This is a genomic window from Rhodococcus erythropolis R138 (genome assembly GCF_000696675.2).
Taxonomy (GTDB): Bacteria; Actinomycetota; Actinomycetes; order Mycobacteriales; family Mycobacteriaceae; genus Rhodococcus_F; species Rhodococcus_F erythropolis.
The window spans coordinates 3,459,523-3,517,193 of sequence record NZ_CP007255.1; the positions used below are offsets into that span (position 1 = coordinate 3,459,523).

Annotated in this window: 37 protein-coding genes (2 of these 37 only partly in view); 29 read left to right on the top strand and 8 right to left on the bottom strand. The window is 62.7% G+C overall.

What is annotated here, in order from left to right:
• The 3 genes from H351_RS15985 to H351_RS15995 form a co-directional block, all read left to right on the top strand.
• Positions 1-22,751 carry the 3' portion of a non-ribosomal peptide synthase/polyketide synthase gene (locus tag H351_RS15985; protein ID WP_037119533.1) on the top strand. Its footprint begins 4,087 nt before the window's first position, so 22,751 of the gene's 26,838 nt are visible here — the last part of the coding sequence; its start codon lies off the left edge, out of view; its stop codon occupies positions 22,749-22,751.
• An 86-nt stretch (positions 22,752-22,837) separates the two neighbouring features.
• A complete protein-coding gene (locus tag H351_RS15990; protein WP_019748690.1) occupies positions 22,838-23,860 on the top strand; it encodes an alpha/beta hydrolase in 1,023 nt (340 codons plus the stop codon).
• Positions 23,861-23,962: 102 nt separating this feature from the next.
• Entirely contained in the window at positions 23,963-24,799 is an 837-nt protein-coding gene (locus H351_RS15995; RefSeq protein ID WP_019748689.1) for a helix-turn-helix domain-containing GNAT family N-acetyltransferase, read from the top strand.
• A 10-nt stretch (positions 24,800-24,809) separates the two neighbouring features.
• Here the strand turns inward: H351_RS15995 and H351_RS16000 are convergent, their stop codons facing one another.
• The 5 genes from H351_RS16000 to H351_RS16020 all read right to left on the bottom strand — a co-directional run bounded on the left by H351_RS16000 (position 24,810) and on the right by H351_RS16020 (position 30,040).
• A complete protein-coding gene (locus H351_RS16000; RefSeq protein ID WP_020907950.1) occupies positions 24,810-26,276 on the bottom strand; it encodes an FAD-dependent oxidoreductase in 1,467 nt (488 codons plus the stop codon).
• An 88-nt stretch (positions 26,277-26,364) separates the two neighbouring features.
• Positions 26,365-26,826 carry a carboxymuconolactone decarboxylase family protein gene (locus H351_RS16005; protein ID WP_051636480.1) on the bottom strand — a complete coding sequence of 154 codons (462 nt, stop codon included), beginning with the start codon at positions 26,824-26,826 and terminating at the stop codon, positions 26,365-26,367.
• Positions 26,823-27,767: an NAD(P)-dependent oxidoreductase gene (locus H351_RS16010; protein ID WP_029255491.1), complete on the bottom strand. Its 945-nt coding sequence runs from the start codon at positions 27,765-27,767 to the stop codon at positions 26,823-26,825. Before H351_RS16010 ends, H351_RS16005 begins: the two co-directional genes overlap by 4 nt.
• The gene (locus H351_RS16015; RefSeq protein ID WP_007728639.1) at positions 27,764-28,513 is read right to left on the bottom strand and encodes an SDR family oxidoreductase; all 750 of its coding nucleotides are present in this window, start codon (positions 28,511-28,513) and stop codon (positions 27,764-27,766) included. The genes H351_RS16010 and H351_RS16015 overlap by 4 nt, the downstream gene beginning before the upstream one ends.
• A 60-nt stretch (positions 28,514-28,573) precedes the next feature.
• Positions 28,574-30,040, bottom strand: coding sequence for an aldehyde dehydrogenase (locus H351_RS16020; protein ID WP_029255490.1), 1,467 nt, complete (start codon positions 30,038-30,040; stop codon positions 28,574-28,576).
• A 229-nt stretch (positions 30,041-30,269) separates the two neighbouring features.
• Between H351_RS16020 and H351_RS16025 the strand changes: the two genes are divergently transcribed.
• The 20 genes from H351_RS16025 (at position 30,270) to H351_RS16120 (ending at position 49,817) form a co-directional block, all read left to right on the top strand.
• Positions 30,270-31,127 carry a mycofactocin-coupled SDR family oxidoreductase gene (locus H351_RS16025; protein WP_029255489.1) on the top strand — a complete coding sequence of 286 codons (858 nt, stop codon included), beginning with the start codon at positions 30,270-30,272 and terminating at the stop codon, positions 31,125-31,127.
• 136 nt (positions 31,128-31,263) lie between these two features.
• Entirely contained in the window at positions 31,264-31,830 is a 567-nt protein-coding gene (locus H351_RS16030) for a TetR/AcrR family transcriptional regulator (protein ID WP_024487471.1), read from the top strand.
• Entirely contained in the window at positions 31,827-33,032 is a 1,206-nt protein-coding gene (locus H351_RS16035) for a cytochrome P450 (protein WP_029255488.1), read from the top strand. Before H351_RS16030 ends, H351_RS16035 begins: the two co-directional genes overlap by 4 nt.
• Positions 33,032-33,838: an SDR family oxidoreductase gene (locus tag H351_RS16040; RefSeq protein ID WP_020907946.1), complete on the top strand. Its 807-nt coding sequence runs from the start codon at positions 33,032-33,034 to the stop codon at positions 33,836-33,838. Before H351_RS16035 ends, H351_RS16040 begins: the two co-directional genes overlap by 1 nt.
• Entirely contained in the window at positions 33,835-35,229 is a 1,395-nt protein-coding gene (locus tag H351_RS16045) for a cytochrome P450 (protein ID WP_019748680.1), read from the top strand. Before H351_RS16040 ends, H351_RS16045 begins: the two co-directional genes overlap by 4 nt.
• Before the next feature lie 2 nt (positions 35,230-35,231).
• Positions 35,232-35,423 (top strand): ferredoxin, encoded by a 192-nt coding sequence (locus H351_RS16050; protein ID WP_029255487.1) that lies wholly within the window; start codon positions 35,232-35,234, stop codon positions 35,421-35,423.
• A gap of 58 nt (positions 35,424-35,481) precedes the next feature.
• The gene (locus H351_RS16055; RefSeq protein ID WP_029255486.1) at positions 35,482-36,033 is read left to right on the top strand and encodes a Cif family virulence factor; all 552 of its coding nucleotides are present in this window, start codon (positions 35,482-35,484) and stop codon (positions 36,031-36,033) included.
• 5 nt (positions 36,034-36,038) lie between these two features.
• A complete protein-coding gene (locus tag H351_RS16060) occupies positions 36,039-37,286 on the top strand; it encodes a hypothetical protein (RefSeq protein ID WP_029255485.1) in 1,248 nt (415 codons plus the stop codon).
• Between the two features lie 26 nt (positions 37,287-37,312).
• On the top strand, positions 37,313-38,950 hold the full coding sequence (locus H351_RS16065) for an acyl-CoA synthetase (protein WP_019748676.1): 1,638 nt from the start codon (positions 37,313-37,315) through the stop codon (positions 38,948-38,950).
• A 53-nt stretch (positions 38,951-39,003) separates the two neighbouring features.
• On the top strand, positions 39,004-40,257 hold the full coding sequence (locus tag H351_RS16070) for a cytochrome P450 (RefSeq protein WP_019748675.1): 1,254 nt from the start codon (positions 39,004-39,006) through the stop codon (positions 40,255-40,257).
• Between the two features lie 34 nt (positions 40,258-40,291).
• Positions 40,292-41,032, top strand: coding sequence for an MlaE family ABC transporter permease (locus H351_RS16075; RefSeq protein ID WP_029255484.1), 741 nt, complete (start codon positions 40,292-40,294; stop codon positions 41,030-41,032).
• The gene (locus tag H351_RS16080; RefSeq protein ID WP_003944051.1) at positions 41,029-41,901 is read left to right on the top strand and encodes an MlaE family ABC transporter permease; all 873 of its coding nucleotides are present in this window, start codon (positions 41,029-41,031) and stop codon (positions 41,899-41,901) included. Before H351_RS16075 ends, H351_RS16080 begins: the two co-directional genes overlap by 4 nt.
• Positions 41,902-41,910: 9 nt before the next feature.
• Positions 41,911-43,080, top strand: a complete 1,170-nt coding sequence (locus H351_RS16085; RefSeq protein WP_029255483.1) for an MCE family protein — start codon at positions 41,911-41,913, stop codon at positions 43,078-43,080.
• The gene (locus H351_RS16090) at positions 43,077-44,099 is read left to right on the top strand and encodes an MCE family protein (protein WP_029255482.1); all 1,023 of its coding nucleotides are present in this window, start codon (positions 43,077-43,079) and stop codon (positions 44,097-44,099) included. Before H351_RS16085 ends, H351_RS16090 begins: the two co-directional genes overlap by 4 nt.
• Positions 44,096-45,118, top strand: coding sequence for an MCE family protein (locus H351_RS16095; protein ID WP_029255481.1), 1,023 nt, complete (start codon positions 44,096-44,098; stop codon positions 45,116-45,118). Before H351_RS16090 ends, H351_RS16095 begins: the two co-directional genes overlap by 4 nt.
• Positions 45,118-46,380 (top strand): MCE family protein, encoded by a 1,263-nt coding sequence (locus tag H351_RS16100; protein ID WP_029255480.1) that lies wholly within the window; start codon positions 45,118-45,120, stop codon positions 46,378-46,380. The genes H351_RS16095 and H351_RS16100 overlap by 1 nt, the downstream gene beginning before the upstream one ends.
• Entirely contained in the window at positions 46,377-47,534 is a 1,158-nt protein-coding gene (locus tag H351_RS16105; RefSeq protein ID WP_029255479.1) for an MCE family protein, read from the top strand. Before H351_RS16100 ends, H351_RS16105 begins: the two co-directional genes overlap by 4 nt.
• Positions 47,531-48,850, top strand: coding sequence for an MCE family protein (locus H351_RS16110; protein WP_029255478.1), 1,320 nt, complete (start codon positions 47,531-47,533; stop codon positions 48,848-48,850). The genes H351_RS16105 and H351_RS16110 overlap by 4 nt, the downstream gene beginning before the upstream one ends.
• Complete coding sequence (locus H351_RS16115; protein ID WP_020907934.1) at positions 48,817-49,353, top strand: hypothetical protein; 537 nt, start codon at positions 48,817-48,819, stop codon at positions 49,351-49,353. Before H351_RS16110 ends, H351_RS16115 begins: the two co-directional genes overlap by 34 nt.
• Positions 49,350-49,817: a hypothetical protein gene (locus H351_RS16120; protein ID WP_029255477.1), complete on the top strand. Its 468-nt coding sequence runs from the start codon at positions 49,350-49,352 to the stop codon at positions 49,815-49,817. Before H351_RS16115 ends, H351_RS16120 begins: the two co-directional genes overlap by 4 nt.
• Here H351_RS16120 and H351_RS16125 read toward each other — a convergent pair.
• Positions 49,814-50,404, bottom strand: coding sequence for a TetR/AcrR family transcriptional regulator (locus H351_RS16125; RefSeq protein ID WP_003943994.1), 591 nt, complete (start codon positions 50,402-50,404; stop codon positions 49,814-49,816). The two genes, H351_RS16120 and H351_RS16125, sit on opposite strands and share 4 nt — an antisense overlap.
• 267 nt (positions 50,405-50,671) lie before the next feature.
• Here H351_RS16125 and H351_RS16130 point away from each other — a divergent pair, with 267 nt between their 5' ends.
• Positions 50,672-52,210, top strand: coding sequence for an FAD-binding protein (locus H351_RS16130; RefSeq protein ID WP_029255476.1), 1,539 nt, complete (start codon positions 50,672-50,674; stop codon positions 52,208-52,210).
• A 29-nt stretch (positions 52,211-52,239) separates the two neighbouring features.
• On the opposite strand, the gene H351_RS16135 is transcribed toward H351_RS16130, so the two are convergent.
• Positions 52,240-52,749: a MarR family winged helix-turn-helix transcriptional regulator gene (locus H351_RS16135; protein ID WP_020969752.1), complete on the bottom strand. Its 510-nt coding sequence runs from the start codon at positions 52,747-52,749 to the stop codon at positions 52,240-52,242.
• A 175-nt stretch (positions 52,750-52,924) separates the two neighbouring features.
• Between H351_RS16135 and H351_RS16140 the strand changes: the two genes are divergently transcribed.
• On the top strand, positions 52,925-53,707 hold the full coding sequence (locus H351_RS16140; protein ID WP_019748662.1) for a dioxygenase family protein: 783 nt from the start codon (positions 52,925-52,927) through the stop codon (positions 53,705-53,707).
• 39 nt (positions 53,708-53,746) lie between these two features.
• Here H351_RS16140 and H351_RS16145 read toward each other — a convergent pair whose 3' ends face one another.
• Complete coding sequence (locus H351_RS16145) at positions 53,747-54,205, bottom strand: peroxiredoxin (protein ID WP_020907928.1); 459 nt, start codon at positions 54,203-54,205, stop codon at positions 53,747-53,749.
• Between the two features lie 57 nt (positions 54,206-54,262).
• Between H351_RS16145 and H351_RS16150 the strand changes: the two genes are divergently transcribed.
• The 4 genes from H351_RS16150 to trpB form a co-directional block, all read left to right on the top strand.
• Positions 54,263-55,849 carry an anthranilate synthase component I gene (locus tag H351_RS16150; RefSeq protein ID WP_019748660.1) on the top strand — a complete coding sequence of 529 codons (1,587 nt, stop codon included), beginning with the start codon at positions 54,263-54,265 and terminating at the stop codon, positions 55,847-55,849.
• Positions 55,846-56,553 carry a TIGR02234 family membrane protein gene (locus tag H351_RS16155; RefSeq protein ID WP_020969750.1) on the top strand — a complete coding sequence of 236 codons (708 nt, stop codon included), beginning with the start codon at positions 55,846-55,848 and terminating at the stop codon, positions 56,551-56,553. Before H351_RS16150 ends, H351_RS16155 begins: the two co-directional genes overlap by 4 nt.
• Positions 56,554-56,678: 125 nt before the next feature.
• Positions 56,679-57,488: an indole-3-glycerol phosphate synthase TrpC gene (gene trpC / locus H351_RS16160; protein ID WP_003944016.1), complete on the top strand. Its 810-nt coding sequence runs from the start codon at positions 56,679-56,681 to the stop codon at positions 57,486-57,488.
• Between the two features lie 74 nt (positions 57,489-57,562).
• Positions 57,563-57,671, top strand: partial view of a tryptophan synthase subunit beta gene (gene trpB / locus H351_RS16165; RefSeq protein ID WP_019748657.1) — the 5' portion only. The gene runs 1,241 nt beyond the window's last position; the window shows 109 of its 1,350 coding nt (coding positions 1-109); the start codon lies at positions 57,563-57,565; its stop codon lies off the right edge, out of view.

Here is a 57,671-nt window from a genome sequence, read left to right on the forward strand (position 1 = left end):
TCGACGGTCCACATCAGGTGGTGGTTCCTTCGGAACGTGTGACGTCGAAGATGGCGTGGGAAGTATCCGTTGACGAGGAAGCCTTGGACAGGCGCATCGCCGATCTCGCTCGCGAGGGGTTCGACGTGAGCGCGAACGTGCCCGTGCGCGGCTCCCTTTTTCGAATCACTCCGGACGTTCATGTCCTCGCGTTGGTGGTTCACCATATTTCGGCGGATGGAGCATCTCTCGAGCCGATGGCCCGCGACCTGACCCGCGCCTACGCGGCGCGGGCTGCCGGTCGGGCACCGGACTGGCCGCCTTTGCCTGTGCAGTACGCCGACTACAGCCAATGGCAGATCGAACTGCTCGGCAGTGACGCCGATCCGGACACGCTCCAGGCGAAGCAGTTGGACTACTGGACGTCCACCCTGTCCGGTCTACCTGACGTGATCGACCTTCCGCTGGATCGACCGAGGCCGGCGGAACGATCCATGCGCGGTGAATCGGTCCTATTCTCGGTGCCCGCAGACGTGCACAGTGACCTCCTCGAACTCGCTCGGAATCACAACGCGACACCGTTCATGGTGATGCACGCAGTGCTGGCGGTTCTGTTGGCACGGCTGAGCGCCTCGCCGGACATAACGATCGGCACTCCGGTGGGAGGGCGCGCCGAGCAAGTCCTCGACGATCTGGTCGGGATGTTCGTCAACACGGTCGTCCTGCGAACCGCCGTTGATTCCGCCGCGACTTTCGAGGAAATCCTTTCACGAACTCGCGAAGTTGATCTGGCAGCGTTCGGGCAAACCGAGGTGCCGTTCGAGCGAGTCGTCGATGCAGTTGCTCCGGAGCGTTCACCATCTCATTCACCGCTCTTCCAGGTTCTGTTGGAATTTCAGAACACCGCAGATCCTCACCTCGAACTACCAGGACTCGGTGTCGATGTTGTTTCAGTCGACATCGGTGTCGCCAAATTCGACTTGCAATTGTCGCTCTCCGAAAAGCGTGGCAAGGACGGAATCCCGGTGGGTTTCGACGCCGCCTTCACCTACGCCTCCGATATCTTCGAGCGCACCACAGTCACCGAGTTCGGGGAGCGCTTCGTCCGCCTACTGCGGTCGGTCGTATCGGATCCAACTGCCCCAGTGGGTGATACGGAGATTCTGGGTGCGCCCGAGCGTGGGTTGGTGGTGGGTGGTTGGGATGGTGTGGGGGTTGCGGTGGGGGGTTTGACGTTGGTGGATGTGTTGGATGGGCGGTTTGCTGGTGTGGGTGGTGGGGGGTTGGTGTGTGGTGGGGTGGTGTTGTCGTGGGGTGAGTTTGATGTTCGGGTGAATCGTTTTGCGCGGTTGTTGATTTCGTTGGGGGTGGGTCCGGAGTCGCGGGTGTGTGTGGTGTTGTCGCGGTCGGTGGAGTTGTTGGTGGCGGTGTTTGCGGTGGTGCGGGCTGGTGGGGTGTTTGTTCCGGTGGATGTGGGTGCGCCGGTGGAGCGGGTGGGGTTTGTGGTGGGGGTGGTGGATCCGGTGGTGGTGTTGTCGCGGGTTGGTGATGGTGGGTGTTTGCCGGTGGGGGTGGGGTTTGTTGATGTGGGTTGTGTTGATGTTTCGGGGTTTTCGGGTGATCCGGTGGGGGTGGGTGATCGGTTGGGGGTGTTGTTGCCTGAGCATGCGGTGTATGTGATGTTCACGTCGGGGTCGACGGGTCGTCCGAAGGGGGTGGTGGTTTCGCATGCGGGGGTGGTGAATCGGTTGTTGTGGATGCAGGGGGAGTTTCCGTTGGGTGTGGGGGATGTGGTGTTGCAGAAGACGCCGGTGTCGTTCGATGTGTCGGTGTGGGAGTTGTTTTGGCCGTTGATGGTGGGTGCGCGGTTGGTGGTGGCGGATCCGGGTGGGCATCGTGATCCGGTGTATTTGGTGGGTGTGATCGAGCGGTGGGGGGTGTCGGTGGTGCATTTTGTGCCGTCGATGTTGGAGGTGTTCGTGGGGGAGCCTTCGGTGGTGGTGGGGTGTTCGAGTGTGCGTCGGGTGTTTGTGTCGGGTGAGGGGTTGTCGTCGGTGTTGGCGGGGCGGTTTGCGGGGGTGTGTGGTGCGGAGTTGGTGAATTTGTACGGGCCGACGGAGGCGTCGGTGGATGTGACGTTTCATGTGGTGGATGGTGTTGTGGGGGTGGGTGTTCCGATTGGTCGGCCGGTGTGGAATACGCGGGTGTTGGTGTTGGATTCGCGGTTGCGGCCGGTTCCGGTGGGTGTGGTGGGGGAGTTGTATGTGGGTGGGGTGCAGGTGGCTCGGGGGTATGAGGGTCGTGTGGATTTGACGGTGGGTCGGTTTGTGGCGGATCCGGTGTCGGGGGTGGTGGGTGCTCGGGTGTATCGGACGGGGGATGTGGTGCGGTGGGGGTGTGGTGGGGTGTTGGAGTTTGTGGGGCGCACGGATTTTCAGGTGAAGGTGCGGGGGCAGCGGGTGGAGTTGGGTGAGGTGGAGGCGGTGTTGGCTGCTCAGGTGGGGGTGGCTGGTGCGGTGGTGGTGTTGCGGTCGGGTGTGGGTGGGGATTTTTTGGTGGGGTTTGTGGTGGGTGAGGTGGGTGTGGTGGTCGATGAGGTGGTGGTGTTGGAGGGGGTGCGGAGGTCTCTTCCGGGGTTCATGGTGCCGTCGGTGGTGGTGGTGTTGGGGGAGTTTCCGGTGACGGTGCATGGGAAGTTGGACCGTAAAGCCCTCCCGGACGTCAACTTCGAACCTCGATCGCTGCAGTATGTTGCGCCGCGAACGCCGGTCGAGGAGACGGTTGCCGCAATCTTCGATGATCTGTTGGGAACGTCGACGGTGGGCGTGTACGACGACTTCTTTGCCCTTGGTGGGAACTCTCTGAGTGCAGTCAGGTTGGTTGCGCGAGTGAATTCTGTTCTCGGCGAACGGATCGACATCCGCGACGTCTTCGATGCTTCTACCGTTGCAGCGCTGGCCGAGTTGGCGCAGTGTCGCGGAGGAGAGGGGGCCAAGCCGGCGTTGAGGCCGCGGGGTACGACGACGGATATCCCACTTTCGCCGGCGCAGGAGCGAATGTGGTTTGCGAATCAGTTCGACCCCGAGTCCGCCGCCTACAACGTCGCGTGCGCGTTGAGGCTCGACGGCACAGTGAATCTGAGTGCACTTCGCGCGGCATTTGTCGACGTCGTCGAGCGGCACGAGTCCTTGCGCACTGTTTTTCCTCTCAATGATGACGGCCCGCGTCAAGTGATCATGTCTACCTCACAGGTGGTATCGGATCTTGCACCGATACTTGTGCGGGGAGAGGAAGAGCTGCGCGAGCGTTGCCGGCAGATCGTTTCGGATGGTTTCGACGTCATGCAGCAGGTCCCGATGCGCGCCACCTTGTTGCGGCGAGACGACCAGGTCCACTCGCATGTCCTGGTGATCGTGATTCACCACATCGCCGCCGACGGATTCTCCACGGTACCGCTGGCCCGAGATCTCATGAGCGCATACACCTCCCGTGTGAGCGGTGAGGCTCCTCGGTGGGCGCCGCTCGAGATCCAGTACGCCGACTATGCGTTGTGGCAACGTGGTTGGTTGGGTTCGGAATCCGACTCTCGGTCTTTGATCTCGAAACAGCTCGCCTATTGGGTCGAGAATCTTGCGGGTGCACCGGAAGTTCTCGACATTGCGACCGATCGACCGCGCGGTGATGTGCGTTCGCTTCGACGCGGACGGATTCGGTTCGCGTTCAGTCCGGAGGTTCATGCCGGTGTGGTTGCCCTGTCGCGCAAACATAACGCCACCGTCTTCATGGTTGTGCATGCAGCCTTGGCAGTGCTGCTGGCGAGGCTCAGCGATGAGGAGGACGTAGCCGTCGGAACTCCCATCGCCGGGCGTGGGGAGCGCGAACTCGACGACCTGGTGGGTATGTTCGTCAACACGTTGGTCTTGCGCACTGCAGTGGACCGCGGCGCGACTTTCGGGGAGTTCCTCGACCAGGTCCGAAACGTAGATCTGAGCGCCTTCACTCATGCCGACGTGCCGTTCGAACGAGTCGTCGAGATAGTGAATCCTTCACGTTCGACGGCATACTCGCCCCTGTTTCAAGTCATGTTGGAGTTCCAAGACATCGAGCGACCGACACTGGAACTTCCCGACCTGCAGGTGACCGACGTGGGTGTCGAGATCGACACCATCACCTTCGATCTGCAGTTGACGGTGGCGCAGAACACTGGCACCGCCGGTGAATCGTATGGTATTCGTGCTGAATTCGGATATGCCGCAGATATTTTCGACGAGGAAACAGTAGGGGGCTTCGTCGACCGCCTGCAACGGATTCTCGAGTACGTCACCACGGATCCGCAATCGCGGATCGGAGATGTCGATATCCTCGACGCCCGTGAGTCAGCCGAACTGGTACCCGTGCGAGGTGTGATCTCCACCGCTGTTCAGACCCTTCCCGATTTGCTCACGACAGCAACAGATATGGCGACCACCCAGGATCTCGGCGCCGTCGCGCTGGTGTTCGAGGAACGTGAAGTGACCTATCTCGAACTAGACGCACAGTCGAATCGATTGGCCCGCATGCTGATCGAATCCGGAGTGGGTCCCGAAACGGTGGTGGCGATGTGTCTCCCACGCTCCGTCGAGTCCGTTCTGGCGGTGTGGTCCATTGCCAAGACAGGTGCGGCATTCCTTCCCGTGGACCCGGGACTTCCTGCTGCACGTATCGAGTACATGCTGGGCGACTCCGGTGCAGCGTGGGGGATAACGACCCGAGCTCACCACGCAGCATTGTCCGGCCTCGTGCCGTGGCTGGTCCTCGACGATGCTGGTTTCGAGGAACGGCTGTGGGCGTACTCGCCATCGAAAGTCACCGACGAGGATCGGAAGGCACGGATTCGAATCGACAATCCGGCCTATCTGATCTACACCTCGGGATCAACGGGAACACCCAAGGGTGTGACGGTCACTCATCGCGGGTTGAGCAACTTTGCTCTCCAGGAGCGCGAGACATTCGCCGCCACGACCCGATCCAGAACTCTGCACTTCGCTTCGCCGAGTTTCGACGCTTCGGTTCTCGAACTCATGTTGGCCGTTGGTGCGGGATCCACGATGGTGATCGTGCCACCGACCGTCTACGGCGGGTCGGAGCTGGCGGCGTTACTGGAGCGCGAGCGCGTCACCCATTGTTTTGTGACTCCGGCGGCTTTGGCGTCCGTCGCCCCAGACGGACTCACCACTGTCGGTTGTGTCGTGACAGGTGGGGAGGCCTGCCCGCCGGAATTGGTGGCCCGCTGGGCGCCGGGCAGAAAGATGTTCAACGCCTACGGTCCTACCGAGGCAACTGTGGTGTCGAGCATCAGTGCGGCACTGGCTCCGAACGACCCGGTCACCATCGGCGCACCTACTCGCGGATTCAGCGAGGTAGTGCTGGACTCGCGTCTGAGAGCGGTACCGGTAGGTGTCGCGGGAGAGTTGTATCTTGCCGGGCCGGCTCTCGCTCGCGGCTATCACCGGCGATCCCCGTTGACCGCCACGCAGTTTGTCGCAGATCCCTTCGGTGCGCCGGGAACGCGGATCTATCGCACGGGCGATCGCGTGCGGTGGACGCCCGACCGACGGCTGGAGTATCTCGGGCGCACCGATGCCCAAGTGAAGGTCCGTGGGTTCCGCATCGAACTCGGGGAAGTCGAGGTGGCACTGCAGACGCACCCGCGCGTGGCCCAGGCGGTGACGGGCGTCTGGAACGGCGACGGCAGGGATCGGTTGAACGGCAGGGATCGGTTGATCGGATACGTGGTTCCCGATCGCGGAGCGAGTGTCGATCCGCGAGACGTCCTCGCGCATGCAGGCAAGCGTCTGCCGTCGTACATGGTGCCTGCGGCGGTGGTGGTGCTCGACGCACTTCCGCTGACGGTTCACGGAAAACTGGACCGCGCAGCGCTTCCGGCACCCGATTTCTCGTCCACGGCCACACCCGACCGGACACCGCGAACGGAAACCGAGAATCTTCTTGCCGCTCTGTTCGCGCAGGTTCTCGGCCTGGGCACCGTAGGAGTGCACGATTCGTTCTTCGAGCTCGGTGGAGACAGCATCATGTCCATCCAATTGGTGGCCCGCGCTCGCGATGCTGGTGTGATCATCTCGCCCCGAGACGTATTCGACCACAAATCTGTTGCCGCGCTTGCCGAGTCGGCGCACGTGGAGCAGGACGGTCCTGATGTGCTCGCGGAGCTACCGGGGTCCGCTGTCGGAACTGTTCCACTGAGCCCGGTGGCGCAGTGGATGCTCGACCGTAGCAGTGGCGGGCTGCGTGGCGGTGAATTGAAACGGTTCTCCCAGGCGCTCTTGCTGACAGCTCCCGCTGATCTCACCCAGGACCTCCTTGTCCGTGGTGTCCAGGAGTTGCTGGACCGCCACGGAATGCTGCGAGCACGCTTGGACGAGAGCGACCGGGTCATGGAAGTCCTACCACCCGGCTCGATCTCGGCCGAAGGACTGATCCATCGAGTAGCTGTCGGTTCGGTGGACGACGAACGTTTCAGGGCCTTGGCGTCGGGAGAGCTCGAGGCCGCTGCCGACAGCTTGGATGCCGCCGCGGCCGACATGGTGCGCGTGATCTGGTTCGACCTGGTCGACAAACCCGACTTGTCGAACCAGCGGGGCCGACTACTCGTGGTGATTCATCACCTGGTTGTCGACGGCGTCTCGTGGCGCATTCTGGTCACCGACCTGGCGACGGTGACAGCACAACTCCGGGCCGGTGTCACGCCCGAACTGCCACAGATCGGAACGTCGTTCCGGCGGTGGGCGCACGGGCTTGTCGAGCACGTGGGCGATCGGAGCGTCGAACGGGACATGTGGAAAACGATCCTTGACGGCGATGACCCGCTGATCGGTTCGCGCCCACTCGATCCCACGATCGACGTCCACGGCACGGTCGACACCGTCACAGTGGACATCGCGCCTCCGGTGACCAGGAACCTACTCACCACGGTTCCTGCGGCATTTCACGCCGGCGTGAACGACGGACTCCTCACTGCTGTTGCGTTGGCCTCGATCGAGTGGCGACGACGCCGCGGTATGGATACCGCTGCCGCCCTGATCACGCTCGAAGGACACGGCCGCGAGGAAGGAGCGGTTCCTGGCGCAGACCTCGCGCGCACCGTTGGTTGGTTCACCACGCTCTACCCGGTGCGCGTGGACCTCGGCGGAATCGACGTCGACGACGCACTGGCAGGTGGCGCCGACGCCGGACGGGCTCTCAAAGCCGTCAAGGAATACGTGCGTGCGATCCCCGATCATGGAATCGGATTCGGGATGTTGCGCTACCTGTCGGGCGAGAGCGAACCACTCGGCCGATTCCGTTCTCCTCAGATCAGTTTCAACTATCTGGGCCGGATCAGCTCCTCTGACGGAACACAGGACTGGCTGCCGGTGGAGGGCAATCGAAAGCTCGGCGGAACCCAGAATCGGTCCATGCCTGTGGCGTCCGTGATCGACATCAACGCGGCGGTTGAGGACCATGTCGACGGGCCCTGCCTGACAGCATCTTTCACCTTTCCCCGCGGAGTGCTCGACAGGTCTGACATCGCGGAGTTCGCGGAACTGTGGCGTCGTGCGCTCGACGGACTCACCGCGCACGCGTCGCGACCTGATGCGGGCGGTCTGACGCCGTCGGACATTCCCCTGGTCTCCGTGGACCAACAACAGATCGAACGCTGGGAGAACGACTTCCCCGGATTGCGTGATGTCTGGTCGGTGTCGCCCCTTCAGGCCGGGCTGATGTTCCATGCCTCACTGGCGGCTACGTCGACGGACGTCTACACAGCGCAGTTGTGCGTCGAGCTGGAAGGAGCGGTTGATTCCGAGCGTTTGCGCGGCGCTGCTGCCGGACTACTGGCAAACCACCCGAATCTGTGTGCAGCGTTCGTCTACGACGCACACGGCCTACCGGTGCAGTTGATTCTCGACGATGCAGTGATTCCCTGGACCGAGGTCGACCTGAGTGATTGCGGATCGGCAACCGAAGCAGAGCTGGAGCGCCGCCTCGACGAGGATCGCAGTGCACCCTTCGACCTCGCCTCGCCGCCGCTGCTTCGGCTGACGCTGCTGCGAACCTCGCCGACGAGGTGTGTGTTGGTGGTGACTAACCATCACATCGTTCTCGACGGTTGGTCGATGCCGTTGCTGGTACGCGAGCTGCTGATGAGATACGCGGACGACAGTCTCCCGGTCGAGAGCGTCCCAGCCGATCAGCCCCAGACTCCGTCGTACCGCACCTATCTGGAATGGTTGGCGCACCGCGACATCGAGACCTCGCTCGCGGTCTGGGAGGACGCCATGGAAGGCGTCGACGAGCCGACGTTGTTGGCGGCTTCGGCGCCGACCGCCGATCAGGTGGTACCCGAAGAGGTCGCCGTCGATCTGCCCGATTCGGTGCTCGACGGACTCGGTGCGCTCGTCCAGCGGAGCGGGATCACGATGAACACGGTGATCCAAGCGGCGTGGGGTGTCCTGTTGTCTCGAATGCTTTCCCGCGAAGACGTAGTCTTCGGCGTCACAGTCTCAGGCCGCTCACCTGAATTGCCTGGTGTGGAAAACATGATGGGGCTGCTGATCAACACATTGCCTGTCCGCGTGCAGCTGGATCCGGACGAGACGTGTGCACAGCTGCTCGCGCGACTACAAGGCGAGCAGACAGATCTGCTCGATCATCACTATGTCGGACTCGGCGCGATTCAATCTGCCGTAGGGACAGGCAATTTGTTCGACACACTGTCGGTCTTCGAGTCGTATCCGATCGATACCTCGGGGATGGACGGGAACACCGACATAGCCGGTATGCGCATCACCGCTGTGAATGCCCGCGACGCCACGCATTACCCGCTCACCGTGCTGTCGGTCGCGGAACCGACGCTGCAGGTGAGCCTGCGGTATCAGCCGGCGGCATTCGACCGCGCCGCGGTCGGCACCATTGCACAGCGAATGTCGCGAATTCTTGCCGCCTTTGCAGCGAACGCGGATACACCGGTCGGTGAGGTCGACGTGTTGGTCGCCGGTGAGCGTGGGTTGGTGGTGGGTGGTTGGGATGGTGTGGGGGTTGCGGTGGGGGGTTTGACGTTGGTGGATGTGTTGGATGGGCGGTTTGCTGGTGTGGGTGGTGGGGGGTTGGTGTGTGGTGGGGTGGTGTTGTCGTGGGGTGAGTTTGATGTTCGGGTGAATCGTTTTGCGCGGTTGTTGATTTCGTTGGGGGTGGGTCCGGAGTCGCGGGTGTGTGTGGTGTTGTCGCGGTCGGTGGAGTTGTTGGTGGCGGTGTTTGCGGTGGTGCGGGCTGGTGGGGTGTTTGTTCCGGTGGATGTGGGTGCGCCGGTGGAGCGGGTGGGGTTTGTGGTGGGGGTGGTGGATCCGGTTGTGGTGTTGTCGCGGGTTGGTGATGGTGGGTGTTTGCCGGTGGGGGTGGGGTTTGTTGATGTGGGTTGTGTTGATGTTTCGGGGTTTTCGGGTGATCCGGTGGGGGTGGGTGATCGGTTGGGGGTGTTGTTGCCTGAGCATGCGGTGTATGTGATGTTCACGTCGGGGTCGACGGGTCGTCCGAAGGGGGTGGTGGTTTCGCATGCGGGGGTGGTGAATCGGTTGTTGTGGATGCAGGGGGAGTTTCCGTTGGGTGTGGGGGATGTGGTGTTGCAGAAGACGCCGGTGTCGTTCGATGTGTCGGTGTGGGAGTTGTTTTGGCCGTTGATGGTGGGTGCGCGGTTGGTGGTGGCGGATCCGGGTGGGCATCGTGATCCGGTGTATTTGGTGGGTGTGATCGAGCGGTGGGGGGTGTCGGTGGTGCATTTTGTGCCGTCGATGTTGGAGGTGTTCGTGGGGGAGCCTTCGGTGGTGGTGGGGTGTTCGAGTGTGCGTCGGGTGTTTGTGTCGGGTGAGGGGTTGTCGTCGGTGTTGGCGGGGCGGTTTGCGGGGGTGTGTGGTGCGGAGTTGGTGAATTTGTACGGGCCGACGGAGGCGTCGGTGGATGTGACGTTTCATGTGGTGGATGGTGTTGTGGGGGTGGGTGTTCCGATTGGTCGGCCGGTGTGGAATACGCGGGTGTTGGTGTTGGATTCGCGGTTGCGGCCGGTTCCGGTGGGTGTGGTGGGGGAGTTGTATGTGGGTGGGGTGCAGGTGGCTCGGGGGTATGAGGGTCGTGTGGATTTGACGGTGGGTCGGTTTGTGGCGGATCCGGTGTCGGGGGTGGTGGGTGCTCGGGTGTATCGGACGGGGGATGTGGTGCGGTGGGGGTGTGGTGGGGTGTTGGAGTTTGTGGGGCGCACGGATTTTCAGGTGAAGGTGCGGGGGCAGCGGGTGGAGTTGGGTGAGGTGGAGGCGGTGTTGGCTGCTCAGGTGGGGGTGGCTGGTGCGGTGGTGGTGTTGCGGTCGGGTGTGGGTGGGGATTTTTTGGTGGGGTTTGTGGTGGGTGAGGTGGGTGTGGTGGTCGATGAGGTGGTGGTGTTGGAGGGGGTGCGGAGGTCTCTTCCGGGGTTCATGGTGCCGTCGGTGGTGGTGGTGTTGGGGGAGTTTCCGGTGACGGTGCATGGGAAGTTGGATCGTAAAGCCCTCCCGGACACTACTTTTACAGCCGCGGACTATCGGACGCCGAGCACACGAGCCGAAGTTATGGTCACTCGAGCCATCGCCGAGGTGCTCGATCTCGACCAGGTGGGCGCCGACGACAATTTCTTCGAACTGGGTGGAGACTCGCTCAGCGCCACTCGCGTCGCAGCGCGCATCAGATCCGAATCGAGCACGAATGTCGGTGTGAAGGCCTTGTTCGACACTCCCGTGGTCGCTGATCTGGCGGCATCGATCGATCAGCTACAAGCTGTGCTGCGAGGTTCGGGGCCGGAAGGTTCGGGGCGGGAAGGTTCGAGGATTTCAGAAATCGCGGGTAAGACCCGGCCAGAACACATTCCGCTATCGCTCTCACAGGCGCGCATGTGGTTCGTCAACCAGTTCGACACCTCGTCTCCGCTCTACAACATCCCCGTCGCACTACAACTGGACGGCTTCCTGGATTCGGGTGCGCTCCAAGCCGCACTGGGTGATGTGGTGGAACGGCACGAAACCCTTCGAACGATCTTCCCGACGTCCGCGAACGGGCCCCACCAGGTGATCGCCGAACCAGCGCTCGCTGCTCCTCGAATCCACCCCGTGCCGATTCCCGGCGAGCGGCTTTTTACGGACTTGCACGCGTTCTTCGACGTCGGATTCGATGTGGCCGAAGAGTTCCCGCTGCACGTGAGGTTACTCCGAATCGGGCCGGAGCAGCATGTTCTTGCGATCGTCGTCCACCACATCGCCGCGGACGGTTTCTCGATGGCGCCACTGGCACGTGACCTGATGCGCGCCTATACATCCCGTGCTCAGGAGCAGAATCCGGACTGGGAGCCACTGCCCATCCAGTATGCCGACTACAGCCTGTGGCAGCGGGAGATCCTCGACGCAGAAGTTGGTCCGGGAACGTCGACGTCGGATGAATTCGATTACTGGACAGCGAAGCTGTCGGATATTCCAGAAGTCTTGCCGCTCCCTCTCGATCGACCACGAACGCCGAAACGGTCTACCGAGGGCGCGGTGGTTTCGATGGACTTCTCACCCGAGATCCATCGAGTTTTGACCGACCTCGCACACCAGAATGGTGCGTCCATGTTCATGGCGATGCATGCGGCGCTCGCGGTGTTGCTGGCACGGCTTTCGGCGTCGGACGACGTAGTGATCGGCACTCCGGTCGCAGGGCGCGGTGCTTCGGTGTTCGACGATGTGGTCGGGATGTTCGTCAACACGCTCGTGCTTCGCACACCCGTCGAATCCGGAGCAACCTTTGCCGAGGTGTTGGCTGCGGTGCGGTCAACGGATCTCGGTGCACTCGACCATGCAGACATTGCCTTCGAGAGGTTGGTGGATGACCTCTCGCCCGACCGTTCCACCGCGCATTCACCCCTCTTTCAAGTACTCCTCGAATTCCAGACCGATACGGGACTGCGCTTCGAATTGCCGGAACTGACGGCTCGCTCGCTCGACATCGATCTCGCGGTTGCAAAATTCGATCTACAACTGAGTGTGATGGAACACGTCGACGAGCACGGTGGGCCGGCCGGTATCAGCGCCGGTTTCCGTTATGCAACAGATATTTTCGATCGAGTATCGGTGACGCGCATCGCGGAGCGCTTCGAGAGAGTGATCGGCGCCGTGATCGAGGATCCGTCGGCAGTCGTCGGCGACATCGACATACTTCTGGCCGGCGAATACAGCGAGATGCTGGTTGCGCCATCGGCCTCGGCCTCGGTCTCGGGCGTCGGAACACGCGAGGATTCGCTGTCGGATCTCTTCGATCGTGCGGTGCTGACGTCCGGTGATGCCGTGGCGGTGCGCTGCGACGGATTGTCCGTCACCTACCGCGAACTCGACGAGCGAGCAAACCGCCTCGCTCGACTGTTGGTGGCTCAGGGTGTGATGCCGGAAACCCTGGTGGCAGTCGCGATGACCCGCTCGATCGACCTGGTGGTGGCATTGCTGGCGGTGGTGAAGGCGGGTGGCGGATACCTACCGGTGGACCTGACTTCTCCGGTCGACCGGGTGGACTTCGTGCTGCGTGACTCCGCGCCGAAGTGTGTGCTGACCACTGGGGCCGACGGCGCCGACATACGAGACAGTGACGCAATCGCAGACAACGAGATTCCAGTGATTGCCGTGGACGACCCGGCGATTCTCCAAGCGCTGCTTAGGAGTTCTCCGTTTCCGGTGACCGACCAAGACCGCCTGCTACCGCTCCGACCCGATTCGGTGGCCTACGTGATTTACACCTCGGGGTCTACTGGGCGTCCGAAGGGGGTGCAGGTTTCCCACCGCAGCGTCGTGACGTTGCTGGCAAACACCCGAGCGCTCTTCGGCTTCGACAGCGGCGATGTGTGGACGATGTTCCATTCCGAGGCATTCGACTTCTCGGTCTGGGAAATGTGGGGCGCACTCGCCCACGGTGGCCGGCTCGTACTGGTCGACTACTTCACGGCCCGTTCACCAGAGGCATTCCTCGAATTGCTACGGCACGAACGTGTCACGGTGCTCAATCAAACTCCCACTGCCTTCTATCAATTGGCGGAAGCCGACCGGCGTATCGGGAGCGCTGCCCTGTCATTGCGCTACGTGATCTTCGGTGGAGAAGCCCTCGACTTCGGACAGTTGACGCGCTGGTACGCCCGCCGCGGGACTTCGTCACCAGATCTGGTCAACATGTACGGCATCACGGAGACCACGGTGCACGTCAGCCATCTACCGCTCGATCGTGAGCTGGCGCGTGACGGATCGGCCTCGGTGATCGGTCGGGCGTTGCCCGGATTGCGTGTGTATGTGTTGGATCAGCGGTTGCACCCGGTGCCGCCCGGTGTGGTGGGTGAACTGTATGTCTGCGGCGATCAGGTTTCACGCGGATACCTCGGCCGGTTCGGTCCGACCTCCGCGCGGTTCATTCCCGACCTCACCGTCAGTGGGGCGCGTATGTATCGATCCGGTGACCTGGGGCGCTGGAACGACAGCGGGCAGCTGGAGTACCTCGGACGAAACGATCTGCAGGTGCAGGTAAAGGGGTACCGAATCGAACTCGGCGAGGTGGAGGCTGCGCTGCTCTCCGGAGTGGGCGTGTCTCAGGCGGCGGTGGTGGCCCGCAGAGACCGGTTGGTGGGCTACGTGGTGCCGGAGGCCGTTGCCACTGTCTCTCCGGCGGCGTTGCTCGAGTATCTCTCACAGAGGTTGGCGGCACACATGGTCCCCGCTGTCGTGACGGTTCTCGAGGCGTTGCCGCTGACGGTGAACGGCAAACTCGACCGGAAAGCGTTGCCTGAACCTGACTTCGGGCTACAGACAACCGTGAGTCGTGGCCCCGCCTCCGAGACGGAAAGCATCCTTGCGGGCCTGTTCGCCGAGGTTCTGGGACTCGACGAGGTGGGGGTCGACGATTCGTTCTTCACTCTCGGCGGTGACTCGATCATGTCCATCCAGTTGGTGACGCGAGCCAAGTCTGTCGGAGTTTTGATCTCACCACGCGAGGTATTCGAACGCAAAACCGTTGCGGCGCTGTCCGAGACGGCCGGTACGTCTGGCGGTCACGCTGTTCTCGACGAGTTGCCCGGTGGCGGCGTCGGGGAGATCGAGTTGACACCGATCGCGGAATGGATGCTCGATCGCGGCGGAGACTTTCGGCGGTACTCACAATCTGTTCTCCTCGCGGTTCCTGCCACGCTCGACGAGGTCACGCTGACACAGGCGATGCAGGTCGTGCTGGACCACCACGACATCCTCCGTGCGGGCATCCGGGCGACGCTGCATCCTGAATCCGCTCGGCGGATGGACGTTGCGCCAGCAGGTACGGTGCGGGCGGAGACCGTCGTACGCCACGTGAGCCTGGAGGGTGCTGCCGCGGAGACGGTCTCGGCAGAACTCGACGCAGCTCTGGGGCGGCTCGACCCGGAGACAGGTGTGATGGTGCAGGCAGTCCTGCTCGACACCGACGGACAGATTCAAAAGGAAGGACAGCGCCAGAAACGGTTGCTACTGGTAGCGCACCATCTGGTGACGGACGGTGTTTCCTGGCGAATCCTGATCCCCGATCTTGCACTTGCTTGTGCGCAGGTGCAATCAGGCGTCGACCCGTCACTGGCTCCGGTCGGGACCTCGATGCGTCGATGGGCACGTGGCCTCGTCGACGCCGCGCGCGAGCCGGATCGGGTTGCTGAACTCGACTATTGGCGAGAGGTGCTCGAGGGTCCCGATCCGACTCTGGGTGTGCGCGCCCTGACGAAGAGGGACACCGCCTCGGTCACCACCGACATCGAAGTACGAGTTCCCACGGCATTGACCGAGGCCGTGTCGACGACAGTGCCGCAGGCGATTCACGGGAGCGTCGAGGACGGGTTGTTGACGGCTTTGGCACTTGCGATGGTCCGCTGGCGCATGGACCGCGGGATCGACAATCCGGAGACATTGATCAGCCTCGAGGGGCACGGACGCGAGGAACAGGTGGTTCCCGGGGCAGATCTTGCTCGCACAGTGGGATGGTTCACGTCGATCTTCCCGGTGCGGATCGATCTGAGCGGAGTGGATCCGAGCGACGCCTTCGCCGGCGGCCCGGCCGCGGGCGTCGCTGCCAAGGCCGTCAAGGAACAACTCCGGGCGGTGCCGGACCGCGGCATCGGCTTCGGGCTGCTGCGCTATCTGAACCGCGAAACGGCACACACCCTTTCGCAACTTCCGGAGCCCCAGATCAGTTTCAATTATCTCGGACGCGTCGGTGGATCCGAGGCCGACGCTTCAGCGGGATGGGTACCGATCCGTGACGAGGACCTGCGGACGGTTACGGCCGTCGATCTCCCACTCGCCGGCGTCCTCGAGGTCAACGTGATGACCGTCGACGACAGCGACACCGACAACAGTGATACCGAGGACGGCCCGCAGCTCGTTGCCAGCTGGACGTTCCCACCGGACATTCTGGGCGCGGATGATGTTCGGCAACTGGCGCAGTGGTGGCTCGACGCATTGGTCGGGCTCGGAGAGTACGCGACGGACAGCGGCGGATTCACACCCTCGGACTTCGATCTGGTCGATCTTCGACAGGACGCGGTCGACGACCTCGAAAGCCGGTGCCCCGACCTGACCGACGTATGGTCGCTCTCTCCATTGCAAGCGGGGTTGTTGTTCCATGCCGAACTTGCCGAACGATCGGTCGACGCATACCTCGTACAAGTGGCTCTCGATCTAGCCGGCGCAGTCGATTCGGAGCGCCTGCATCGCGCCGCCGACGCGCTGCTCCACAGGCATGAGAACCTGCGTACCGCCTTCCTTCACGGCGCGGACGGCCGTGCCGTCCAGGTGGTCCGAAGCACCGTGGCAGCGCCGTGGCAGGAAATCGACCTCACTGGTGCAACAGATCAGGATCTTGATCGAGCACTGGCGGAGGACCGAGCGCGCCCGTTCGACATGGCGCAGGCGCCGTTGATCAGATTCACGCTGATTGCTCTCGCCCCCGAAAAGTTCACGCTGGTGCTCACCAACCATCACATCCTTCTGGACGGCTGGTCCATGCCACTGCTGATCCGGGAGTTGGCGACGCTCTATGCCGCTGACGGTGAAGTGGCGGCCTTGCCTCACGCGCGCGCGTATCGCGACTATCTGACCTGGATGAGCCGCCGCGATCAGCAAGCTTCTCGAGCTGTATGGGCGAGGACGCTGAGCGGAGTCGAAGGACCGACGCTGTTGGCTCCGGCGGTTCGATCTCGTCGACTCTCCACCATGGCGGCCGAGTGGGTGTTCGATCTGGACGAGGAGTTCACAACCTCACTTCGCGGGATGGCGCGTGAACTCGGGCTGACGATCAACACAATTGTTCAGGCATCGTGGGGGATCGTCCTCGCTGCACTGACCGGGAGAGACGATGTGGTGTTCGGAGCGACGGTGTCGGGTCGACCTCCCGAGCTGACCGGGATCGAAACCATGATCGGGCTTTTCATCAACACAATTCCGGTCCGAATCACTCTGCGCCCGAGAGAAAGTATCGGCACACTCCTCGCGCGGATCCAGGCCGAGCAAGCAGAGCTGTCGGATCATCACTATCTCGGGCTTTCCGAGATCCAACTAGCCACGGGGCCGGAGACCGGATTCGATACGTTGACTGTCTTCGAATCGTATCCCGCTGACCGTCAGGGCCTTTCGTCCGATACCGATATCGCGGGGATCCGGATCATCGATGTCGAAGCCAAGGACGCTGCCCACTACCCGCTCAGCCTGGTGGCATCGGTCGACACCAGACTCCGCCTGAAATTCGAGTACCTACCCGAGGTTTTCGGTGCCGCCGACATCGAAGAGATCGCCGGACGACTGCATCGTGTACTCGAAGCGTGTGCCCAGCCGGATCGCCCCTTGGCTGTGGTGTCGGTGCTCGCCCCGTCCGAACGTGCCGAATTGGTGCCGGCCCGTGGCACGGCTGGTGGGTCGTCGCGCGTCTTCCCGGAGATCTTCGATGCGGCAGCCCAGCGTGATCCGAACGCGCTCGCCGTGGAATCGGCGGACGGCAGCCTGACCTACGGCGAGCTGGACATCCTCTCCAATCGCATTGCTCGCGTGCTGGTCTCGCGAGGACTGGGAACCGAGGACTACGTAGCAGTCGGTGTCCCACGTTCTCTCACGTCCGTGGTGTCGATACTTGCCGTCGCCAAGACGGGCGCTGCATTCGTGCCGATCGATCCCGCCTATCCCGACGAGCGGATCAATCACATGCTGATCGATTCGATGGTCAGCTTCGGATTGACCACCACCGCGGGCCGAGATCGATTGCCCGATATCGCGGAGTGGCTGATTCTCGACGATCCGCATTTCACGAAGAAGTGCGAGGAATTCTCGGGGAGCCCGTTGACCGACAACGACCGACTCCGTCCGATCGGGTTGGATTCAGCTGCTTACGTGGTCTACACCTCGGGGTCGACCGGCGTGCCCAAGGGAGTCGTGGTCACACAGCGAGGGCTCGACAACTTCGCCCGAGACCAACGCGAACGCTACGGCGCAACTCCACAATCACGCACGCTGCACTTCTCCACTCCGAGTTTCGACGGGTCGCTCTTCGAATATCTGCAGGCTTTCGGCGCCGGGGCGACGATGGTTATCGCTCCACCCGGGATCTACGGGGGCGAGGACCTGGCGCAGCTTCTGGCCGAGCACTCCGTCACGCACGCGTTCATCACCACGGCGGCATTGGCAACGGTGGACCCGGCTGGGCTGGAACAACTTTCGGAAGTCGTATTCGGGGGCGAGGCGTGCCCACCCGATCTCGTCGCTCGCTGGGGACCTGGCCGCCGCCTGTACAACGCGTACGGACCGACCGAAGCAACGATCATGTCCAACGTCAGTCCGCCCATGACCGCCGGGGAACGCATCACGATCGGTGGACCTGTCAGTGGCGTCAGTGAACTGGTGCTCGACGCTCGACTTCAAGCGGTTCCCGTCGGGGTCCCCGGCGAGCTGTATCTGGCCGGACCAGGCGTGGCGCGGGGATATCACCGAAGGCCGGGGTTGACGGCAGAGCGCTTTGTTGCCAATCCGGCCGACCCAGGAACGCGGATGTACCGCACCGGCGACATCGTGCGATGGACGGCGGACATGTGTGTCGAGTACGTCGGGCGAAGCGACTTCCAGGTCAAGGTTCGAGGCTTCCGTGTCGAACTCGGTGAGATCGACAGTGTGCTGATGTCGGAGCCCAACGTCGGATTTGCCGTTACGGTTGCCGATTCCGCCCCCACCGGAGACACCCGACTCGTGTCGTACGTCGTGCCCACCGCGGGTCGACTGGACACCAGGCTCCTGATTCGCGCCGTGGCCCGGCGCTTGCCTTCGCACATGGTGCCTGCCGTTCTCACGGTGCTGGAGAACATACCATTGACCGCTGTCGGAAAAGTTGACCGTTCGGCATTGCCCAGACCCGAAATCGAGACGACCACAGGGGATTTCCGTCTCCCTGTCGGCCCGGTCGAACAGGCAGTGTCGGACGTGTTCGCCGAGGTGCTCGGCCTCGAACGAGTCGGTACCGACATCAGTTTCTTCGAGCTCGGTGGAAATTCTCTGAGCGCCACTTCGGTCGCGGCGAGGCTACGGGCGGTGCTCGGAGCTACCGTCGGCGTGCGGGACCTGTTCGAGATGCCGACGGTGGCCGAGTTGGCCACGGTGATCGACCAGTCGGTCGCCGAACGGTCGGAGCGACTGGAACCGCGCCCCCGACCCGACAACATCCCCTTGTCGTTTGCTCAGCAGCGGATGTGGTTCGTCAATCAACTCGACACCAGTTCTCCTGCTTACAACATTCCGCTCGTGGTGCGGTTGAGCGGTGAACTCGACAAACCGGCCTTGAGATCAGCGATGTCCGATGTCATCGCCCGCCACGAATCGCTGCGAACGATGTTCCCGGTCCACGGCGACGGACCGGTCCAGCACATCGTGCCCACCGAAAGCGCCGCGCTCCCACAACTGGCCGAGACATCGGTGACCGACGAACATCATCTCCGTGACGAGCTTGCCCGAATGGTCTCGGCCGGTTTCGACGTCGCCGCACGAATTCCCCTGCGGGCAGCGTTGTTCACCATCGATGAGCGCGAACACGTACTTGCCGTAGTGGTGCACCACATCTCGGCTGACGGCTTCTCGATGTCTCCACTGACCCGAGACGTGATGATTGCATACGAGGCCCACGCGTACGGCGGGGAACCCCAGTGGACGCCGCTTCCAGTCCAGTACGCCGACTTTGCGCTCTGGCAACGGGAGATTCTCGGCTCCGGCGACGACCCTGGGTCGGTGATCACCGAGCAGTTGGCTTACTGGCGACGCGCACTGTCAGGCGCTCCCGACCTCTTGGAACTTCCCCTCGATCGAGACCGGCCGACACAACAGAGTTTTCACGGCTCGCGGATTCACTTCTCGATCAGCAGTGATCTTCACCGCCGTATCCGCGGCGTGTCGAGGCAGCAAGAGTCCACTGCATTCATGACTGTGCATGCAGCGCTCGCGCTCTTGCTGGCACGTTTGGGCAGCACCGACGACATCGTGATCGGAACGCCGATCGCCGGCAGGGGAGATCGTGCCCTCGATGATCTGGTGGGCATGTTCGTCGGCACGCTCGCACTGCGCACACAGGTCGACCCGGCTCAATCGTTCCGGGAGTTGGTTGCGCATTGCCGCGAAGTCGACGTCGCCGCGTTCGCGCACTCCGACGTTCCCTTCGAGCGGGTAGTGGACGCGGTCGGGCCGAAACGGTCGAGCGCCTATGCACCGATTTCCTCGGTGTCGCTGGAATTCCAGAACAACGATCGGCCGATTCTGAAGCTGGCGGGACTGGAAGTCCGCGGGATCGACCCAGAACTCGAGGTAGTGAAGGTAGACCTGGAATTCCTCCTCGCCGAAGAGTACGACGATCGCGGTGCACCGGGAGGGATGAGCGGAGCCGTCGACTTTGCCACCGATCTCTTCGACCCCGGTACGGTCAGCGGGTTTGCCGACATGTTCGTTCGTGTACTCGAGGCCGTGACCCGGAATCCGCAGGTACCGATCGGTGACATCGATCTACTCGGCGATCTTGAACGTCGCGAGTTGATGCCGGCGCATGGGCTCCCCGAAGTACCTCCGAAATTGTGGCCTGAGTTGTTGGCGGACGCCGTGGCGATCGATCCGGACTCGGTGGCCCTGTCGCTCGAGAACCGGCAGCTCAGTTATCGCGACCTGGACGAGTGGTCGAATCGTGTTGCCCGGGAGTTGTGTGGTCGCGGTGTGGGCCCGGAGACCTTCGTGGCACTGGGAATGCCTCGCTCGATCGAATCGGTGGTGGCGATCTGGTCGGTGACCAAAGCCGGAGCGGCTTTTGTGCCTGTCGATCCGGCCTATCCGCGCGAGCGCGTCGAATACATGCTCGCCGATTGCCGAGCCTCGCTCGGTTTGACCGTTCAGTCCAGCCGAACTCAGCTACCCGACGTTGTTCCCTGGCTGGAACTCGACGACCCACACTTCGCCCGGCGGGTAGCCGCGCTGTCGCCCGAACCGATCACCGATGACGATCGAACCGGTGAACTGAACCTCGATCATCCGGCCTACCTGATCTACACCTCGGGATCTACCGGGAAACCCAAGGGAGTGAACATTACTCATCGAGGTTTGGCGAGCTTCACGGCCGAAACTCGTGAGAGGTTCGAGGTCACTCACGACTCTCATGTCTCACAGTTGGCATCGCCGAGTTTCGACGCTTCCATCTTCGAGTTGACGATGGCATTCAGCGCCTCGGCGCAAGTCGTGATCGTTCCGCCTGCTGTGTACGGTGGCGCCGAATTGGCCGATGTTTTCCGGCGCGAGCAGGTCACTCATGCCACCATTACACCGACCGCGCTGGCGGCGTTGGGGGACAACGGTTTCGAGGCGCTCCGTGTTCTCGATCTGGTGGGCGAGGCCTGCCCGCCGGAGGTCGTCGCGCAATGGGCGCCGGGTCGGAGGCTGCACAACGGCTACGGCCCGACTGAAACCACCGTGCAGGCGAGTGTCAGCGATTCGATGAAACCCGGTGCGGGAGTGAACATCGGCTCGCCGGCAGTGGGCTTCGGCTTCCTGGTGCTGGACGAGCGTTTGCAGCCCGTACCGGTGGGCGTGCCGGGGGAGTTGTACATCATCGGCCCAGGTATGGCACGTGGGTACCATAATCGGGCGTCGCTCACGTCGGAACGATTTGTCGCTTGCTTGTACGGATCGCCGGGGCGCCGGATGTACCGCACCGGAGATGTCGTGCGTTGGCGTGAATCCGGCGGTGACAGTGCCAAAATCGTTGGGTCCGGCGATGGAGTGCATCACACACTCGAATACATCGGGCGCAGCGACTTCCAGGTCAAGGTCCGTGGTTTTCGGATCGAACTCGGGGAAATCGATGCAGTTCTCTCACGCCATCCGTCGGTGGACTTCGCCGCGACTATCGGCTACACGGGACCGTCGGGTGAAACGGTCCTCGTGTCGTACGTGCGTGCGTCAGCTGCCGACGCCTCCGACAGCGACGAGATACGGGCGTACGCAGCCGACCGACTTCCCTCGCACATGGTTCCGTCGGCAGTGGTACTTCTCGAGCGGATTCCGATGACACCGGTGGGCAAGCTCGACCGAAAGGCTCTACCGGAACCCGAATTCAGTTCGGCTGCAGCCGAGTTCCGCGAGCCGGTCACCGACACCGAGCGCGCCGTGGTCGACTCGTTTGTCGAGGTTCTGGGTGTCAGCCGGGTGAGCACTACCGACAGCTTCTTCGACCTGGGCGGGTCCTCCCTGGTAGCCACCCGAATCGTCAGCGCACTGCACTCCCGTTTCCAACGCAGAATTCCGCTTCAGTGGATGTTCCTCGACCCGACACCCGCTGGAATCGCTCGACGCCTCGACATGCCGACAGTGGACGCCGGCATGGAAGAGCTTCTCGCCGTGGTTGTTCCGCTGCGGACAGAAGGAAGTGGGCGACCGCTGTTCTGCGTGCACCCTGGTATCGGCCTGTCCTGGGGGTACGCCGGCTTGGTGCGGTATCTGCCCGAGGACCGACCGGTGTACGGACTTCAGCTACCCGCACTCAGCGACGACGGTGACTATCAGTCGATCGAACAGTTGGCGCATCGCTACGTCGAAGAGATGGAAGCCGTTTCGCCGGACGGGCCGTACGACTTGCTCGGTTGGTCCCTCGGCGGAGTCATCGCGCACGCCATGGCCGTCGAACTGCAATCGTCCGGCCGCGAAGTTGCCACACTGACGATGATGGACAGCTACCCCGACAACGGCGATGCCCCTGCGTCAGCCGCACTCGACGTCCGAGACCTACTGCGAGGACTCGGCCTCGAGATCGAGACCGACCGAGATCTGACCTTCGACGAGGCGGCGGCCGTGTTGGCCCGGAGGCTCGGGCCCGAGACGGGAGTCGACGGTCGGGACCTCGAGCGGATTGCCAGAGGGTACGAGACTTCGCAGAGAATCACGCACCAGTTCGTTCCCCAGATCTACGAGGGAGACCTGCTGATCTTCCCGGCTGACGGAAAAGACGACACGATTCCGCGGGAGAGGTCGCCACAGGAATGGCGTCCGCTCGTGACGGGCCGGATCGTGGAGGTACCGGTGCGATGCGGACACAACGAGATGATCGAGGCACCGGCCATGGCGGTCATCGGACCGGAGATGGCTCGGGTGCTCTCGATGTTTTCCGGATACTCCGAACGGGCATGACAACTTGAAGCCACCGAGCCGCACGCCCGTGAAGCGAGCGCCACCGAGCTGTTGCCGGGCACCGCAATCGAGCACGAGGAGCGGCAATGAGAAGGATCGGACGTACTCGGGCGATACTGGTCGTCGCCCTCGTCGCATGGACGGGATTGTTCGGTGAAGCGGCGCTTGCCTCGGCTGATCAGGCGCGAACATCCCCTCCAGGTGGTTCAGCTCTCGATCACGTCGAGGAAATCAACGCCCGTCAGCTGACGATGTACGTCTACTCCGCTGCAATGGACAAGGTGATCCCACTCGAGGTGATTCGGCCGGCAGACACGAGTGCGCCCCGGCCGACTCTCTACCTGCTCAACGGCGCGGGCGGAGGCGAGGACACGGCGACCTGGCAGACACGCACAGACGTCGTCGACTTCTTCGGCGACAAGAACGTCAACGTCGTCAACCCGATCGGCGGTGCCTACAGCTACTACACCGACTGGGAGAAGCCCGATCCTGTTCTCGGGCTGAACAAGTGGACCACGTTCCTCACCGAGGAGTTGCCACCGATCGTCGATGCCACGCTCGGGACGACGGGTGTGAATGCCGTTGCCGGATTGTCGATGGCAGGTACCTCGGTTCTGAGCCTGGCCGAGGCGGCGCCATCCGTTTACCGTGCCGTCGGTGCTTTCAGCGGGTGCGCCGAGACGAGTACTCAACCCGGTCAGGACTACGTGAGATTCGTGGTCGGATTTCGCGGCGGCAACGTGGACAACATGTGGGGTCCTCCCGGCGGTCCGGGCTGGGTAGCCAACGATCCTGTGGTCAACGCCGAGAGATTGCGGGGCGTCGACCTCTACATCAGCAATGGATCGGGCCTGCCCGGCCCACACGAGAATCTGGGCGGACCGATGGTCAACGGCGACCTCGGCGTTCTGGCGAACCAGGTGATCGTGGGTGGAGTCATCGAGGCCGGGACGAACCAGTGCACCCAGCGTTTGGCCGAGCGGCTCGACTCCCTGGGCATCCCGGCCACCTATGATTTCCGGGCAACCGGCACTCACTCCTGGGGTTATTGGCAGGACGATCTTCACAACTCGTGGTCGATGATTGCCGAGTCGATCGGTGCGCGTTAGCCGGTGAACCCGAGGATCGGCGGCTGAGTTGTTTCTCACTTCGGGGCCCGCTCGCCCCACCTAGCCGACCGAACTGCAGGTCAGCGGCGTTATAGTCGCCACATGAGTTCAGAAACACTCGCGCCCCTCGACACCGATGTACTTGCGCGCAGGTTTGCGTGCCTTGGTGATCCGACGCGGCTGCGAGTGCTCCGACTCGCTGCCGGCGGTCCGATCGACGTCGACACGATTGCACACGCCGCATCACTCGAGCCGTCGGCGCTGAGTGCTCACCTCGAGGCCTTGATCGAGGTCGGTTTTGTCGAGGCTTCGGTGCGTGAAGGCACTTCGGTTGTCAGTGTTGCCGGAACGGCATACTCCGATCTGATGGCAGCGGCCGCCGTCGTGGCTGCGCGTGGCCCGGTCGAAGACACACTGGGAGTTCTTCCCGACGATGTGGTGCTGCGCCGCATGGAATCCGGCGACTGGGATGCCGTGCGCTCGATCTACCGCGAAGGAATCGACACCGGAACCGCGACGTTCACCACGTCGGTGCCGTCAGCCGAGAAGCTCGACGCGCAATGGTTGCCCGATCATCGATGGGTCGCCGAGATCGACGGCCGAGTCGAAGGCTGGGCGAGCCTGAGCCCGGTGTCCTCGCGTGATTGCTACCGCGGGGTCGCCGAGAACTCCATCTACATCGGTAGTGGCGCTCGCGGGCGCGGCGTGGGCAAGCTGCTGCTTCGCCGACAGGTGCAAGCCGCCGACGCCAGTGAGATCTGGACGGTGCAGTCGTCGATCTTCCCGGAGAACCGGGCGAGTGTCGCCTTGCATCAGGCCGTCGGATTCCGAATCGTCGGCACTCGCTCGCGTATCGCTCAACTCGGTGGCAGGTGGCGTGACACGTTGTTCCTCGAACGTCGCAGCGAGGATGCTGACATTGAGGATGCTGACATTTGAGAAGAGACGCTCAGCCCTTGGCAGCGCTGATTCCCGCGCGTCGCCCGTAGAAGCTGCCGTCACCGAGGGACGTTCCGGAGGCGTATCCACCGGCGCAGACGCCGGCGGTGCAGCGTCCAGCGGCAAACAAACCCGGGATCGGTTCGCCGGAGACGTGGATGACCTCCGAGTTGATCGACGTGCGCAGACCGCCGAGCGTGAATCCGGCGGTGAAATTGCGAAGGTCGAGCGCAGCGACGGGTGAGCCGATCGGCTTGACCCACTCCTTCTTCTTACCGAGTACCGGGTCTTCACCACGGGCGGCGTGCCGGTTGTAGACCTCGACCGTCGACTGAAGGGTGCCTTCCGGCAGGCCCATGTCGGATTCGAGTTCCTCGACGGTCTCGGCCACCCACTTGGGCTGGAATCTGAAGAACGGTGTGGAACTGTCGGCGGCGCAGCCCTCTTCGTAGGAAGCTTCGTCGATGATCAGGTAGGCCTGATTCTCGTTGCGCAGCAGCGTCTCCTGGCCGATTCTTCCCGGATACGTGTCTTCGTTGACGTAGCGCTGGCCGCGTCCGTTGACGAGAATGCCGCGGATCATCAACTGGGGGTCGCCGAAGAATGCGACCTCGGTTGCGTCCATGTGTGCGAGGTCGGCGCCGAGTGCCTGCGCCATCTGGATGGCCTTGCCGTCGTGCTCTTCGATAGCCGCACCGGGGCGCCCGATCAGCCGTGGGGCGTACGACTGGATCATCGCTTCGTTGTAGGCGAAGCTTCCCGTCGCCAGTACGACACCCGTGCGTGCTCGAACTGCCACTTCCTTGCCGTACTGCTTGGCGATGATGCCGACTACTCGATCGCCGTCGACGACCAGGCGCTGGACTCGCATGTCGTATTCTGCTCGTACGCCGAGGCTTTCGGCCGTCTCGATCAGTGGCTTCATCAACATGAAACCACCGCCCTTCTCCCCGGTGCGCTTGCCGCTCATCTGCGGCACGTGCCCGCGAGGGGCCGGTGTCGCGATCGTGTTGAACGGTGCCGAGTTCTCGCCGCCGGAATACATGAGTCCGTCGTCGAAGGGTGTTTCCCAGCCGGGTTGGCCGTAGAAACTCTCCTTGAACGGCACACCGTTGTCGACGAGCCAGTTGTAGTGCTCGACACTGCCTTCGCAGTAGTCGGTGATCTTCTCCTCGTCGGCGCCGGGCCCGAGTGCGGCCATCATGAACGATTTCATGTTGGCGGGGGAGTCCTCGAACCCGAGTGCCTGCTGCAACGGGGTCCCGCCGCCCAGATAGATGAATCCGCCTGCCAGCGCCGCAGCGCCGCCCCAGCCGCTCGTGCGCTCGAGCACCAACACGTCGGCGCCCGCTCGCGCGGCCTCGATCGAAGCACTCACTCCGGCAATGCCGTAGCCGGCGACGACGACGTCAGCCTCGAAGTCCCACTGCTCGATGCTTGCGGCGGACTGCGGACGGATTGAGCTGGCCTCGGCCATGGATTCGGATCCTTCGTTCTTCTGGTTGGTTGGTGGGGGGAATCGGTGGGTGTGATTGATGCCCTGATGGCAGTATCTCGATCGAAAGTCAGTCGGTGTCCGTTTTCGCGGAATCGGCTGCGGCCTTCTCCTTGGCGCGCGCGGCTTTACGTCTGTCGGCCTTCACGGCGATCAGCGCATTGTTGAGTCCCGTGGCCAGCGGCCAGCCGACGTAGTGGCACAGGAAGATCGCGGCCTCTTCGAACTGCTGCTCGGTCAACTCCTCGTTGTGGAGAGCAGCGTTGATCTGGATCTTTGCCACATCGTTCTGCCCCTGGGCGGTGATGGCACCGATCAGGAGTAGTCGTCGGTCACGCACGGACAGTCCCGGTCGCGTCCAGATGTCAGCAAAGAGGTGGTCGGCGGTGACCGCGAAGAAGTCGCCGGGAACGTCGGCGGGAAGCTCCCAGCCGTACACCTCGTTCATCTTCGCGACGCCACGAGCGCGGGCCTCGGAGATGCGGCTTTCGTCGGTTCCACCGGCATCGGTCAGGCGAGTGGTGTCGGTCATGCGTGCTCCCGAGTAGTAGATGCCGAAGATGCCTTTGAAGGTTCGGCCGGCCTGTCTTCGCTGTCATTCCCGACGCCCAGACCGGCACCGAGTCCGGCGAGCGCAAGGTGCGCGAGCGGCAGGTCGAGATTCAGCCGATCTCCGAGGTCGATGGCCAAGGCCAAGTCCTTCTCCCCGAGATTGCGAACATGCCGCAGTATCGAGAACCACGGGTCGTCCTCCGAGACCGGTGCGGTGGTGTCGCGGAGCATGATCGCGCCCGCGCCACCAGTGATCGCATCGGTGTGCCTGACGACCTTTCCGAGCGTGCGGAGATCGAGTCCTGCTGCTTCGGCGAGTCGCGCGGCCTCGGTCGTGGCGGTGAACGAGACGAAGTGAAGAAGGTTGCGTGCGAGCTTCATTCGCGTTCCCGCGCCGACGTCACCGGCGTGAACCACCAGCTCGGCCCAGGATCCGAAGGGCTCGCGGACGGCTTCGAACGCCTCGTCGGAGCCGCCGATCATCACTGCCAGCCTGCCCTGCGCTGCGCCGCCGGCACCGCCACTGATCGGCGCGTCGACCAGCAGAACACCACGCTGTTGACAGATGTCAGCGAGTTCCACCGCCGTGGTGTCCGAGATAGTGGAGTGAATCGCGACGACAGTGCCTGGCTGTGCGGTCGACAGGATCCCGTGCGGCCCGCACACAACCTCGCGTACCTGCGCGTCGTCGAGCACCGTGACGGAGATGATGCTCGCCTGCGCTGCAACGTCGGCGGGCGTCGATGCTGCGCTCGCGCCCGCAGTGGTGAACGGTTCGAGCGCTTCTGCGCGGGCATCACACACCACCAGTCCGCCCGGCCAGTCCAGGAGGCGCTGCGCCATCGGCGCGCCCATGTTGCCTAGGCCGATGTATCCCAGTCTGGTTTTCGAAGCGCTGGCTTTCGGCGCCGATTCCGTCATGACCGGTACACCTGGCCTCCGTCGACGTTGAAGATCTGCCCGGTCACCCAGCCTGCGTCGTCGGAGAGAAGGAACAGGCACATGCCGACGAGATCCTCCGGCGTTCCCATGCGCTGCAACGGGATTCGCTTCACCATGTCCTTGACGATGTTGCCGGGGGTGACGGTTCGAGTCGCCTCCGTGTCGATGGGACCGGGAGCGATGGCGTTGATCCGGATGTTCGACCAGCCGAGTTCGGTCGCGAGTTGTTGTGTCAGGCTGTTGACGCCGGCTTTCGCGAGTCCGTAGTAATTCGAGTACAGCCATGCTGCTGTGGAGGACTGGTTGACGATCGAACCGCCCTTCGCGCGCATATGAGGTACCACCGCCCGGCACACGTGCAATGCGCCGTCCATGTTGACGCTCATGAACTTTCGGTAGTAGTCCCAGTCCACCGTCAACAGGGAATCGATCTTCATTCCGCCGTAGATGGCAGCGTTGTTCACCAGATGCTCGATGCTACCGAACTGCTCGATCGTGAAGTCGGCAAGTGCCGCAGTCGACTCCCCGTCGGCGACGTCGACGTCCTTGAACACGGCACTTCCACCGTCCGCCGTGATCTGCTTGGCGACAGCTTCACCGAGTTCGCGATTGAGATCCGCCACGACCACGTTGGCCCCCTCCGCGGCCAGAGCGCGGGCATACGCCTCTCCGATACCCTGCGCTGCTCCGGTGACTATCGCGGTGCGACCGTCGAAACGTCCCATGTCGACCTACTTTCGTGGTGATGATTCTGTGGTGAGGGTGTGGGGTGAGGGTGTGGAATGTCAGGAAGGTGAAGCGACGAGCTTGGTTTCGAGGTATTCCTCGAAACCGGCGAGGCCCATTTCGCGGCCGATCCCGGATTGTTTGTAGCCGCCGAACGGTGCGTCGGCCGAATACCAGACGCCGCCGTTGACGCTCAGCGTTCCGGTTCTGACACCGGCAACGACGTGCGCGACACGATCGGGATCGGCGCCCCACACCGACCCGGACAGGCCGTAGGGGGAATCGTTGGCAATCCGGATAGCGTCGTCGTCGTTGTCGTACGGAATGATCACGAGAACGGGCCCGAAAATCTCCTCCTGCGCTACGCGAGACGAGTTGTCCAGCCCGGCAATGAGAGTGGGTTCGACGAAGAAGCCGCTCTGGTGATCGTCGGGTCGGCCTCCACCCGTCACGATCGTGCCGCCCTCTTCGACCGCGAGGGCGAGGTAGCTCTCCACCCTGGCGCGCTGGAGCGCGGAGATGACCGGACCACACACCGTTCCGCGCGCGCTGGGGTCACCGGCTCGGATACCCGCCATCGCGGCGGAGGCCGCGGCCAGAGCATCTTCGTACCGAGCGCGCGGCACAAGAAGTCTGGTACTGAGTGCGCATCCCTGACCGGCATGAACGCACACGGAGAACGCGGCAACCGAGCATGCACCCTTGATGTCCGCGTCGTCGAGGACGATGAATGCGGACTTGCCTCCGAGTTCGAGGAAGACCTTCTTGAGGGTTTGCGCGGCCGTGGCCATCACCGTGCGTCCGGTGGCGGTGGAACCGGTGAAAGACACGAGATCGACGCGCGGATCGCTGCACAGCTGCGCGCCGAGAGAGTGATCTGTCGACGTCACCACGTTGACGACGCCCGCCGGGATCTCGGTTTCTTCTGCAATCACCTTGGCGACCAGCGCGGCGCACCAGGGCGTGTCCGGCGCGGGTTTGAGAACGATGGTGTTGCCGGCCGCGAGGGCGGGGCCGAGTTTGGCGAAATTGATCTGGTGCGGGAAGTTCCACGGTGTGATTGCGCCGACGACGCCGACCGCTTCCTTGAGCACGCGGCGATGGGTCGGAATCCCCATGGGTGACGCGTGCCCGAGATCTTGTTCCCACGAATAGGTTTCGATCAGATCGGCCCAGTAGCGAAGATCTTCGATCGGGCCTTCGAGTTGCGGACCGCTCGTCAGCATGACGGGCGCGCCCACCTCGGCGACGGTGATCTCACGCAACTCCTCGATGTGGGACTGGAGTGCGTCGCACAGTTGGCGCAGGCAGCGAGCGCGAAACCCGTGATCGCGTGCCCATTCGGTCTCGTCGAACGCACGGCGCGCCGCGGCAATGGCCGCATCCATGTCCGCGGTGGTGCCTTCGGCCGCACGGCCGATCAGTTCCTCGGTGGCCGGGTTGAAAACTTCGAAGGTTCCACCGGATCCGGGAACCAGCTTTCCGTCGACGAGAAGTGCAGAACTGTCTGCGGGTCGAAGCGTCATAACGCGAACCCTCTCTTTCTGGACATGTGTCTGGACTCTAGTTCACACTCGTGGTTGAGGCAATGGTTTCTGGGGCATAAGAGATTTCGAGAGCGTCTCGGGATCTGCTTCGGTGAAAAGCGCCTCGTGTCCGGGGCGGCGCGGCTACGGTTCACCGCACATTCACAACCACGCCTTCACATGCACGCCTTCACGTACACGCCTTCACATTCACGGGAGAGAGGTCGAAATGAACAGAGTTGACGGAAAAGTGGTGCTGGTGACCGGTGCTGCTCGAGGTCAGGGGCGCAGTCATGCCGTTCATCTCGCACGGGAGGGCGCGCACGTCATCGCCTTCGATCTGTGCGCAGACATCGCCAGCAACGAATACCCGCTCGCCAGTCCTGCCGATCTCGAGGAAACGGCTCGACTGGTGAAAGAGACCGGACAGCAGGTGGTGACGGCACGTGTGGACGTCCGCGATCGCGCCGGACTCGAAACGGCACTTGCCGAGGCGGTAGGTCAGTTGGGCGGATTGCATGTCGTCGTGGCGAACGCCGGTATCTGTCCGCTCGGCAAGCACGTGTCGACTGCCGGTTTCGTCGACGCGTTCGATGTGAACTTTCTCGGTGTCGTCAATACAGTGCACGCGTCGATGGAATACCTCGGCGAAGGGGGTTCGATCATCGCGATCGGCTCTGTTGCCGGTCTGGTGCCACAGACCGGATTCAACGGGCAGCAGGCGCTCCAGGGTCCGGGTGGCGACGGATACGGACTGGCCAAGAAGCTGATTCAGGCATATACCAGTTCGTTGGCACTGACTCTCGGGCCGAGTTCCATTCGCGTCAACGCGATTCATCCGACCAACGTGAACACCGACATGTTGCAGAGCATGCCGATGTACCGGACGTTCCGTCCCGACCTCGAGAATCCGACCGCCGAGGATGCGGCAGTGACGTTCCCGTTCATGCAGGCGATGCCGACCCCGTGGGTCGAGCCCGCGGACATCTCGCATGCGGTCGTGTACCTGTCCTCGGACGAGTCGCGATTCGTCACCGGCCAGCAACTGCGCGTGGACGCTGGTGCCGGGATGAAGATCGGTCTGTAGTAGAACTTTTCGCTTCGTGGCTGCCTGTGAGTGGTGAATTTTCGAAGTTTCCCCATTTCGTTGCCCTGGACAGGGTGCTGTAGTAACGTCCAGACACGTGTCCAGCAAACGGGGCGATTCAAGTGGCGGGGGATCGATTGTCTATGAATCCACTCGCAGGCGCCTCACGGGCAAACAGGCGGAAACTGTGGCCAGGCTTGCCGAAGCAACAGTGAAAGTTCTACGCAAACAAGAGTTTTCCGGACTGACTGTCCGTTCGGTTGCGGCCGAAGCGGGTGTAGGAACTGCGACCGCCTACACGTATTTCGCGTCCAAGGAGCATCTGGTCGCAGAGGTTTTCTGGCGAAGACTTCAGAACTCGTCGGCGCCTGATGGCTCAGGGTTGGATCGCACCGCGCACGTGCTGTCTGTACTTCGAAACATCGCGCTGCTTCTCGCGGACGAACCGGAGGTATCGGCCGCCGTGACCAATGCACTGCTCGGATCCGATCCTGAAGTGGAACATCTTCGCGGGCGGATCGGACTCGAGATCCATCAACGACTCGCTTCGGCGTTGGATCCGAATGGCGAACCCGAAGTGTTGGAAGCGCTCGAAATGCTTTATGCCGGGGCGCTTCTGCGAGCAGGGATCGGCTACGGAACCTACGCGCAAATCGCTGGACGCCTCGAGGCCTCAGCTCTACTGATCCTGGAGAAATCATGACAGAAGCTTTGATCGATCCGGTGGTCTTCAATCCGTACGACTACCACTTTCACGACGATCCGTATCCGACGTACAAGCGTCTGCGCGAAGAATCACCGTTGTATCACAATCCGGACGTTGGCTTTTGGGCGTTGTCGCGATATGCGGACGTGGTCGACGGGTTCAAGGACAACAAGCGTCTCTCGAGCGCCAACGGGGTATCGCTCGACCCCGCAGCCTACGGTCCACACGCGCATTATGTGATGTCGTTTCTCGCGATGGACGATCCCCGCCATATGCGGTTGCGCCAGTTGGTTTCTCGCGGATTCACACCGCGACGGGTTGCGGAGCTCGACGGCCGGATCCTCGAACTCACGAAGCAACATCTGGTACCTGCGTTGGGCGCGGGGGAGTTCGACTGGATTACGGAGGTGGCGGGAAAGCTGCCGATGGACGTCATCTCCGAACTCATGGGGGTTCCCGAATCCGACAGGGCCGAACTGCGGCGCAAGGCGGATCTGGTGGTGCACCGAGAGGCGGGTGTTCTCGACGTGCCGCAACCTGCGGTGGAGGCTTCGATCAGTTTGATGGGCTACTACAAGGAGATGATCGCGCAGCGTCGCCGATCGCGGACGGACGATCTGACCTCGGCCTTGCTCGATGCCGAGATCGACGGAGACAAACTCTCGGACCAGGAGATCCTCGGATTCATGTTTCTGATGGTCGTGGCCGGAAACGAGACCACGACCAAGCTTCTCGGAAACGCTCTGTACTGGGGTTCGCACCACCGGGAGCAGATCACACCGGTTCTCGACGATCCCGAACGAGCCTCGGAATGGGTGGAAGAGACTCTTCGCTACGACACGTCGAGCCAGATCGTGGCTCGGACTTCGGTTGTCGACCTCGAATATCACGGACGCACCATTCCGGCGGGGGAGAAGGTCCTGCTCCTGATCGGATCGGCCAACCGAGACGCCGACGTCTTCGAGGATGCCGACAGCTTCCAGATCGGCCGGAGTTCGTCGGGAAAACTCGCGAGTTTCGGTGGTGGCGTGCACTTCTGTCTCGGTGCCCACCTTGCCAAGCTCGAAGCCAAGATCGCCCTCGCAGAGTTCGGGCGTCGGGTCAGCGACTACGAAGTCGACGAGTCCGGAATCGAGCGTGTTCATTCGACAAACGTCCGGGGCTTTGCGGCCCTGCCGGTGAAAGTGCAGGTGCGCTGATGCCTCGTTTCGAACCCAATCCAGTTCGCCGGCCGGCATTGATCAGTGGTGCATCGTCGGGAATCGGCACCGCTACTGCGTATGCCCTGGCCGAACTCGGCCATCCGGTTGCGCTCGGTGCGCGTCGAGTCACCGAATGCGAAGCCATCGCCGAGAAGATCCGCAGCAATGGTGGTGAAGCGTTCGCCCACTTCCTCGACGTCACGGACGGTGATTCGGTCGACGGATTCGTCTCGGCCGCAGAGGCAGTCCACGGTCCCACCGAAATGGTCGTCTCCGGTGCCGGTGACCTCGAATTCGGGGCTGCGGACGAGATGGATCCAGAGGCGTTCTCACGGCAGATCCAAGTCCACCTCGTTGGTGCGCAGCGATTGGCGCATCGCGTACTCCCCGGCATGAGGCAACGACAGCGCGGTGACTTCGTACTGATCGGCTCGGATTGTGCCGAGCGCCAGCGTCCACTCATGGGTGCTTACGACGCGGCCAAGGCCGGGCTCGAAGCAATGGGGCGCCAGATGCGAATGGAGCTCGAAGGAACAGGCATTCGCGCGTCGATCGTGCGACCCGGGCCGACACTGACCGGCATGGGGATGGACACGACGCCGGAGATCATCGGACCGGTTGGGGAATCGTGGAGTAAGTGGGGGTTCGCCCGCCATGGTTACTTTCTGCGCGCCTCGGACATCGCCAATGCCATCGTCGCCGTTGTGTCGGCGCCGCGAGGAGCACACATCGTGCTCGTCGAAGTTCAGCCCGAGGCACCACTGGACAAACTTCCCACTGCGAACTCACAGGAGACGACATGACGCACGGAGTGCAGGAGACGTCGCGAACACTGCCCGAGCCGCCGCGGGTGTCCGGCGGGGATCTCCCGCACGGGCATCTCGAGGAACTGCGAACCGACCCGATAGCGCTCATGCGCCGGGTGCGTGAGGAATGTGGTGACGTCGGCGCCTTTCAACTTGCCGACCGCACGGTGATCCTGCTGTCCGGAGCTGAGGCAAACGAGTTCTTCTTCCGCTCCACCGACGAGGATCTCGACCAACAAGCGGCTTACCCCTTCATGAAGCCGATATTCGGTGAAGGCGTCGTCTTCGATGCCAGCCCGGAGCGGCGTAAGGAGATGCTCCACAACTCGGCTCTGCGCGGCGAACAGATGCGCGGGCACGCCGCCACGATCGGCCGCGAGGTCGAGGCGATGGTCGCGCAGTGGGGAGACGAAGGCGAGATCGATCTGCTCGACTTCTTCGCCGAGCTGACCATCTACACCTCGTCGGCGTGCCTGATCGGCAAGAAGTTCCGCGACGAACTGGACGATAGCTTCGCCAAGCTGTATCACGAACTCGAACAGGGAACGGATGCATTGGCTTTCGTGGATCCGTACGCGCCGATCGAGAGTTTCCGCCGCCGCGACGAGGCCCGGTTGGCGTTGGTCGCTCTGGTACAGGACATCATGAACGGGCGCATCGCGAATCCTCCGCAGGGCAAGGAGGACCGCGACATGTTGGACGTGTTGGTCTCGGTCAAGGACGAGAACGGCGACCTCCGGTTCAGTGCCGACGAGATCACCGGCATCTTCATCTCGATGATGTTCGCCGGCCACCACACGACTTCCGGCACGGCAGCGTGGTCGCTGATCGAGATGTTGCGGCATCCCGACACCATGACGGACGTCGTCGACGAACTCGACAATCTGTACTCCGACGGCGCCGACATCAGTTTTCATGCCCTGCGCCAGATTCCGGTTCTCGAGGCCGTGGTCAAGGAAACCCTTCGACTGCATCCGCCGTTGATCATCCTGTTGCGGGTGGCACGTGGAGATTTCGAAGTGGGCGGCTTCGAGATCCGAGAGGGCCATCTTGTCGCTGCGACGCCCGCGATCTCCAATCGAATCGCCGAGGACTTCCCCCGACCGGACACCTTCGATCCCGGGAGGTACATCGACCCGAATCAAGAGGACATCGTCAACCGCTGGACGTGGATTCCGTTCGGAGCCGGCCGGCATCGCTGCGTCGGTGCTGCATTCGCCCAGATGCAGCTCAAAGCGATCTTCTCGATCCTGCTGCGGGACTTCGAGTTCGAGATGGCGCAGCCGTCGGAGTCCTACCGAAACGACCACAGCAAGATGGTCGTCCAGTTGCAGCAGCCGTGCGCGGTGAGGTACCGGCGCAGAACACGTCCCGGGCGTGAGGGGTGATCATGCACGTCGAAGTAGACCTCGACCTGTGCCAAGGCCATGCGGCGTGTGAGCTCGAGGCACCGGAGATCTTTGTCGTCCCGAAGCGGGGGAAGGTCAGTCTTCTGGACTCGGACCCACCTGAGTCGCTCCGCGGTGAAGCCGAGCTGGCGGTCAGGTACTGCCCGACCGGCGCCCTGAGAATTGTCGACTGATTACAGCGGATTGTCGATTGATTGCAGCGAATTCAAGTACTCGAGGGAGGAAGTTCAGATGACGGGTTTCGACCGCGCAGAGCTCGACGAGATGGTCCAACGCTGGATCGAGGCGAACAAGAAGGCCGAAGCCGCCGGTGATTGGAAACCGTTGGCGGACATGTACACCGAGGACGCCACGTACGGGTGGAACTACGGTCCCAAGCAGGATTTCATGGCAGTGGGGCGCGAGGAGATTCGCGAAGTCGCGCTCGGCCTCGAGATGAAGGGCCTCGAAGGTTGGGAGTACCCGTATCAAGACTTTGTGATCGACGAACGTAGCGGAAACGTGATCGGCTTGTGGAAGCAGATTTCCGATGCCAAGCGTGAGGACGGGAGCAACTACTCCGTCTACGGTATCGGCGGTAGTTGGTTCCGTTACGGCGGGGACTTCCAATGGTCCTGGCAGCGTGACTTCTTCGACTTCGGGAACGTGTCGGCACTGTTCATGGAGATGATCGGCAACAACGCTCTCTCGAAGGGGATGCAGGGCCGGGTCCAGCGATCGATCTCGGGCGACCCGCTACCGGGCTGGTATCCGGTGGGCACCGCGCCGGTCTCGCTGTGGTGAGTCCGATGACGGTACGCGATTCCTTCGAGACACTCTCGCAGCGCGACCTTGCCGTGTTGGTGCCCGAGTTGCTCCTGTGTGGGCAGCTGATCGATCGCTCGGGCATGGCGCATCTGATCGTCGAATTCGGACGCGAGGGTATGGCGCAGGTGGCCGTCGAGGAGTGGGAATCGGCCAGTCCCTGGTACACCCGCCGCATGCAGAAGGCCCTCGGATACGAGGGCGACGACGTCGTGACGATCTTCAAAGGGCTACAACTCGACATCGGCGCTCCGCCACAGTTCATGGACTTTCGATACCGGGTCGACGATCCGCTGCACGGTGAATTCTGGCTCGATCATTGCGGAGCACTCATGGACGTCGAGCCGTTGGGCGATGAGTTCGTGACCTCGATGTGTCACGACATCGAGGATCCGACTTTCGATGCGACGGCCATCGCGACCAACCCGCACGCCCAGATCCGGCCGATTCACCGACCACCGCGCAGGCCCGCGGACCGACATCCGCACTGCGCCTGGACCGTTTCCATCGACCCGTCGCACACGCCTCCCGTGATGACCGCGCACACCGAGCAGATCGGATGCACCGCCGCGGTGACGGTCGAGCTGAGCCCGATCGATCACGGTGGGGACGGTAGGGCGGACTACTCGGGTCCGTTGTTGTCCGACCTGAGGTTTTCCGACTTCTCGCGATCAGCCTTGGTTCGTATCGCAGAGGAGATCTGCGTGCAGCATCATCTGTTGGCGTTGGGCTTTCTGGCAGCGGTTCGCCGCCGTGCCGACGAAGACAAGGCGCGCGAGATCACGCGAAAGCAATTGACCGGAATCGCGGGAGTTGCGGCACAGCGTATTCGAGATGCGCTCGGGCTTCCTTCGACTCTGGAATCGTTGGCATTGGTCCTGTCCGTGCATCCATTGCTGAATCCGAAGCAGTATGTGGAGAGTGAGATCCGACCGGACGGCGGTGCTCTGGAGCTGTGGATCTCGCGAGACGCTCTTGTCGACCGCGACGGCGGTTGGCCGACCTTGCTCGGCAGCGAGCACCTCGATCCCCTCCAGGCTTTGGTCCGCGGCGTGAATCCTCACTTCACCGTGAGAGTGGTGGCCGAAGATGCCGCGGGGCTCCTTCTGGCCGTCGACATCACCGAAGCGCCCGCTCCGGAATGCGTCGAAGTCGCCATTACGAAGGTCAGTACCGGCGCGGCATTCGTATTCGAAGATCGCGGAATCCCTTTGCCTCTCTTCGTCGTCTGACCGGCCGAACCCGAAGGACTCAACCTATGGCGTACACGTTTGCAGACCTGTTCGAGCATTCCGTCGATGTGATGCCCGATCGCCTCGCGCTGATCGTTTCCGGCGAGGAGGTGACATACCGTGAGCTCGACGAGCGGGCCAACCGATTGGCGCATTACTTCCAGTCCGTCGGGTTGGGTGTCGGTTCGCACATCGGTATTCAACTGCACAACTCGATCGAGGCGATGGTTGCTGTCCTCGCGGCCTTCAAGATCCGCGGCGTTCCCATCACGGTGAACTACCGCTACACGAGCGACGAATTGGTTTATCTGTACGAGAATGCGGATCTCACGGCGTTGGTATTCCATCGTGGTTTCGCTGAGCGGGTCGCCGAGGCGTTGGTGTCCGCGCCGCGGGTCAAGTACGTGATCGAGGTGGCGGACGAACTCGCTCTCGGGAACGAACCGTCGATTCCGGGGGCAGTGGCGTACGAGGATGCGCTCGGCAACCAATCCCCGCTGCGCGTAGGTGAACATGCTTTTCCCGAGCGTTCCGGCGACGACGTCTACGTTCTCTACACCGGCGGAACAACCGGACGACCGAAAGGCGTCGTCTGGCGGCAGGAAGACATCTGGCGCGTGTTGGCCGGCGGTTACGACTTCTATTCGGGTGAGCCGATCGCCGACGAGTACCAGCAGTCGCGCGGTGGCGCCGCGGCAGCCGAACCGATGCGGTGGTGCATGCTTCCACCGCTGATCCACACCTCGGCACTGATGCCGACGTTCAACGCTCTGTTCTCCGGAAACACCGTCATCTTCGAACCGAAGTTCGATGCGGCGCAGGTCTGGAAAGTCGTCGCCGAGTATCGGCCCCAGGTCATGGTCATCACCGGCGACGCCATGGGCCGTCCACTGGTCGAAGCCCATCACGAATTGCAACCGGATGCGTCGAGCCTGGCTGTTCTTGCCTCCGGCGCTGCGCTCTTCTCCGGATCGGTCAAAGACGCGTTCTTCGACGTCTTTCCGAATCTGATGATCTCCGATTCGGTTGGATCGTCCGAAACAGGCTTCGGCGGAATCGGATTCGCAACCAAAGGGCTCGAGCAGCGTGGCGGACCCAAAGTGGGCGCCAACAGATTCACGGTCGTCGTCGACGACGACAACCGTGTGTTGGAGCCGGGTTCGGGGGCCGAAGGATGGTTGGCGAAACTCGGCAACGTCCCACTCGGCTACTACAACGATCCGGTGAAGTCGGCGGAGATATTCCGAGAGGTGAACGGCGCGCGGGCAGTGGTGACCGGAGACCGAGCGCGGATCGAGGACGACGGCTCGGTCACTCTCCTCGGCCGGGGAAACATGGTGGTCAACACCGGCGGTGAGAAAGTCTTCGTGGAAGAGGTCGAAGCAGTGGTGAAGGCCCATCCCGACATCTACGACGCAACAGTGATCGGCATTGCCGACGAGCGGTGGGGCAATCGGGTGGCGGCGGTCCTCCGCGTCCGCGATGGTGTGGAACCGGATTTCGATTCCATCGAAAAACACACCCGCACTCAGCTTGCCGGCTACAAGATTCCGCGTTCCTTCTGGATCGCCGACGAGGTCGTTCGAGCGCCGAGCGGCAAGCCGGACTACCGCTGGGCCAAGGAGTTCTCACAGAACAGCGACCCGGTCCACCGGATCGACTAGCGCTCACACGCAACACCCGGCACCCGGCACCCATCCGTAAAGGAGCATCTGCAATGCCTGAGATCGACCTTCCCGACGGGTTCGACGTGACCGACCCGCATCTGTACGGCGAGCGCGTCCCGCTTGCCGAGTTCGCCGAACTACGACGATGCGCTCCGGTCTGGTGGAACGCCCAGGAACCGGGTACCGGCGGATTTCACGACGGTGGTTGTTGGGTTGTCTCCCGCCACGCAGACGTCCGCGACGTCTCGTTGCGCAGCGAGGAGTTCTCGAGCAACGTCAACGGCTGCATTCCGCGGCATGAAGACAACATCTCGGCGGAGGAGTTGGAGGCGACAAAACACGTCCTCATCAACAAGGACGCCCCTGAGCACACACAGCTGCGCAAGTTGGTGGCGCGCTTGTTCACTCCGCGGTCGGTGGAAGCGATGCGGGCCGGGCTGGAAGCGCGGGCAGAAGACATAGCGTCGGCTGCCGTGGCGGAAGGTAGCGGTGATTTTGTCAGCCAGGTCGCCAGCGAGTTACCGATGCAGGCGATCTCGGAGCTGATCGGTGTACCGCAGGACGGGCGCCGTCAGCTGTACGAATGGTCGAATCAGATGACGGGATACGACGACGAGTCGCTCGCCGGCGAGTCGCGGATGGCGTCGGCGCAGATCCTGGGCTACGCCTATCAACTGGCCGAGGCGAGACGGGAGGAACCGCTCGACGACATCATCTCGCGCTTGGTGCATGCCGACATCGACGGACAGAAACTCACCCCGGAACAGTTCGGTTTCTTCGTCATCATGTTGGCTGTCGCAGGCAACGAAACGACGCGCAACGCAACGACACTCGGCATGATGGCATTTCTCGAGCATCCGGATCAGTGGGAACTGTACAAGCGTGAGCGTCCGCGCACCGCCGCGGACGAGATCATCCGCTGGGCTTCGCCACTGACGTCGATGCAACGAACAGCAGTGGTGGACACACAGATTGCCGGCACTACGATTGCGAAGGGGCAGCGTGTCGTACTGCTCTACGGCTCGGCGAACTTCGACGAAACCGTCTTCGAGAACCCCGACGTCTTCGACATCACCCGAGACCCGAACCCGCACCTCGCGTTCGGAGGAACCGGACCGCACTACTGCGTCGGCGCCAACCTGGCCAGAATGGAGGTCGATCTGATCTTCGGCAAGATCGCCGATCACATGCCCGACATCAGCAAGCTCGGCGATCCGAGCAGGCTCTCGTCCGGTTGGCTCAACGGGATCAAGGAATTCAAGGTCGACTACGGCAACTCCACGTCATGTCCTTCGGGGCATTGACGTGTACAGCGGAAGAGTTGCACTTGCGGGCCCGATGCGCGAACTCGGCCAGTTCTACCGGATGGGCGCCGATGTCGCAGTGAGCTTGTTCCGCACCCGCTTTCAGGTGCAGGAGTTTCTCGAGCAGAGTTGGATGATCGCCCGGGTGTCGATCGTGCCGACAGTGTTGGTAGCCGTGCCGTTCACGGTCCTGGTGAGTTTCACCCTCAACATCCTTCTCCGCGAGATCGGTGCCGCCGACCTCAGCGGCGCCGGGGCCGCGCTCGGTGCCGTGACTCAGGTCGGTCCGGTGGTGACGGTGCTGATCGTGGCAGGTGCGGGCGCGACAGCCATCGCCGCCGATCTGGGATCGAGAACGATTCGTGAAGAGATCGACGCCATGGAGGTGCTCGGGATCGATCCGATCAATCGGTTGGTGATTCCGCGGGTGGTCGCGTCGACCGTGGTGGCTTTGCTGCTCAACGGACTCGTCTGCGTCATCGGCATCGCCGGCGGTTACGCCTTCTCGGTGTTTCTCCAGGGCGTGAACCCTGGCGCCTTCGTCGAGGGAATCACGTTGCTGACCGGCCTGCCCGAGGTGGCGTTGTCGATGGTCAAAGCTGCACTGTTCGGGATGCTGGCGGGATTGGTGGCCTGCTATCGCGGACTGTCGGTACGGGGTGGGCCGAAAGGCGTGGGGGAGGCCGTCAACGAAACGGTGGTGTACGCATTCATGGCGTTGTTCGTCGTCAACACCATCGTCACCGCGGTCGGCATCCGATTGACGGCGGGGTGATCGAGGTGACGCTGTCGGATTCGCTGGCACAAATCGGCAAGTTCGGACGCACGCGGGCGCGGGTGGCTCGAACGTCACGCTCGATCGACGACGTCGGGCGACAAGCTGTCTTCTTCGCGCGCGCCATCGCTCACATCCCGTGGGCAATTCGCAAACACCCGAAAGAAGTGTTGAGGCTGGTAGCCGAGATCAGCATGGGCACCGGAGCTTTGGCAGTGATCGGCGGCACGGTTGCGGTCGTAGGATTTCTGACCCTAGCCTCGGGCGGCACCATTGCGATCCAAGGTTTCAGCTCGCTGGGAAATATCGGAGTCGAAGCGCTCACCGGATTCTTCTCCGCCTTCATCAACGTTCGTATCGCTGCGCCGGTCATCGCGGGAATCGGCCTGTCGGCCACGATCGGAGCAGGTTCGACCGCGCAGATCGGTGCCATGCGCATCAGCGAGGAAATCGACGCCCTCGAATCGATGGCGATCAGTTCGGTCCCGTACGTCGTCAGCACCCGCGTCACCGCAGGGATGATCGCGATCTTGCCGCTGTACTCACTGGCGCTCGTAGGATCATTTCTGGCCGGACGATTCACCACGGTCGTGCTGTTCGGTCAATCCTCCGGTCTTTACGACCACTACTTCACGACGTTCCTCGATCCGGTCGACGTCGCATGGTCCTTCGTTCAAGTGCTCGTGATGGCACTACTGGTGATGCTGATCCACACGTACTACGGATACAACGCGTCCGGGGGACCGTCGGGCGTGGGAACTGCAGTGGGCCGCGGGGTTCGGCTCTCGCTGATCTGCGTCGTGGCGGTGACCCTGCTCGTCTCACTCGCGCTCTACGGCGGTTCCGGCAACTTCAATCTGTCCGGTTAGGGGGACTGCGTGCACAGATACGGCTACAAGTTGGCTGCTCTGGGCTTGGCTGCGGCGATCGTCGGGGTCATCGCTTTGTCGGTCGCGTCTTTCAACCAGGTGTTTGTCGCTCGCGTCCCGATCACGGTGATCGCGGAGCGCGCGGGGCTCGTGATGGATCCGGGCGCGCGGGTGAAGATGGCCGGGGTGACCGTGGGCTCGGTGGAGTCCATCACGCCGACTGACGACGCTACCGCACAACTGTCGTTGTCGATCGATCCCGAAGCGCTCGAATCGATTCCGTCAAACGTGGATGTGGCGATCACGTCGAACACGGCCTTCGGCGCGAAGTTCGTCAGCCTGTCCTCGCCGGAGCAGCCGAGCAGCGCGCGACTTGCCGCCGGGGCGACGATCGACGCATCCCGGGTGACTGTCGAGCTGAACACGGTGTTCGAGAAACTCACCACCGTGCTCCGGACGGTGGACCCGGGCAAGCTCGATTCGACATTGGGTGCCCTCTCGACTGCTCTGCAAGGACGCGGCGGACGGCTCGGGGTCGCACTCGAACAAGTAGATTCCTCGTTGCTCGAATTCAACACTGCACGTGAGGCTCTCGATCATGTGTTGACTGATTTACCAGCCGTCACACAGACCTACCGCGACGCTGTTCTCGACTTGATGGACACCCTCGACTCGCTCACGACGACGGGAACCACTGTTCTCGACGAGCAGCAGAATCTCGATCTCCTCTTGCTCAACGTGATCGGGGTCGCCCGCACCGGAGAAGATGTACTGGGAGCCAACGCCGACGGTATCGACACCGTTCTGTCGTTACTGCGGCCGACCACCGCACTGCTCGAGGAATACTCCCCGGTGATTCCCTGCATGTTCCACGGACTGCAGGAGAGCAAGAAGATCGGCGACGGCGCCTACAACGGACAACCAGGAATCAAGATGTCGATCGGTCTGATCGCCGGAACCGAACCGTACCGATATCCCGACGACCTTCCGAAGGTCGCGGCAACAGGTGGCCCGCAGTGTATGGGTCTTCCACTGCGCGACCCGAACGTCAATGCTCCGTACCTGGTGACCGATACCGGGGTGAATCCGTTTGCGCCCGAGCGTCAGCCGAATGGTGGACAACCGATGAACACGGTCCCGGATCTGATGAGCTACCTGTTCGGGACGGAGATCCGATGAAAGTTCGTGGGTACACCGTCAAGTTCGGAATTTTTGTTCTGGTGATGATCCTCGTCAACGCCGGGCTGATCCTCGTGTTCGGCCAGATGCGAGGTGGCGACGCGAGGTCGTACTCGGCGGAGTTCGTCAACGCCTCCGGGCTCAGAGCCGGCGACAAGGTGCGCATCGCCGGTGTGCCGGTCGGTTCTGTCGGCTCCGTCGAATTCGGTGGGAATCACCGTGCCCACGTGAGTTTCAGTGTGGATACGGGTGACACCGTGACTGTATCGACCAGAGCCGCTGTTCGATATCAGGATCTGGTGGGTAATCGATACCTCGAACTGCTCGACGATCCGGGGATCGCGGAACCGCAGCCACAGGACGAGAGCATTCCCGTCGATCGCACCGCACCGGCACTCGACCTCGATGCGCTACTCGGTGGTTTCAAGCCGCTGTTTCAAGCCCTGGACCCGGAGCAGGTCAACGCGTTGTCGATGTCCTTGCTCGAGGTGTTTCAAGGCCAGTCCGGAACTGTGGCATCGGTGCTGGCGCACACCGGATCGATCACGAACACTCTCGCAGACCGCGACCAACTGATCGGTCGAGTGATCGGCAACCTCGACGGTGTGCTCAGTGAATTGCGCAGCCGCGGTGGTCAGTTCAGTGACACTCTCGATCACCTACAACAGCTGGTCAGCGGGCTCGCGGCGGACAGGGAGATGATCGGGACTGCCGTCGAGAGTGTGAACACCGCATCAGGCACCTTCGCCGATCTCCTCGCCGGAGTTCGCCCGGACATCGCGGGAAACCTGTCGAAGCTGGACGCAAGCCTGAATCCGCTGATCGAGCAACAAAGTGAGCTCGATCGGATTCTCGCGTCCATGCCCTCGAACTACAAGCAGCTGATCCGAGTCGGCTCGTACGGGTCGTTCTTCAACTTCTATCTGTGCGGAATTGCACTGAAGGTCGACGGTGCCGACGGTACGCCGCTCACTGTCGACCTGGTGGATCAGACGACCGGAAGGTGCGCACCACGATGAGAGAGATGGCACAGAGCCAGGCCGTACGCGTGGGGGTCGTGGGATTGGTCGTCACGGCCGCCGTCGTATTGGCATCGCTCCAGTATCAGAATCTGCAGTTCCTGAAATCGGGCGTCGGGTACAGCGCGGTGTTCGCCGACGCCAGCGGTCTCGCGCCGGGAGACGAAGTCAACGCCGCTGGAGTGAAGATCGGAACGGTGGACCGGATCGAGGTCGAGCACGGACTCGCGCGCGTGGACTTCACACTGGAAGGCTCGATCGGTTTGGGAGAAAGCACGTCGGCAGCCGTCACCACGATGTCGTTGCTCGGCAAGCGAGCGGTATCGCTCGATCTGGACGGTACGGGAAGGATCGCGGTCGGCGGCGAGATCCCGGTCGAGCGAACAAGATCGGCGTACTCGCTGCCCGACGTGCTCGGTGACCTCACCACGACGGTCGAGGACATCGATCTCGACCAACTCTCCGAATCGCTCGACGCAGTGGGACAGGTGATGTCCGACAGTGCGCCGGACCTGAGACCGGCACTGGACGGTGTCGCACGGATCTCCGACAGCGTCAATAGACGCGACGACATGTTGCGCACCTTGCTGTCCGATGCAAACGACGTCGCCGGGACGCTGGCCGAGCGTGGACCACAGGTCAACGCGCTACTCGTCGACGGCAACGCCTTGTTGGGAGAACTGGATCGGCGACAGGCGGCGCTGGGGGAAGTGATCACGAACATCTCGGCGTTGTCGACCCAGCTGAGCGGACTCGTCCACGACAACGAGGCGCAATTGCAACCGGTCCTCGGCAAACTCGACACGGTTGTCGGCATTCTGCAGAACAACAAGGACAACCTTTCTCAGGGAATCGACGGTCTCGGTACGTACGTGGGCACGCTCGGCGACACCGTGGCCAGCGGTCCCTTCTATTACGCCTACGTCCAGAACCTGGTACCGGCGCAATACACCCAACCGTTGATCAACGCGATGTTCGGGCTACCACCTGCGCCGCTACCGATTCCGGAGGTTCGATGATGGGTGCCTTACGAGTTCGCAAACCGGTGAACTGGCGTCGAATCGGCGTAGTCGGTGGAAGCGTCGTCGGCGCGGCGATCGTCGTCGTGTCGGGATACCTTGCGGTGCAACATCTGCGCTACTACAACGTGACCGCCTACTTCACCTCGACGACCGGCCTGTATGTCGGTGACGACGTTCGTGTCGTGGGGGTCGACGTCGGCCGCGTCACCGAGATCGCCCCACAGGGAGATCGAATGCGCGTCGAACTGAAATTGGCGCGCGAGGTTCCCGTCGCCGAGGACGCGAAAGCGGTGATCGTTGCCCAGTCACTGGTCTCGGCCCGCTTCGTGCAGTTGACGCCGGCGGTGACGGACGGCGCCGACGCACTGAATGACGGTGCGGAGATCGGGCTCGAGCGAACAGCCGTCCCGGTCGAGTGGGACCAGATCAAGGAACAGCTGGGCCGGGCTGCCGATGCTTTGGGTCCCGACGGGGACGATCGCGGTCCCGCCGCCAACTTCCTCGACGGTGCCGGATCCGCACTGGCCGGCAACGGGGAAGCGCTGGGGCGCTCGGTGACCGAACTCTCGGAGGCTATGAGCACACTCGACGAAGGCGGAGCCGATCTGTTCGGCACCATCCGCGGCCTGCAGACCTTCACGACCGCACTCGCCGCAAGCGACGAACAGATCGTTCAGTTCCAAGGACGACTGGCAAATGTCTCGAGTGTGCTCGCCGAGAGCCGGACGCAATTGGCTCCGGCTCTCGCCGATCTGGACGCCGCCGTCGTCGACGTACAGCGGTTTGTCGAACAGAACCGAACCGGCTTGACGGAGCAGATCGCGAAGTTGGCCGACGTGTCCCAGGTATTGGTCGACAAGCGCGCAGGTCTCGAGAAGGTACTGCATCTGGCTCCGACAGCGTTGTCGAACTACTACAACGTCTACCGGCCGGCCCAAGGAGCGATGGTGGGTGTGCCCGCATTCCAGAACGTCGGCAACCCGATCGACTTGATCTGCGGCGGAATCGCCGGCCTGGCCAACGACACCTCGAAGAAGGGCGCGGATTTGTGCATCGAATACCTCGGCCCGTTGCTCAACACGATCAAAGCGAACTACCCGGACCTGAGCATCAATCCGACCCGGGCGCTCGGGGCTCTTCCGGACCAACTGGTGTACAGCGAGCCTGATCTGGAACCGACTGGCGCCTTGAGCTTTCCGACGGTGCCGGTGGCGTCTGATCTGACCGGCTTGCTCATGCCGTCGACAGGATCACGATGACTGGCCGCCGGTGGGGAACAGTGTGTGTGGCGGCGAGCGCCGTGCTCGTTCTGACGGGTTGTCAATGGAGCGGGCTGAATTCGGTGTCGCTGCCGGGCGCGGCCGGCCGCGGTGAGGGAAGTTTCTCGGTCGTGATCGAGATGCCGGACGTCACGTCGATCAGTCCCAATTCTCCGGTCATGGTCAACGACGTGACAGTCGGAAGTATCAGTGCGATCGAGACCGACAACTGGCACGCACGGGTGACGGTTGCGCTCGACGGTTCGGTGTCGCTGCCCGCCAACGCGACTGCCAAGATCGGCCAAACCAGTCTGCTCGGATCCAAACACGTCGCGCTCGCGCCGCCCACCGAGGTGGCGCCGGAAGGGCGGTTGTCGGAGGGATCCGTGATTCCCCTTGCATCGGCCAGTGTCTATCCCACCACCGAGGAAGCGTTGACGGCACTGTCCTTGGTGCTCAACGGCGGTGGGCTGGCCCAGATTCACAGCATCACCACGGAACTGAACACTGCTCTCGGCGGGCGGACCGATGCGGCGCGCGACCTGCTGAGCCAGATGGACACCGTGACCGAGACACTCGACCGTCAACGCGAGGCGATAGTCACGACCATGGAGAATCTAGACGTGTTCGCCGGCGAGATCACGGCTCAGCGAGACGTTCTCGGTGAGGCGTTGGAGACCCTTGATCCGGCCTTGGCGGAACTGAGCGCCCAACGCGTCGACCTGACCACCGCCCTCGATGCGGTCGGCAGGTTCGGGGACGTCGGGACCGATCTGGTCGACCGGACCCGCGACGATTTGAAAGCCAATTTGAGCGCCTTGGAATCGACGCTGCAGAAGGTGGTCGAAACAGGACCGGACCTGATCAACAATTTGGGCAATCTGAGTACCTTCCCCTTCCCCCAGACGACCATCGACGACGGAATGCGCGGTGATTACACCAATTTGTGGGCGCTGATCGACCTCACGAGTAATCGCCTTCAGTCAGGTCTGGGCTTCGGTACTCCGTTCGGGGCGCCGCAAACTCCGGTGGAGAACGGAATACTGGTCGATCCTTTGACCGCGCCTCTGGGTACCGGGCGGGCCGCCCCAAGTGACACCGGGCGGGCCGCCCCAAGTGGTACAGGGCGGACCGACCAGGACGGTGGACGATGATTCTCACGAAGTTGGTGCGAAGGCAATTGACGATCTTCGCGATCCTGGCGGTGATAGGCATGAGCGCAGCGGCTATCTCGTACCTGAGAGTTCCGACCATGCTCGGCATCGGGCGCTATTCGGTGACAGTCGAACTGCCCGACGCCGGCGGCCTGTATCGGAACGCGAACGTGACCTATCGCGGCGACACCATCGGTCAGGTCAGGTCGGTGCGTCTCTCTCCGGGAGTGGTACGCGCCGAATTATCCTTGGAGAGTGCGGTTCCCGTTCCCTCCAGCGGGCTCACAGTAGCGGTGCGAAGCGTGTCGGCAATCGGTGAGCAATACGTCGACATGCAACCGAGCACCGCGGACGGACCCTTTCTGGCCGACGGAGACGTGATCGGCCCCGACGCTGTCACGATCCCGACCGAGATCGGACCGGTCCTCGATCAGGCGCAGGCGATGCTCGCATCCGTACCGCAGGACAAGTTGCGATCGGTGATCGACGAGTCCGCGGCAGCTTTCGGAGGCAGGGGAGAGGATCTGGCTCGTCTGCTGGATTCGACCACCTCGTTCGTCGATCAGATGGCCGCTGCCACAACGCCGGCTACGACGCTCGTACAGCAGTTGGATCCGCTCCTGCAGACACAGGTGGTGACGGGCGATCAGATTCGCCAGTGGGCGTCCAGTGTCGCTCAGCTCAGTGGACAGTTGGAGGTCGCCGACGGGTCCGTGCGCAATATCCTCGAGACCGGACCGGGCTTCGCGACTGAAGCCGACCTGCTGTTTCAAGGCCTCAAACCCACTTTGCCTGTGCTGCTTGCCAATTTCACCAGCACCGCTCAGGTGGCTTTGACGTACAACGCCGGGTTGGAACAGGTGCTCGTCATCTTGCCGCCACTGGTCGCGGCACAGGAAACCGTCGTACAACGCGGGCAGGTGGACGGCGCCGCGAACGTCAACTTCCACCTCCAAGCGCAGGACCCTGCGGCGTGCTCGACCGGTTACCTTCCTGCGGATCAGCGACGGGACCCGACCCAGACGAGTGTGCCGGACACCCCGGCTGATCTGTACTGCAAAGTGCCACAGAACTCGGTCTTCGCCGTTCGTGGATCTCGGAACATTCCCTGCATGGAGGTACCGGGCAAACGAGCACCGAGCCCGGAGATCTGCCGGAGCCCCGAAGCGTACGTGCCGTCGGGGACCAATGCGCCCGGCGAGTTGTACACCGGGCCTGACGGAGTCGACTATCAACACACGGAGTTGGCTCCGGCTGACTCCGGTCCGGGGGAGGGGGAGCCGTGGCAACAGTTGCTGACGCCGACGAATCGCTGAGAGGTGAGGTGCTGGATCCGGTCCGAGGGAAGCGCGGTGTACTCACTGCCCTGGTCTGGATTGCACTCGCGGCTCTGAGCGTCGTTGTCGTCTTCGGTTGTCTGGCAGTTCGATCGGACCGCGTGCGAGAGTCCCAGCGTCAAGGGTTCGTCGACGGTGCTGTCGCAGGAACCCTTGCTCTGATCGACGTTCACTCTGCCACGCTCGACGAGGATCTCGCGGAGCTGAAGTCGCTGACTACGGGAACTTTTGCAGACGAACTGAAGTCCGGTGAATCTGCGTTCGTCGCATCGATCCGTGATTTCGCCGTCGATTCCGACGGTCATGTCGACACCGCCGCCCTGGCATCGGAATCCGGAACCTCGGGGGTGGTACTGATCGCGGCATCGGCTCAGGTCGGCAATTCGGCGGGAGAGTCTTCGGCGCGAACCTACCGTCTTCGCGTCGGTGTCGAAGAGGTCGACGGTCGGGTACTGATGTCGAGTGTGGAGTTCGTCCCGTGAAGCGCGTGGTCTTGGCGTTTGCAGCGCTGATCTTGGTGGGAGCCGGCGGGACTCTGCTCTGGAGTCACCACCGTTCGGCAGCCGCTGAAACCGCACGTGTCGAGGTGATCGGTGTGGCGCCGATGCTCGTCGAGAATCTCTTGACCTACAACAGCGACACGGTGGACGAGGATCTTGCACATGCTGCCGAGGGCGCAAGTGGAACATTTCAGGACCGCTTCGCCGAATTCGGATCGAAAACCGTTGCACCCCAGTCGAAGGAGCAAGGAATCAGCACGAAGGCGCGAGTAGTCGACGTCGGAGTGCTCTCCGCTGCTGCAGACCGAGCAGAATTGCTCCTGTTCGTCGATCAGATCACGACGAGTATCGCGCGGCCGGCACCAGCGTCGACGTCGAGCCGAGTCGAGGTGACACTCGATCGAGTCGACGGCACATGGCTGGTGAGTGCCATGACCCCCGTCTAGTGAAGGTTGTCGCGGCCCGCCATGATCAGCCTGGCAGTGACTTCGAGCCGGTCTGCGATCTGCGAATAGGACTCGTAACCCATGCCGGCTCGGACAAGCGCTCCGGACCAGGAGATTTCGAGTGCTTCGAGTACGTCGGGATCGTATGACGGCCCCAGCGCCTCGATGAGCCGCTCGCGGATGTTCTTGCCGATACGTCCCCGAAGGTGTTCGACGTCGGGATCGTTGCCCATCATCGCCGTGGTCACGGCCGCGGCCAGCTCCGGTTCGTCGGAAACGAGGAGTGCGACGCTTCGAAGGACCGAGCAGACCTGCGCTTCTCGTTCCGCCTCGGGGGAGGGCTCGTGCGGTACTGCGTCGAGTCGGCGCCAGAACAGTTCTGCCACAAGGTGACTCTTGGACGAAAAATAGGTGTACGCCGTGGCTGCGGCGACACCGGCTTCCGCTGCCACCATTCGTACAGTCAGATCGGCAAACCCTTTGTCGCGCAGGACCGTGATCGCTGCCGCGGTCAATCGATCGACGGTTTCGGCTTGCTGCTGTGTGAGCCGTCGACGAGTGGACTCGAACTTGGTCTTACCAGACATGTGTCCAGACACTACGGGATCAGACCCGTGCGAGCAAAGTGTGCGCTATCGCTGCTCGTTCTCGCTCCCCGCTCGGTGTCATGTCTCGCTGCCCGCTCGGTGTCATGTCTCGCTCCCGCTCGGTGTCATGTCTCGCTCCCGCTCGGTGTCATGTCTCGCTCCCGCTCGGTGGGACAGAATTTCGATCCCCCGCGATCGCTAAGTCCATGTGTTAGAACGATTTCTAGAACACGTTCGGAAATGTGCCCAGGATCGGAGAGGCTGATTATGGCGAAGTGGGACGAGACATGCGACGTACTCGCTGTGGGATCGGGCGGCGGACTCGCCGGCGCGTACACGGCAGCACGCGAAGGCCTCGACGTCATTGTGATCGAAGCGACCGACAAGTACGGCGGAACAACGGCGTACTCGGGCGGCGGCGGAATGTGGTTCCCGTGCAACGCCGTTCTTCGCCGGGGTGGGGACGACGACACCATCGAAGATGCGCTGGAGTACTACCGTTCGGTGGTGGGTGATCGGACACCTGCCGACGTCCAGGAGGCATACGTTCGAGGCGGCGCCGGGTTGATCGACTATCTCGAAGAGGACTCGAATTTCGAGTTCCAGATACTGCCGTGGCCCGACTACTTCGGGGAAAAACCCAAGGCTCGCGCGAGCGGTCGACACATCGTTCCCAAACCGATGAACGCTAAGAAGCTTGGTGTGCTTCGTGATTCACTTCGATCGCCGCTCGCGACGGAGCGGTTGGGAGAAGAGTTGCCGGCGTACCTCGTCGGCGGGCAGTCGTTGATCGGTCGATTCTTGCTGGCACTTTCGACATTCGCCAACGCCGCCATGCACCTGAACACCACTCTCGAAGAATTGGTCGTCGAGGACGGATCGGTCGTCGGCGCGGTCGTCGAACAAGGTGGTCGGCGTCGAACCATCCGAGCCCGCAGAGGAGTGATTCTGGCCGCGGGCGGATTCGAACAGAACGAGACCCTGCGTGCCGAATTCGGTGTTCCCGGCTCTGCGCTCGACACGATGGGTTGTCCCGGCAATCTCGGCAAGGCGCATCAGGCGGCTATCGCCGTGGGCGCCGATACCGACCTCATGGGGGAGGCCTGGTGGTCGCCGGGGCTCACCCATCCGGATGGCCGCTCCGCGTTTGCGCTGTGGTTCACCGGCGGAATCTTCGTGGACGACAACGGTCGTCGATTCGTCAACGAGTCTGCGCCGTACGACCGCTTGGGTCGCTCCGTCATAGAACACATGCGGGCACGAAAAGTAACCACACCGTATTGGATGATCTACGACAACAGGGAAGGTGCAGTGCCGCCGGTGAAGGCGCCCAACGTGCCCATGGCGCAGACGGAGCAGTATGTGGATGCTGGGTTGTGGAAGAGTGCCCAGACGCTCGAAGACCTCGCCGCCCAGATCGATGTTCCCGCAGCGGAACTGGTGCAGACCGTGAAGCGATTCAACGAGTCTGCGGCGACCGGCGTCGACACGGACTTCGGCCGAGGAGACACTGCGTACGACCGTGCCTTTTCGGAGGGGGCTTCACCGCTCGTACCGATCGACCAAGGACCGTTTCACGCTGCCGCTTTCGGTATCTCCGACCTCGGGACCAAAGGTGGTCTACGTACCGACGCAACCGGGCGGGTGCTCAAAGCCGACGGTACGGCGATTGCCGGATTGTACGCGGCGGGCAACACGATGGCAGCGGCCAGCGGGACTACGTATCCCGGCGGTGGAAACCCGATAGGAGCGAGCATGCTGTTCAGTCACCTGGCTGCACTCGACCTCACGAAGCCGCCGTCGTAAGGATCAGACCGCTGGTGTCGGGAAAGGGGTCAGGCCTTGCCGAGTCCGGCGGCGATTCCCTTGTCCAGTTGGCTGAGCATTGCAGTCCCCAAGGACGAAAGCTGGGCGACCTGGCGATCATCGAGGCCCTCGAAGAGGAGACCTTGAACCGAGGCGACGTGTGGCGGCGCGGCCGCGACGACCTTTGTCATTCCTTCGTCGGTGAGTACTGCGTTGGAGCCGCGGCTGCCGCGAATGACTTCCCGTTTCACCCAGCCGGCTTTCTCCATCTTCGTGACGACGTGCGAGAGGCGGGACAGGGAAGCGTTCGCGCGCTGGGCCAGTACCGACAACTGGAGCTTGTGGTCGGGGGCGTCCGAGAGTGCGGCGAGCACGAAATATTCGAAGTGGGTGAGTGCCGAATCGCGTTGCAGTTGAGTGTCGAGTGCGGCAGGCAACCGTGTCACGAGAGCGATCAGTGTCAGCCAGGCTTCCTGCTGCTCGGCTGTGAGCCACTTCGTCTGAGACTGCGCGTCGGGCTGCGCGGTCGGTTCACTCATCGGTGACTTCTCCTTCGGGTCGAGCATTCTTCGTGCACGGAGCGTGCTGGTGTACAGCGTCTCAGACGCATGTCCAGAAGAATATTGCGGGGAATAGTTGCGGGACGCAAGTGTTGAGTCCTATATTAGGTTGAACCTTCAACTTAACGACGAATGTCTATCCCGAGGAGCCCATATGTCCACCACAACCATGCCTGCGCTGTATCTCAGCCACGGTGCTCCGCCGCTGGTGGACAGCGCGTTGTGGGTCGACCAATTGGGGGCGTGGGCCGGCGATCTTCCGCGGCCGACGGCAATCCTCGTCGTCTCGGCGCACTGGGAATCAGCACCGCTGACGATCGGTTCGACGACCACGGGCACCCCGCTCATCTACGACTTCGGTGGTTTTCCCGAGAGGTTCTACCGCGCGAAGTACAACTCTCCCGGCGCTCCGGAACTCGCAGCTCAGGTCGCCGCGTTGATGCCGGACAACGAACGAGTGGTTCAGCAGCCGAATCGAGGACTCGATCACGGTGCCTACGTGCCGCTCACGGTGATGTACCCGGACGCAGACATCCCGGTACTGCAAATTTCGCTGCCAACCCTCGATCCCGAGCGTTTGCTCCATCTCGGAGAACGCCTACGGCCACTCCGTGAGCAAGGTGTACTGATCGTGGGATCCGGATTCACCACGCACGGGCTGCCGTTCCTGCGCGATCCGTCACCGGAGGCGCAGGCCCCGGGATGGTCGGCGGAATTCGACGCGTGGGCAGGGGAGAGGTTCGCTGCCGGAGACGTCGATTCGTTGATCGACTTCCGCGCCCAAGCTCCCGGGATGCCGTACGCGCATCCGACCATCGAGCACTTCGCCCCGTTGTTCGTCACGCTCGGTGCGTCGTCCGATCCGGAGCAGGTGCCCACCCAGGTGATCGACGGATTCTGGATGGGACTTGCGAAGCGCTCGATTCAGGTCGCCTAGAGAATCAGGTTGCTCAGAGAATCATTTCGCCCAGGTGAGTCAGCTTCGATTGCGAAGGAACTCGAGTGCCTGGTCGCCGTGCGTGTTGGCGCGAAGTTCACTCGAGATGACTTTGAGAACGGTGCGGTCGGTGTCGATCACGAAGGTCGAGCGTTTGACCGGAGCCAGCTTGCCCAGGAGTCCGCGCTTGACGCCGAACTGTTCGGCTACCTTGCCGTCGGTGTCGGCGAGCAGGGGGTAGTCGAAGGATTGTGCGGTGGCAAAGGTGGACTGAGCTTCGACCGTATCGGTGCTGATACCTGCCCGCGAAGCGCCCACCGCGGCGAATTCGCTGCCCAGGTCACGGAAGTGGCACGCCTCGGCGGTGCACACCGGCGTCGAGGCTGCCGGGTAGAAGAAGAGGACCAAGGGGCCGTTCGCGAGCAGGCTCGTCAGCGAGCGCGGAGTTCCGTCCTGGTCGGGCAGCGAGAAATCGGGGGCGAGTTGGCCTGGTTTCATTCGGCCGAGGTTACCCGCGCACGACGACCGTGTGGGGGAGCCTGGGATGATGGAGGCATGCACGGCGAGCCCACCTCCATGTCCGCACGGTCGTCCGACACCGCGATCGTCGGTGACGCGTCCGATTCCACCACCACTCGGGAGCAGTTCCGTGCCCTCGCAGCTGAGCACCGGGTCGTTCCGGTCACTCGGAAAGTGTTGGCGGACTCCGAAACTCCGCTCTCGGCGTACGAGAAGTTGGCCGGCAATCGTCCAGGCACCTTCTTGCTCGAGTCGGCCGAGAACGGTCGTTCGTGGTCGCGGTGGTCGTTCATCGGCGTCGGGAGTCCGGCTGCACTGACCGTCGTGGACGGAGAGGCGGCTTGGTACGGCAATGTTCCGGCCGGTGCTCCGGCCGGCGGTGACCCGATCGATGCACTCGGTGCCACCCTCGAACTACTTCGTTCGGAGCGACTTCCCGACCTACCCCCGCTGACCGGCGGAATGGTCGGGTTCCTCGGTTACGACGCGGTGCGGCGCCTCGAGAGATTGGGTGACTCCGCGGTCGACGACCTGCAGATACCCGAGATGGTCATGCTGCTTGCTGCCGACATCGCCGCTGTCGATCACCACGAAGGGGCGATCACCCTCATCGCCAATGCGGTCAACTGGGACGGCACCGACGAGCGTGTCGACACGGCGTACGACGACGCGGTCGCCAGGTTGGACGCGATGACTCGCGCTCTCGCGGCGCCGGCGAAATCGACGGTGTCGACATTCTCGAAAGCGACTCCGAACTACCGTCGTCAACGCACCACCGAGAGCTTCGGTGTCGACGTCAAAAAGTTGATCGGCGACATCGAAGCGGGCGAGGCATTCCAGGTAGTTCTCTCGCAGCGATTCGAGATCGATTGCACTGCAGCACCGATCGACGTGTACCGGATGCTGCGCGCGTCGAACCCCAGCCCGTACATGTATCTGCTCAACGTGCCGAACGGTGACGGAGAGACGGCGTTTTCGATCGTCGGTTCGAGCCCTGAAGCACTGGTCACCGTCGCCGAGGGCGTCGCGACGACACACCCGATCGCTGGAACCAGATGGCGCGGTGCCACAGAGGAGGACGACATCCTGCTCGAGAAGGACCTCCTCGCCGACGAGAAGGAAAACTCCGAGCACCTCATGCTCGTCGATCTGGGGCGAAACGATCTGGGTCGTGTCTGTCGCCCGGGCACGGTGAAGGTGCACGACTACCGGCACATCGAGCGGTACAGCCACGTGATGCATCTCGTATCGACCGTCACCGGTCATCTGGCCGAGGGAAAGCACGCTCTCGACGCGGTCACCGCATGCTTCCCCGCTGGAACCCTGTCAGGGGCACCCAAGGTGCGTGCGATGCAGCTGATCGAAGAACTCGAGCCCACCAGGCGGGGTATCTACGGCGGCATCGTCGGCTACCTCGACTTCGCCGGCGACGCCGACACCGCGATCGCGATCCGAACGGCATTGATCAAGGACGGGATCGGATATGTCCAGGCGGGCGCCGGCGTCGTCGCCGACTCGGATCCGGTCTACGAGGACACCGAGGCCCGCAACAAGGCGATGGCAGTGCTGAGCGCCATCGCGTCGGCGCACACCCTGCGCACCATCGGAGGTGACGATCAGTGAGTGAGAACGAGTCGATTGCAGCGGAGCAGCCTACAAGGGCTTCTCGTGGCACCGCTGTGCCGAGGACGCTTTTGCTTGCACTGTCGGCAGCAGCTCTGTGGGGCAGCTCACGAATGACGTGGGTTCATCTGACCTCGAGCGACGGCAAGACGCTGGAGCGGACGACGGACCTCGACGGCAGCACCTGGGCGGCGGCGATGACTCCGCTCGCGCTCGCGCTTCTGGCGGCGATCGCGGCGTCGTTCGCGGTGCGAGGTTGGGCGCTTCGTGTGGTCGGACTGTTGGTGGCACTCGTCGCCGTCGCGGTAGCGGTTCCGGCGGTGCAGTTGTTGGTGTCCGGAGCCTCTTCGGACCGAGCGGTGGAGTTGGCCGAGTTGTCCGGTCACCCGGAAGATCTCTCGACGACTGTTTCGGTACTGCCTGCCTTGCTTGCGTTGCTCGGAGCGGTGGCGGCGCTCGGCGCAGCAGTACTTCTGATGCGCAAACCTCCAGTGCGAGGCGGGTTGTCGTCGAAGTACGACAACCCTGCCGCCCGCCGCGAAGCTGCAGCCAAGCTCGGTCAGGGAGACACACCCGCGTCGGACGAGCCTGTGACACAACGGATGTTGTGGGACGCGCTCGATGCCGGAGAGGACCCGACAGTGGCTGACGGGGACGACGGAGTTGGGGGAGGCAACGGTGCGAAACCGGGGTCGTCGCACTGAGTAAGACTGAACCCTCACCTGCGTGGGTACCCCGGCGGAGTAGCAAAATTTCGTCCCACTAGGCTGAGACCACCCTGATGACGTATCTCACATCGGGCTCTTGCCCAGAAAGGATTCGGGCCACGATGACCGTACTCGACTCGATTCTCGACGGGGTGCGCGCTGATGTCGCCGCCCGCGAAGCCGTACTCGACTTCGCTGCAGTCAAGGCTGCTGCGGCCGCTGCACCGCCTGCACTCGATGCTGCAGCAGCACTTCTGGAATCGAGCATCGGCGTCATCGCCGAGGTCAAGCGAGCGAGCCCGTCAAAGGGTGCGCTGGCCGACATTGCCGATCCCGCAGAGCTTGCCGCGGCTTACCAAGCCGGTGGCGCACGCATCATCAGTGTTCTCACCGAAGAGCGCCGTTTTCACGGCTCGTTGGCCGACCTCGACGCAGTCCGTAAAGCGGTCACCATTCCGGTGCTGCGCAAGGACTTCATCGTGGGGCCGTACCAGATTCACGAGGCTCGCGCTCACGGCGCCGACGTCATCTTGCTGATCGTCGCGGCACTCGAACAGCAGGCGCTCGCCTCGCTGATCGATCGCACCGAATCTCTGGGAATGACTGCCCTCGTCGAGGTACACACCGAGGAAGAAGCCAACCGCGCGCTCGAAGCCGGCGCCAAGGTGATCGGTGTCAACGCGCGCAATCTCAAGACCCTCGAGGTGGACAAGAACACCTTCGGTCGCATTGCTCCCGGTCTGCCGACCGAGACGATCAAGATCGCCGAATCGGGTGTTCGCGGAACTGCCGATCTGTTGGCGTACGCCGGTGCGGGCGCCGACGCAGTGCTCGTCGGTGAAGGCCTCGTGACCAGCGGCGACCCGCGTAAGGCCGTCGCAGATCTGGTCAATGCCGGTGCACACCCGTCCTGCCCCAAACCGTCTCGATAAAGCGCTTCACCCGCCCGGCGTGCTTTGATGCACCCGGGCGGTGACCAGCGACACCGTTGGGGCAGACTGGTGGGGTGACTTCACGTACTCAGGAACCAGGCTCCGGTGCAGTATTCAAGGGCGGCAATCTGCCGCCGGCCAGCGCGGGACTCACCGAGCGCTCTCACGACCCGGATGCCGGAG

Bases quoted from the DNA above. Each gene is read 5' to 3' on its own strand.
- H351_RS16035 (WP_029255488.1), top strand. From the start codon at position 31,827: ATGACAGAAGCTTTGATCGATCCGGTGGTCTTCAATCCGTACGACTAC.
- H351_RS16130 (WP_029255476.1), top strand. From the start codon at position 50,672: ATGGCGAAGTGGGACGAGACATGCGACGTACTCGCTGTGGGATCGGGC.
- H351_RS15995 (WP_019748689.1), top strand. From the start codon at position 23,963: ATGAGTTCAGAAACACTCGCGCCCCTCGACACCGATGTACTTGCGCGC.
- H351_RS16050 (WP_029255487.1), top strand. From the start codon at position 35,232: ATGCACGTCGAAGTAGACCTCGACCTGTGCCAAGGCCATGCGGCGTGT.
- H351_RS16075 (WP_029255484.1), top strand. From the start codon at position 40,292: ATGCGCGAACTCGGCCAGTTCTACCGGATGGGCGCCGATGTCGCAGTG.
- H351_RS16065 (WP_019748676.1), top strand. From the start codon at position 37,313: ATGGCGTACACGTTTGCAGACCTGTTCGAGCATTCCGTCGATGTGATG.
- H351_RS16070 (WP_019748675.1), top strand. From the start codon at position 39,004: ATGCCTGAGATCGACCTTCCCGACGGGTTCGACGTGACCGACCCGCAT.
- H351_RS16140 (WP_019748662.1), top strand. From the start codon at position 52,925: ATGTCCACCACAACCATGCCTGCGCTGTATCTCAGCCACGGTGCTCCG.
- H351_RS16090 (WP_029255482.1), top strand. From the start codon at position 43,077: ATGAAAGTTCGTGGGTACACCGTCAAGTTCGGAATTTTTGTTCTGGTG.
- H351_RS16060 (WP_029255485.1), top strand. From the start codon at position 36,039: ATGACGGTACGCGATTCCTTCGAGACACTCTCGCAGCGCGACCTTGCC.
- H351_RS16020 (WP_029255490.1), bottom strand. From the start codon at position 30,040: ATGACGCTTCGACCCGCAGACAGTTCTGCACTTCTCGTCGACGGAAAG.
- H351_RS16025 (WP_029255489.1), top strand. From the start codon at position 30,270: ATGAACAGAGTTGACGGAAAAGTGGTGCTGGTGACCGGTGCTGCTCGA.
- trpC (WP_003944016.1), top strand. From the start codon at position 56,679: ATGACCGTACTCGACTCGATTCTCGACGGGGTGCGCGCTGATGTCGCC.
- H351_RS16000 (WP_020907950.1), bottom strand. From the start codon at position 26,276: ATGGCCGAGGCCAGCTCAATCCGTCCGCAGTCCGCCGCAAGCATCGAG.
- H351_RS16055 (WP_029255486.1), top strand. From the start codon at position 35,482: ATGACGGGTTTCGACCGCGCAGAGCTCGACGAGATGGTCCAACGCTGG.
- H351_RS16095 (WP_029255481.1), top strand. From the start codon at position 44,096: ATGAGAGAGATGGCACAGAGCCAGGCCGTACGCGTGGGGGTCGTGGGA.
- H351_RS16010 (WP_029255491.1), bottom strand. From the start codon at position 27,767: ATGACGGAATCGGCGCCGAAAGCCAGCGCTTCGAAAACCAGACTGGGA.
- H351_RS16145 (WP_020907928.1), bottom strand. From the start codon at position 54,205: ATGAAACCAGGCCAACTCGCCCCCGATTTCTCGCTGCCCGACCAGGAC.
- H351_RS16040 (WP_020907946.1), top strand. From the start codon at position 33,032: ATGCCTCGTTTCGAACCCAATCCAGTTCGCCGGCCGGCATTGATCAGT.
- H351_RS16150 (WP_019748660.1), top strand. From the start codon at position 54,263: ATGCACGGCGAGCCCACCTCCATGTCCGCACGGTCGTCCGACACCGCG.
- H351_RS16135 (WP_020969752.1), bottom strand. From the start codon at position 52,749: ATGAGTGAACCGACCGCGCAGCCCGACGCGCAGTCTCAGACGAAGTGG.
- H351_RS16100 (WP_029255480.1), top strand. From the start codon at position 45,118: ATGGGTGCCTTACGAGTTCGCAAACCGGTGAACTGGCGTCGAATCGGC.
- H351_RS15990 (WP_019748690.1), top strand. From the start codon at position 22,838: ATGAGAAGGATCGGACGTACTCGGGCGATACTGGTCGTCGCCCTCGTC.
- H351_RS16045 (WP_019748680.1), top strand. From the start codon at position 33,835: ATGACGCACGGAGTGCAGGAGACGTCGCGAACACTGCCCGAGCCGCCG.
- H351_RS16105 (WP_029255479.1), top strand. From the start codon at position 46,377: ATGACTGGCCGCCGGTGGGGAACAGTGTGTGTGGCGGCGAGCGCCGTG.
- H351_RS16015 (WP_007728639.1), bottom strand. From the start codon at position 28,513: ATGGGACGTTTCGACGGTCGCACCGCGATAGTCACCGGAGCAGCGCAG.
- H351_RS16005 (WP_051636480.1), bottom strand. From the start codon at position 26,826: ATGACCGACACCACTCGCCTGACCGATGCCGGTGGAACCGACGAAAGC.
- H351_RS16110 (WP_029255478.1), top strand. From the start codon at position 47,531: ATGATTCTCACGAAGTTGGTGCGAAGGCAATTGACGATCTTCGCGATC.
- H351_RS16125 (WP_003943994.1), bottom strand. From the start codon at position 50,404: ATGTCTGGTAAGACCAAGTTCGAGTCCACTCGTCGACGGCTCACACAG.